The 56587-nt window shown below is 66.7% G+C and carries 48 protein-coding genes, 1 tRNA gene and 1 pseudogene; 37 read left to right on the forward strand and 13 right to left on the reverse strand.

The window, feature by feature from the left end:
* Both Q0982_RS05900 and Q0982_RS05905 read left to right on the forward strand, forming a co-directional pair.
* Window positions 1–1471 (forward strand): annotated as a pseudogene (locus tag Q0982_RS05900) (transketolase); the annotation flags it as partial.
* 105 nt (window positions 1472–1576) lie between these two features.
* A complete protein-coding gene (locus tag Q0982_RS05905; RefSeq protein ID WP_299392863.1) occupies window positions 1577–2359 on the forward strand; it encodes a tellurite resistance TerB family protein in 783 nt (260 codons plus the stop codon).
* A 101-nt stretch (window positions 2360–2460) separates the two neighbouring features.
* Here the strand turns inward: Q0982_RS05905 and Q0982_RS05910 are convergent, their stop codons facing one another.
* Window positions 2461–3078: a TetR/AcrR family transcriptional regulator C-terminal domain-containing protein gene (locus Q0982_RS05910; RefSeq protein ID WP_322096962.1), complete on the reverse strand. Its 618-nt coding sequence runs from the start codon at window positions 3076–3078 to the stop codon at window positions 2461–2463.
* Between the two features lie 186 nt (window positions 3079–3264).
* Between Q0982_RS05910 and Q0982_RS05915 the strand changes: the two genes are divergently transcribed.
* From Q0982_RS05915 to Q0982_RS05955, 9 genes are all read left to right on the forward strand, one after another.
* Complete coding sequence (locus Q0982_RS05915) at window positions 3265–4536, forward strand: MFS transporter (RefSeq protein WP_299392867.1); 1272 nt, start codon at window positions 3265–3267, stop codon at window positions 4534–4536.
* Between the two features lie 47 nt (window positions 4537–4583).
* A complete protein-coding gene (locus Q0982_RS05920) occupies window positions 4584–5756 on the forward strand; it encodes an aromatic ring-hydroxylating dioxygenase subunit alpha (RefSeq protein ID WP_299392869.1) in 1173 nt (390 codons plus the stop codon).
* Between the two features lie 93 nt (window positions 5757–5849).
* Window positions 5850–6539 (forward strand): hypothetical protein, encoded by a 690-nt coding sequence (locus tag Q0982_RS05925; protein WP_299392870.1) that lies wholly within the window; start codon window positions 5850–5852, stop codon window positions 6537–6539.
* Window positions 6540–6708: 169 nt separating this feature from the next.
* Window positions 6709–7584: a phosphonate ABC transporter ATP-binding protein gene (gene phnC / locus Q0982_RS05930; RefSeq protein ID WP_299392872.1), complete on the forward strand. Its 876-nt coding sequence runs from the start codon at window positions 6709–6711 to the stop codon at window positions 7582–7584.
* Between the two features lie 47 nt (window positions 7585–7631).
* Entirely contained in the window at window positions 7632–8636 is a 1005-nt protein-coding gene (gene phnD / locus Q0982_RS05935; RefSeq protein WP_299392874.1) for a phosphonate ABC transporter substrate-binding protein, read from the forward strand.
* Window positions 8637–8742: 106 nt separating this feature from the next.
* On the forward strand, window positions 8743–9579 hold the full coding sequence (gene phnE / locus Q0982_RS05940; RefSeq protein WP_299392876.1) for a phosphonate ABC transporter, permease protein PhnE: 837 nt from the start codon (window positions 8743–8745) through the stop codon (window positions 9577–9579).
* A 113-nt stretch (window positions 9580–9692) separates the two neighbouring features.
* Window positions 9693–10580, forward strand: coding sequence for an NAD(P)-dependent oxidoreductase (locus Q0982_RS05945; protein WP_299392878.1), 888 nt, complete (start codon window positions 9693–9695; stop codon window positions 10578–10580).
* Window positions 10581–10784: 204 nt separating this feature from the next.
* The gene (locus tag Q0982_RS05950; RefSeq protein ID WP_299392880.1) at window positions 10785–11660 is read left to right on the forward strand and encodes a sugar phosphate isomerase/epimerase; all 876 of its coding nucleotides are present in this window, start codon (window positions 10785–10787) and stop codon (window positions 11658–11660) included.
* Between the two features lie 78 nt (window positions 11661–11738).
* Entirely contained in the window at window positions 11739–12311 is a 573-nt protein-coding gene (locus Q0982_RS05955) for a hypothetical protein (protein WP_299392882.1), read from the forward strand.
* 21 nt (window positions 12312–12332) lie between these two features.
* On the opposite strand, the gene Q0982_RS05960 is transcribed toward Q0982_RS05955, so the two are convergent.
* From Q0982_RS05960 to Q0982_RS05975, 4 genes are all read right to left on the reverse strand, one after another.
* Window positions 12333–12695 (reverse strand): DUF427 domain-containing protein, encoded by a 363-nt coding sequence (locus Q0982_RS05960; protein ID WP_299392884.1) that lies wholly within the window; start codon window positions 12693–12695, stop codon window positions 12333–12335.
* A gap of 32 nt (window positions 12696–12727) precedes the next feature.
* Window positions 12728–13258 carry a PAS domain-containing protein gene (locus tag Q0982_RS05965; protein ID WP_299392885.1) on the reverse strand — a complete coding sequence of 177 codons (531 nt, stop codon included), beginning with the start codon at window positions 13256–13258 and terminating at the stop codon, window positions 12728–12730.
* Window positions 13259–13365: 107 nt separating this feature from the next.
* On the reverse strand, window positions 13366–14799 hold the full coding sequence (locus Q0982_RS05970; protein WP_322096963.1) for an aldehyde dehydrogenase family protein: 1434 nt from the start codon (window positions 14797–14799) through the stop codon (window positions 13366–13368).
* Between the two features lie 74 nt (window positions 14800–14873).
* Window positions 14874–16061: a fumarylacetoacetate hydrolase family protein gene (locus Q0982_RS05975; protein ID WP_299392888.1), complete on the reverse strand. Its 1188-nt coding sequence runs from the start codon at window positions 16059–16061 to the stop codon at window positions 14874–14876.
* Window positions 16062–16316: 255 nt separating this feature from the next.
* Here Q0982_RS05975 and Q0982_RS05980 point away from each other — a divergent pair, with 255 nt between their 5' ends.
* Genes Q0982_RS05980 through Q0982_RS05990 form a run of 3 tightly spaced genes read left to right on the forward strand, consistent with a single transcriptional unit; the run spans window position 16317 to window position 21895 of the window.
* Window positions 16317–16934, forward strand: coding sequence for a helix-turn-helix domain-containing protein (locus Q0982_RS05980; protein WP_299392890.1), 618 nt, complete (start codon window positions 16317–16319; stop codon window positions 16932–16934).
* Between the two features lie 37 nt (window positions 16935–16971).
* Entirely contained in the window at window positions 16972–19401 is a 2430-nt protein-coding gene (locus Q0982_RS05985; protein WP_299392891.1) for an FAD-dependent oxidoreductase, read from the forward strand.
* Between the two features lie 22 nt (window positions 19402–19423).
* Window positions 19424–21895 (forward strand): FAD-dependent oxidoreductase, encoded by a 2472-nt coding sequence (locus tag Q0982_RS05990; protein WP_299392893.1) that lies wholly within the window; start codon window positions 19424–19426, stop codon window positions 21893–21895.
* A 63-nt stretch (window positions 21896–21958) separates the two neighbouring features.
* On the opposite strand, the gene Q0982_RS05995 is transcribed toward Q0982_RS05990, so the two are convergent.
* Together Q0982_RS05995 and Q0982_RS06000 are read right to left on the reverse strand one after the other, a co-directional pair.
* Window positions 21959–22621, reverse strand: a complete 663-nt coding sequence (locus Q0982_RS05995; RefSeq protein ID WP_299392896.1) for a hypothetical protein — start codon at window positions 22619–22621, stop codon at window positions 21959–21961.
* A gap of 138 nt (window positions 22622–22759) precedes the next feature.
* Window positions 22760–23560 (reverse strand): phosphatase PAP2 family protein, encoded by an 801-nt coding sequence (locus Q0982_RS06000; RefSeq protein WP_299392898.1) that lies wholly within the window; start codon window positions 23558–23560, stop codon window positions 22760–22762.
* A gap of 292 nt (window positions 23561–23852) precedes the next feature.
* Between Q0982_RS06000 and Q0982_RS06005 the strand changes: the two genes are divergently transcribed.
* Window positions 23853–24347, forward strand: a complete 495-nt coding sequence (locus tag Q0982_RS06005; RefSeq protein ID WP_299392900.1) for a GNAT family N-acetyltransferase — start codon at window positions 23853–23855, stop codon at window positions 24345–24347.
* A gap of 88 nt (window positions 24348–24435) precedes the next feature.
* On the opposite strand, the gene Q0982_RS06010 is transcribed toward Q0982_RS06005, so the two are convergent.
* On the reverse strand, window positions 24436–25386 hold the full coding sequence (locus Q0982_RS06010) for a LysR family transcriptional regulator (RefSeq protein ID WP_299392902.1): 951 nt from the start codon (window positions 25384–25386) through the stop codon (window positions 24436–24438).
* Window positions 25387–25508: 122 nt separating this feature from the next.
* Here Q0982_RS06010 and Q0982_RS06015 point away from each other — a divergent pair, with 122 nt between their 5' ends.
* Window positions 25509–26264, forward strand: a complete 756-nt coding sequence (locus Q0982_RS06015; protein ID WP_299392904.1) for a DUF1499 domain-containing protein — start codon at window positions 25509–25511, stop codon at window positions 26262–26264.
* A 53-nt stretch (window positions 26265–26317) separates the two neighbouring features.
* Here the strand turns inward: Q0982_RS06015 and Q0982_RS06020 are convergent, their stop codons facing one another.
* Together Q0982_RS06020 and Q0982_RS06025 are read right to left on the reverse strand one after the other, a co-directional pair.
* Window positions 26318–26719, reverse strand: coding sequence for a Rap1a/Tai family immunity protein (locus tag Q0982_RS06020; protein ID WP_299392906.1), 402 nt, complete (start codon window positions 26717–26719; stop codon window positions 26318–26320).
* A 142-nt stretch (window positions 26720–26861) separates the two neighbouring features.
* Window positions 26862–29219 carry a hypothetical protein gene (locus tag Q0982_RS06025; RefSeq protein ID WP_299392907.1) on the reverse strand — a complete coding sequence of 786 codons (2358 nt, stop codon included), beginning with the start codon at window positions 29217–29219 and terminating at the stop codon, window positions 26862–26864.
* A 299-nt stretch (window positions 29220–29518) separates the two neighbouring features.
* On the opposite strand from Q0982_RS06025, the gene Q0982_RS06030 reads away from it, so the two are divergent.
* From Q0982_RS06030 to Q0982_RS06070, 8 genes are all read left to right on the forward strand, one after another.
* A complete protein-coding gene (locus Q0982_RS06030) occupies window positions 29519–30361 on the forward strand; it encodes a Crp/Fnr family transcriptional regulator (RefSeq protein WP_299392909.1) in 843 nt (280 codons plus the stop codon).
* Window positions 30361–32778 (forward strand): heme lyase CcmF/NrfE family subunit, encoded by a 2418-nt coding sequence (locus tag Q0982_RS06035; RefSeq protein WP_322096964.1) that lies wholly within the window; start codon window positions 30361–30363, stop codon window positions 32776–32778. Before Q0982_RS06030 ends, Q0982_RS06035 begins: the two co-directional genes overlap by 1 nt.
* On the forward strand, window positions 32775–34214 hold the full coding sequence (gene ccmI / locus Q0982_RS06045; protein WP_299392911.1) for a c-type cytochrome biogenesis protein CcmI: 1440 nt from the start codon (window positions 32775–32777) through the stop codon (window positions 34212–34214). Before Q0982_RS06035 ends, ccmI begins: the two co-directional genes overlap by 4 nt.
* Before the next feature lie 162 nt (window positions 34215–34376).
* A complete protein-coding gene (locus tag Q0982_RS06050) occupies window positions 34377–35522 on the forward strand; it encodes an aminotransferase class V-fold PLP-dependent enzyme (RefSeq protein ID WP_299392913.1) in 1146 nt (381 codons plus the stop codon).
* 12 nt (window positions 35523–35534) lie between these two features.
* Entirely contained in the window at window positions 35535–36077 is a 543-nt protein-coding gene (locus Q0982_RS06055) for a hypothetical protein (RefSeq protein ID WP_299392915.1), read from the forward strand.
* 234 nt (window positions 36078–36311) lie between these two features.
* A complete protein-coding gene (locus tag Q0982_RS06060; protein WP_299392917.1) occupies window positions 36312–38873 on the forward strand; it encodes a YncE family protein in 2562 nt (853 codons plus the stop codon).
* Window positions 38870–40099, forward strand: coding sequence for a hypothetical protein (locus Q0982_RS06065; RefSeq protein WP_299392919.1), 1230 nt, complete (start codon window positions 38870–38872; stop codon window positions 40097–40099). The genes Q0982_RS06060 and Q0982_RS06065 overlap by 4 nt, the downstream gene beginning before the upstream one ends.
* A 35-nt stretch (window positions 40100–40134) precedes the next feature.
* A complete protein-coding gene (locus tag Q0982_RS06070) occupies window positions 40135–41178 on the forward strand; it encodes a dienelactone hydrolase family protein (RefSeq protein WP_299392921.1) in 1044 nt (347 codons plus the stop codon).
* 159 nt (window positions 41179–41337) lie between these two features.
* Here the strand turns inward: Q0982_RS06070 and Q0982_RS06075 are convergent, their stop codons facing one another.
* Entirely contained in the window at window positions 41338–42069 is a 732-nt protein-coding gene (locus Q0982_RS06075; RefSeq protein ID WP_299392926.1) for a GntR family transcriptional regulator, read from the reverse strand.
* A gap of 243 nt (window positions 42070–42312) precedes the next feature.
* On the opposite strand from Q0982_RS06075, the gene Q0982_RS06080 reads away from it, so the two are divergent.
* The 8 genes from Q0982_RS06080 to Q0982_RS06115 all read left to right on the forward strand — a co-directional run bounded on the left by Q0982_RS06080 (window position 42313) and on the right by Q0982_RS06115 (window position 49938).
* On the forward strand, window positions 42313–42600 hold the full coding sequence (locus tag Q0982_RS06080; RefSeq protein WP_299392928.1) for a UxaA family hydrolase: 288 nt from the start codon (window positions 42313–42315) through the stop codon (window positions 42598–42600).
* A 1-nt stretch (window position 42601) separates the two neighbouring features.
* Window positions 42602–43771, forward strand: coding sequence for a UxaA family hydrolase (locus Q0982_RS06085; protein WP_299392930.1), 1170 nt, complete (start codon window positions 42602–42604; stop codon window positions 43769–43771).
* Window positions 43764–44774 (forward strand): Ldh family oxidoreductase, encoded by a 1011-nt coding sequence (locus Q0982_RS06090; RefSeq protein WP_322096965.1) that lies wholly within the window; start codon window positions 43764–43766, stop codon window positions 44772–44774. The genes Q0982_RS06085 and Q0982_RS06090 overlap by 8 nt, the downstream gene beginning before the upstream one ends.
* 274 nt (window positions 44775–45048) lie before the next feature.
* Window positions 45049–47142, forward strand: a complete 2094-nt coding sequence (locus tag Q0982_RS06095) for a CHASE2 and HATPase_c domain-containing protein (protein ID WP_299392933.1) — start codon at window positions 45049–45051, stop codon at window positions 47140–47142.
* A gap of 34 nt (window positions 47143–47176) precedes the next feature.
* Entirely contained in the window at window positions 47177–47608 is a 432-nt protein-coding gene (locus tag Q0982_RS06100; RefSeq protein ID WP_299392937.1) for a FecR domain-containing protein, read from the forward strand.
* A 4-nt stretch (window positions 47609–47612) separates the two neighbouring features.
* Window positions 47613–48206 carry an OmpA family protein gene (locus Q0982_RS06105; RefSeq protein WP_299392940.1) on the forward strand — a complete coding sequence of 198 codons (594 nt, stop codon included), beginning with the start codon at window positions 47613–47615 and terminating at the stop codon, window positions 48204–48206.
* A 229-nt stretch (window positions 48207–48435) separates the two neighbouring features.
* On the forward strand, window positions 48436–48981 hold the full coding sequence (locus Q0982_RS06110; RefSeq protein WP_299392942.1) for a hypothetical protein: 546 nt from the start codon (window positions 48436–48438) through the stop codon (window positions 48979–48981).
* A 150-nt stretch (window positions 48982–49131) separates the two neighbouring features.
* Window positions 49132–49938, forward strand: a complete 807-nt coding sequence (locus Q0982_RS06115; RefSeq protein ID WP_299392945.1) for a hypothetical protein — start codon at window positions 49132–49134, stop codon at window positions 49936–49938.
* 75 nt (window positions 49939–50013) lie between these two features.
* Here Q0982_RS06115 and Q0982_RS06120 read toward each other — a convergent pair.
* Window positions 50014–50087, reverse strand: a tRNA-Gln gene (locus Q0982_RS06120).
* A gap of 358 nt (window positions 50088–50445) precedes the next feature.
* On the opposite strand from Q0982_RS06120, the gene Q0982_RS06125 reads away from it, so the two are divergent.
* Both Q0982_RS06125 and Q0982_RS06130 read left to right on the forward strand, forming a co-directional pair.
* Window positions 50446–51537, forward strand: coding sequence for a Ppx/GppA phosphatase family protein (locus Q0982_RS06125; RefSeq protein ID WP_322096969.1), 1092 nt, complete (start codon window positions 50446–50448; stop codon window positions 51535–51537).
* Between the two features lie 3 nt (window positions 51538–51540).
* Complete coding sequence (locus Q0982_RS06130; RefSeq protein ID WP_322096966.1) at window positions 51541–52311, forward strand: RlmE family RNA methyltransferase; 771 nt, start codon at window positions 51541–51543, stop codon at window positions 52309–52311.
* 131 nt (window positions 52312–52442) lie between these two features.
* Here the strand turns inward: Q0982_RS06130 and Q0982_RS06135 are convergent, their stop codons facing one another.
* Complete coding sequence (locus tag Q0982_RS06135) at window positions 52443–52892, reverse strand: host attachment protein (RefSeq protein ID WP_299392954.1); 450 nt, start codon at window positions 52890–52892, stop codon at window positions 52443–52445.
* A 224-nt stretch (window positions 52893–53116) separates the two neighbouring features.
* Here Q0982_RS06135 and guaB point away from each other — a divergent pair, with 224 nt between their 5' ends.
* The 3 genes from guaB (at window position 53117) to Q0982_RS06150 (ending at window position 56550) form a co-directional block, all read left to right on the forward strand.
* A complete protein-coding gene (gene guaB, locus Q0982_RS06140; RefSeq protein WP_299392958.1) occupies window positions 53117–54580 on the forward strand; it encodes an IMP dehydrogenase in 1464 nt (487 codons plus the stop codon).
* 106 nt (window positions 54581–54686) lie between these two features.
* The gene (locus tag Q0982_RS06145; protein ID WP_299392961.1) at window positions 54687–55994 is read left to right on the forward strand and encodes an RsmB/NOP family class I SAM-dependent RNA methyltransferase; all 1308 of its coding nucleotides are present in this window, start codon (window positions 54687–54689) and stop codon (window positions 55992–55994) included.
* A 13-nt stretch (window positions 55995–56007) separates the two neighbouring features.
* Window positions 56008–56550 carry a GNAT family N-acetyltransferase gene (locus Q0982_RS06150; RefSeq protein WP_299392963.1) on the forward strand — a complete coding sequence of 181 codons (543 nt, stop codon included), beginning with the start codon at window positions 56008–56010 and terminating at the stop codon, window positions 56548–56550.
* Window positions 56551–56587: the final 37 nt, after the last annotated feature.

Here is a 56587-nt window from a genome sequence, read left to right on the forward strand (position 1 = left end):
AGGCGAGCACGACCGGCCCACGCTCTTCCTCTGTTACACGGTGAAGGGCTACGGCCTGCCGCTGGCCGGCCACAAGGACAACCACGCCGGCCTGATGACCCCCGACCAGATGGCGGCCTACCGTAGCGGTTTCGGCGTTCGGGAGGGACAAGAATGGGAGCCCTTCGAAGCGCTGGCCGCCCCGCGCGCAGAGGCGGAGGCCTTTCTCAAGGCTGTGCCCTTCAATGCCAAGGGCCGGCGGCGCTACCAGGCCGCCGTGGTGCCGGTGGCGCCGCTGCCGGCACCGGCGGGGGAGGTGATGTCGACCCAGGAAGGCTTCGGCAAGATCCTCAACGAGCTGGCGCGGGAGGACTCGCCCTTGGCGCAGCGCATCGTCACCACCTCGCCCGATGTGACGGTGTCGACCAACCTCGGCGGCTGGGTGAACCGCCGCGGCCTCTTCAATCGCACGCCGCTCGGCGACACCTTCCGCGACGAGAAGGTGCCTTCGGCGCAGAAGTGGATCATGAGTCCGCAAGGCCAGCACATCGAACTCGGCATCGCCGAGATGAATCTCTTTCTGCTGCTGGGTGCGCTGGGGCTCTCGCACTCCCTCTTCGGCGAACGGCTGCTGCCCATCGGCACGCTCTACGATCCCTTCATCCAGCGGGGCCTCGATGCGCTGAACTATGCCTGCTACCAGGACGCCCGCTTCCTGCTGGTGGCCACGCCGTCGGGTGTCACCCTGGCGCCGGAGGGCGGCGCGCACCAGTCGGTCGGCACGCCGCTCATCGGTTTGGCGCAGGACGGCCTCGCGGCCTTCGAGCCGGCCTTCGTCGACGAGCTGGCGGCGATCATGACCTGGTCTTTCGACTATATGCAGCGCGACGGCAAAGGGGAGTCCTCGGGTCCCTGGCTGCGCGACGAGAACGGCGGTTCGGTCTACCTACGCCTCTCGACCCGGCCGCTGGAGCAGCCGAAACGCGCCCTCGACGAGGCTCTGGCCCAGGACATCATCAACGGCGCCTACTGGCTGCGCCGCCCCGGACCCAACTGCGAAGTGGTGATCGCCTATCAGGGTGCGGTGGCCGGGGAGGCTATTGCGGCAGCCGGACTGATCGGCGAGGACCGGCGCGATGTCGGCGTGCTGGCGGTGACATCGGCCGATCGCCTCAGCGCCGGCTGGCATGCGGCGGAGCGGGCGCGCCAGGAGGGGCGGCGGGACGCCCGCTGTCACATCGAGACCTTGCTGGCGCCGCTCGACCGGGACACCGGACTCGTGACCGTCCTGGACGGCCATCCGACGACCCTCTCCTGGCTGGGCGCCGTCCAGGGCCACCGGGTCCAGGCGCTGGGTGTCGAGCACTTCGGCCAGACCGGCACGGTCGACGACCTCTACGCCCATCATCGCATCGACACCGCTGCAATCGTCGCCGCCGCCAACGCCGCCTCGGCCGGCCGTCCGATCCGTTACCTCCGCGCCGTGCCTTAGGCTTTGGTTAACCAACGTCTTTAGAAAGCCGCCCAACAGACGGTTCTGTTTGCCTTTGGCGGGTGCCCTTCCTATCTAACGGACGGGTATAGCGAGAGGTAGAGCATGAATCCCCAAAGTCTTTTGGAGCAGTTTCTCGGGCCCAATGCGGCCGGTGCCGCGGGTGGGGCGGTCCAGAACGCCAAGGGCAAGCTGGCCAACAGCGGCCTCGGCGGCGTCGCCGGGGGCCTGGCAGCCGGGGGCCTGCTGGGCGTTCTGATCGGCAACAAGAAAGCACGCAAAAAGGTTGGGAAACTGGCCGGCGGCGTTGTGGGCTATGGCGGCGCGGCCGCGCTCGGTGCGCTGGCCTACCGCGCCTACCAGAATTGGCAGGACGGCAAGCAGGCGCCCCAGCAGGTGCCGCAACAGTCGCCCGGGGCCGGTCCCGCGGGACAGGTGACCTATCAGCCGGCGCCGGACGCAGCCGGCTTCCCCAGCGCGCCGCCGCCGGCGGGATCGAAGTTCCATCCCGAAGCCGCACCGGCCAGCGACGGAAAGCCTTTCGAACTGGCGCTGGTGATGGCGATGATCGCTGCCGCCAACGCCGACGGTCATATCGATCCGAACGAGCAGAAGTCGATCTTCGAGCGGGTGGGTGAACTGCCGCTGGATGCCGAGGAAAAGGCCTTCGTCTTCGATGCGCTGGCCGAGCCGCCGAGCCTGCAGGACATCGCCGGTCTGGCCCAGGGTCCGGAGCAGGCGACCGAGCTCTACCTCGCCTCGCGCCTCGCCATCGATCCAGACCATCCGATGGAGCAGGCCTATCTGGAAGCGCTGGCAAGCCGCCTTTCGCTGCCGGCGGACCTGGTTGCTCATCTGGAGGGGCAGGTGGCCGGCATCCCCGCCTGATTCTCCGGTCCAAACCTTAGTGGCCCCATAGGCGCAGTGCCGCCTATGGGGTCTTTCGTGTCTGGGGTGCAGGTTTGCCCCTTGGATCGCGGCTGTTGCTGCTACTCGCTCCGCCGCCGTTTCCGGCCGTGGCGTTTTGCTTTCGGCACCTGCTGTTCGATGCCGTCGAGCAAGGTCTGGAGCATGGTCTCGTAGATTCCGCCGGGCCGCTGCTTGTGATAGAGGGGGAGCAGGCGGCTGGTCACCGGAAAGTCCTCCGCCGGCAGGGCCTGGACCTCGGCCAGATTCTCAGCCGTCGCCGGCTGCAGCAATCCGCCCAACTCCGCAGCGGCGAGCCCCAGAAGGCTGGCATAGAGGCCGCAGCAGATCTGCGCCAGCTGCGCGTCCTCCAGTCCTGCGTCTTCAAGCGCCTGATAGATCGCCTCGGCATGGCGGTAGTCGGCCGGGCCGGTGACCCAGAAGCGGTTCAGCAGCGGAAAGGTCTCCGGATAGCGCAGCGCCAGGTCGCGGTACTGCCGGGCGAGATCGGCCAGGCGGTCGCGCCAGGGCAGCTCCGGGTCGACGGGCCGCAGCTCCGCGTTCAGCAGATCCGCCATCGCCCGTTCGAGCCCGGTCTTGGAGCCGAAGTGGTAGAGCACCGCCATCGGATCGCAGCCGAGCTTCGCCCCGAGCTTGCGCAGGCTGAAGCCGCGTTCCCCTTCCGCTTCCTGCAAGGCCACAGCGGCGCGGACAATCTCCTCCACGGACAGTCCGCGTGGACCGGGGCGCGGATTTTTCTTTGGCAAGGCAACTCCGTTCTTGAAATCTCTACACTGTAGAATATATCTCTACAGCGTAGAGATCAACGCACTTGCCAAGGGCTGGTCAGTGGCTGTCCCATGATGCTGAACCGGAGGAAGATCGAGATGCCGTCCGTTGCACCGGAGAACCTGTCGCCACGCCAGCGCGTGCTCAGCCTTGCGGCCGTCATTGCCTCGACCGTGGGCGTCGGCATCTCCTACGGCATCGGCTACCCGATCACGGCGCTGACCTTCGAAAGCTGGGGCACGCCGAGTTGGTACACCGGGCTGGTCGGCAGTGCGCCCGCCCTTGCCATCCTGCTCTGTCTGCCGTTCTTTCCGAAGTTGGTGGGCGCCCTTGGAACGATCCGGGCTATGGCGCTGGGTTGTGTGCTGGTCGGCGGCGGCTTCCTGCTGATGCCGGTCTTCCCTTCGCCGGAAGCCTGGCTTGTGCTCCGCGCCATCATGGGCGCCGGCATCGCGCTGCCCTGGCTGGTCGGGGAGACCTGGATCAACACGGTTGCCAGCGACAAGACGCGCGGGCGCATGATCGCGCTCTATGCCATCGTGCTCTTCGCCGGCTTTGCCGCCGGCCCCTTCATCCTGGAGACTATAGGGATCGACGGATGGCTTCCGTTTCTGATCGCGGCGGGTGGAATCCTCCTGGCCGTGGTGCCCATCATGGCCGCCGCACATCTGGCGCCGCAGATGCCGGAGCATCCGGAGACCGGCGTCTCGGGGGCTTTCCTGCTGGCGCCCATCGCCATGGTGGCGGGCGTCGTCGGCGGCCTGCTGGAGATGGGGCACTTCGCCTTGCTGCCGGTCTACGCACTGCAGTCCGGCATGTCCGAGACCGAGGCGCTGCACCTGCTGACGCTTTTTATGGTCGGCGGTATCGCCTTGCAGTTCGTCGTGGGCTGGTTGGCCGACCGCGTGTCGGCGCAACGGGTCCTGATCGGCGCGGCTCTGGCGTTTGCGGTGCTGGCTGCCAGTCTGCCTCTCATCACTGAGCCCTGGTTGCGCGCGGCGGCGGTGTTCACGCTCGGGGGCCTTGGCATCGGTTTCTATACCTTGGGGCTGGCCTTCATTGGACAGCGGGTCCGGGTTCACGACTTGGCCGTTGCCAATGCGGCCTTCCTCATCACCTATCAGGTGGGGGCGATGGTAGGCCCTTCCGTTGGCGGGATCGCCCTGGACCTCTGGCAACCGCATGGCTTCGTGGCGGCCATGGCCATTGCGGCTCTGCTGGGCGCCGGAGCGATGGCCTTGGCGGGGCGCCGTCGCGACAGCGACAGGGCCGGGCGCCGTCGCGGCAGCGACAGGGCCGGGCGTCGTCGCGACAGCGACAGGAATGTCGCTCCTAAGGACGCCGGCTGCGGCCTTCCCGCGCGAGACTGATCCCCTTAAACAGAGCCCCCAGTAGGGTTCTCGGAAGGGAGGTCACCATGAGCAGCTGGCTGCCGCGGGAGATCGAGGCGCAGCGCGAAGCGCTGCAGCAGGTGCTGTTGCCGATCGCTGAGGCGCGGGGCCTGCCCAATGCGGCTTACACCTCCGAGAGCTTCGCCGCGGTCGAGTGCGACCAGGTGCTGGCGCGGGGCTGGACCTGCATCGGCGTTGGCCGCTGGGTCCCGCAGCCCGGCGATCTGCGGCCGGTCCGGCTTCTCGGCCTGCCGCTGCTGATGCTGCGCGATGCGGCGGGCGGTCTGAAGGTCTTCCACAACGTCTGCAGCCACCGCGGGCTGGAGCTGGTCGCGGCGCCGGGGCGTTCCAAGGGGCTGATCCGCTGCCCCTATCATTCCTGGAGCTACGACCTGGACGGCAACCTCAAGGCCACGCCGTTCGTCGGCGGTCCCGGGACCCGGGACTGCCCGGGTTTCGACAGGACGCGCCATGGCCTGAAGCCCGTGCGCAGCGCCGTCTGGTGCGATGCGGTCTTCGTCGATCTCTCCGGCGAGGCGGAGGATTTCGAGACCTTCATCGCGCCCCTGGCTGAGCGCTGGGGGGCTTTCGACGGGAGCCGCCTGCGCCACGGCGGCGCGGACTCAGCCTTCACCATCGAGGTTGCCTGCAACTGGAAGCTCGCAGTGGAGAATTACTGCGAGGCCTATCACCTGCCTTGGATTCACCCCAGCCTGAACCAGTACTCGCGCCTGGAAGACCACTACAACATCGCGGTTGAAGGCCACATGGCGGGGCAGGGCAGCACCGCCTACCGCCCCACCTTGAGCGACGACGGCCGGGCCTTTCCCGAGCATCCCGACCTGCCGGAGACCTGGCGCGGTGCGGCGGAGTATCTGGCGCTCTTTCCCAACGTGCTCTTCGGCATTCACGCCGACCATTTCTATACCGTGGTGCTGGAACCCCTGGGGCCCGACCGCACCCGCGAGCACTTCGAAATCTATTACTTCGGCGAGGCGGCGCTGGGTGACGACCTTGCCGACCTGCGCGCCGCCAACACCCACCAGTGGCGCGGCATCTTTGAGGAGGACCGCGGCGTCGTGGAGGGGATGCAGGCCGGGCGCGCCTCGCCGGCCTTCCGCGGCGGGGTCTTCTCGCCGGCGATGGACGGCCCGACCCACTGCTTCCACCAGTGGATGGCTGGCCGCTTGCTGACCTGAGCGCAGATCGGGGACCGCCGGAACCTGTGGACAGCTTCCGATGCGCGGTCGTAAGCTCTCTGTGAGGTTGCAACGACCACAGGAGCTTAACCCATGGCCGCTGCGAAACCGGGCCCTGGAAAGAAACGCGCAGCCGCGGCGAAGCGGCCGCCGAAGGCTGACGCGACGGATGGAAACCCATCCGAGGAGCAACGCGACGTCCTGCGGGCGCTCATTATCGAAACCGCGCTCGACATTGCCGAGGACTGGGGCTGGTATGACATCCGCCTGCATCACGTGGCCGAGCGGCTGAACCTTCCGCTTGCCGCCATCCGCGCCGAGTTTCGCGACGGCGATGCGATCGCCGACGCCTGGATCGCGCGGGCGGACACGGCGATGCTGGCCGGGCAGGAGGCGGGCTTTGCCGCCTTGCCGGCGGAAGAGCGCCTGCAGATCACGCTGGAAGCCTGGCTCGATGCTCTTGCCCCGCGCCGCAAGGTGACGGCGGAGATGTTTCTGGGCAAGCTTTGGCCGGTGCATGTGCACCATAACCTGAAGCTCATCACCTGGACCTCGCGCACGGTGCAGTGGTGGCGCGAGGCGGCGCTGCTGGACGGCAAGGGCCAGCGCCGCTCGGTCGAGGAAATGGGCATGACCCTGATCTTCCTCTCAACTCTGGCCTGTTGGTGCCGTGACCGTTCGGAGGGACAGGAGCGCAGCAAATCCTACCTGCGGCGCAGCCTCAAGCGCGCCGACGGGCTGATGGCCCGGGCGTTCCGGGCCCGGCAGCGGTTTGCGACCTAAGGTGCGCTAGCTCTCGCTGCATCCCGGCGCGCCGCGCGCTGCCTACGCAATCTGCAAAGAAATCGAAGTAATACCGTCATCATATCGTCATGGGCTGGCTGTAGAGCTTGAGGCGTTCCGTGCGGCGCCGCAGGGCTCAGGGGGGCCTGCCCATGTCTGTGATTACCCGATGTCTGTGATTACGCTGTCGCGCGTCCGCAAATCCTTCGGCGCAAAGACGGTTCTTCAGGGTGTCGATCTCGATATCGGCGAAGGCGAGATGGTTGGTCTCATCGGGGCCTCTGGCTCCGGCAAGTCGACTCTGATCCGCCTGATCTGTGGCCTGGAGCGCATGGACCGCGATACCGACGGCCGCATCGCTCTGTTCGGCAAGGACACGCAGATCAACGGCCGCTTCAGCGAACACAGTGAAGCCCTGCGCTGCGATGTCGGCGTGATCTTTCAGCAGTTCAATCTGATCAGCCGCCTGGCGCTGATCACCAACGTGCTGGCCGGGCGGCTGGGCCGGATTCCGCGCTGGCGCGGTTCGCTCGGTCTGTTTCCGCGCCAGGACAAGGTCAAGGCACTGCAGGCGCTCGAGCGGGTGGGGATGATCGAGCAGGCGCACCAACGTGCCTCCACGCTTTCCGGCGGTCAGCAGCAGCGCGGCGCCATCGCCCGGGTGCTGACCCAGGAAGCGCGGCTGATCCTCGCGGACGAGCCCATCGCCTCGCTGGATCCCGCCTCTGCAAAGCTGGTGATGTCGACCCTCAGGGAGATCAACCGGCAGGACAAGACGACCGTGATCGTCTCCCTGCATCAGATCGACCACGCTTTCGAGCACTGCGACCGCATCATCGCGCTGAAAGGCGGCGAGGTTATCCACAACGGCCCGACCGACGACATCACGCCGGCCGATATTGCCGATCTCTACGGTGTTGAGACCGGCAGCCTGGACCTCATCAAGGCGCGGCCGGCCAAGCCGGCGGCGCCCGCGCCGGGCCGCCCCGGCAATGGACTGGATCATCAGGACGACCTCGCCGCGCGCTCTGCCGCGAGCCTCTGAGATTCGCCTACCAAGCCTTCTTTGCATCTGACTGACAGGAGTAAATGATGCTCAAGACCCTTACCGCATCCGCCGCCGGCATCGCGACGGCGTTTGCTCTCGGCGCCACCGCCGCCAAGGCCGAAATGCCGGAGCAGCTCAACTTCGGTATCATCTCCACGGAGTCTGCCACGGTCCTGGAGGCATCCTTCACGCCCTTCCTGGAGGACATGGAGGAGTCGCTGGGCGTGACGGTGAAGCCCTTCTTCGCCTCTGACTACGCCGGCGTCATCGAAGGCATGCGCTTCGGCAAGGTGGACGTTGCCTGGTTCGGCAACAAGTCGGCCATCGAAGCCGTCGACCGTGCCGGTGGCGAGGTCTTCGCCCAGACCATCAAGGACGACGGTTCGCGCGGCTATCACTCGCTGCTGATCACCCACAAGGATTCCAAGCTGAATTCGCTGGAAGACGTGCTGGCCTGCGACCAGACCCTCAGCTTCGGCAACGGCGATCCGAACTCCACCTCCGGCTTCGCGATCCCCGGCTACTACGTCTGGGCGCTGAACAACAAGGAGCCGGAAGACTGCTTCGCGCGGGTGACCAACTCCAACCACGAAGGCAACGCCATGGCGGTGGCCAGCGGCAAGGTCGACGTGGCGACCAACAATACCGAATCCATCTACGCCCGCCTTGCCAAGACCAACCCGGAGGCTGCTTCCAACATCAAGGAGATCTGGCGTTCGCCGATCATCCCCTCCGACCCCATGGTCTGGCGCAAGGAGCTGTCCGCCGAAGTGAAGCAGAAGATGTACTTCTTCTTCATGCAGTACGGCCGCTTCGGCGACCTCGACAAGGTCAAGCGTGAGCGCGAAGTGCTGGCCAATCTCTCCGACGGCTGGGGCCCCTTCCTGGCGTCCTCCAACGCCCAGCTTCTGGACGTGCGCCAGATCGAGGCCTTCAAGGACAAGATCAAGGCCCAGAACGCCGGTGACGAAGAGGGCGTGAAGGCCGCCGAGGCCAAGCTTGCCGAGTTGCAGGCTTATTCCGGGATCGTCGGCCAGGCCGGCTACTGATCCTCTCGTCCCGGGCGGCGGGGGCGGAAACCTTCCTCAGCCCCCGCCGCCTGTGGGCGCCATCGACTTCTTTTCAAGCAGAACCAGCCGTTAGGGGCGCCCGCCCATGTCACTCGCCAGCGCCAGTCCCGCCGCCAAGTCCCTTGAGATCTCTCCCGAAGTGCGCGAAGCCCTGCGGCCGCGCTGGAGCGGCTTTCTCAACAAGGGCGTGATTGCGCTGGTCATCGCCGTGTTGCTGGGGGTCTCCTATTATCCGGCGGAGGTTGACCGCTGGACCTACCTGATCACCGACGCAGACAACATGGCGGTCTTCATCGGCGACTTTCTCAGGCCCGATTTCACGGACCTCGAACTCTTCGTGCTGAAGATGGTTGAGACCGTGCAGATCGCCATCTGGGGCACGTTCCTCTCCATCGTCGTCGGCGTGCCCTGCGGCCTCTTGTCGTCCAACAACATCGCGCCGGTGTGGATCGTTCAGCCGATGCGCCGGCTGATGGATGCTGCCCGCGCCATCAACGAGCTGGTCTTCGCAATCCTCTTCGTCGCCGCCGTCGGCCTCGGCCCCTTTGCCGGGGTGATGGCGCTGTTCGTCCATAACCTGGGCGTGATCTCAAAGCTCTTCTCCGAGGCGGTGGAGGCGATCGATCCGCGCCCGGTGGAGGGCATCCGCGCCACCGGTGCCAGCCGCCTGCAGCAGGTGATCTACGGCGTCATCCCCCAGGTGCTGCCGCTGTGGAGCAGTTTCTCCCTCTACCGCTTCGAGACCCTGGTGCGCTCCGCCACGGTGCTCGGCATCGTCGGCGCCGGCGGCATCGGCTTCACGTTCTATGAGTCCTTCCGCGCCTTCCAGTACGACCGCGCCGCCGCCGTCATCATCGTGGTCGTCGTGGTGGTCTCGATCATCGACATCCTCTCCTCACAACTCCGCAAGCGCCTGATCTGACGCCATCGTTACAGCTTGCGCCTTGCCAAGGCGCGGGGATCGGCTGAGACTTGCACCCAAGAACACCGCGCCGGGTCGCTTCCCGGTGCGAACAACCGGGGCGAGGAAACGCGATGATCAAATGCGGCGTGGTCGGGCTGGGCGACATGGGCAGCGGCTTGGCGAAGAACCTCATTGCCAAGGGGCTTCAAACGGCGGGCTTCGATCTCTCGGAGCAGCGCATGAACGCCTTTACCGAGATGGGCGGGCAGGCGGCGCAGGGTCCCGCCGATGTCGGCCGCCAGGTCGATGTGGTCTTCGTCATGGTGATGACCGGCGATCAGGCCAAGGCCGTGATCCTGGGGGATGGGCTTGCATCCACCTTGCAGCCCGGTTCCGTGGTGATCCTCAGCGCCACGATCCGCGCAGCCGAGGCGCGGGAGATCGCCGACGGCTTGGCGGGCAGCGGGATCGACCTGATCGATTCCCCGGTCAGCGGCGGCTTTCCCGGTGCCCAGGGCGGCACGCTGACCATGATGGCCGCCGGCTCCGACGCGGCGATGGAGAAGGCCCGCCCGGCCATGGAGGCGGTGAGCAAGACCATCCATAAGGTGGGTACGGAGCCCGGCATGGGCCAGACCGTCAAGGCCTGCCTGCAGTCGCTCATCGGCGGGGTGTTCTCGGCCACCTTCGAGGCGGCGGTCCTGGCGGCGAAGGCTGGCGTCCCCGGCCAGGTGCTCTATGACGTGGTCTCCACCTCCAGCGGCGGCAGCATCGCCGCCAACACGGCGCTGGAGAAAATCATCGACCGGCAGTTCGTCGGCACCGGCAGCCAGATCAGCACCATGCACAAGGACCTGACCATCAGCCTTGATCTGGCGCGGGAACTGGGCGTGCCGCTGTTCACCGCCACCGCGGCCATGCAGCTCTTCCAGGCCGGCAAGACCAAGTACCCGGAAGGCGACAACTGGATCGTCACCCGCGTGCTGGAGGAGATCGTCGGCGCCGAACTGAAGCGCTAGGGCCTGTAGCACAAACGATAAGGTCGAAGCAGAAGCCCTTCGAGACGGCCCCCGGATGCGATTGAAAGGGGGCCTCCTCAGGGTGAGGCAAGGTAGTGCGGGGATTGACCTCATGCTGAGGAGCGAAGCGTCTCGAAGCACGAGGTCAATCATCGATCCGGCAGCTTACGCGGCCTACCTGAAGAAATGGGAGGGCGAGACTTCATGAAACTGGGCGTCATCACCGACGGGATCAGCCGCGACTTCGAACACGCGCTCACCGTCATGGACGAATTCGGCCTGGACTACGCCGAACTGCAGTTCGTCTGGGACAAGGAGGTGGGGGATCTCGACACGGCGGAACGGACACGCGTCTGCGACCTCTTGGAACGCCACGACAAGAAGGTCTCCAACATCTGCCATCACGTCTTTGCCGGGATGCCGATGACGACCAGGCCCGGCGAGCCGCTGCACGTGAAGCACATGGACAGGCTGAAGCGCTGCATCGAGATCGCGCGGCAGGTGGGCTCGCCCAGGGTGCGCATCCTCTCCGGCAAGAAGGAGATGATCCTCTGGGGCCTGCACGGCGCCGAGCAGTGGAACGTCGCCAAGGGCGCCTGGGACGCGCTGTTGCCGCTGATCGCCCCGGCAATTGAGCTTGCCCGGGCGGAGGACGCGCAGTTGGTCGTCGAGACCGGCAACGGCACCATGGTGAACTCCTGCTGGACCGGCAGGCGTCTGATCGACGATCTGGGGGCCCAGGACGTGCTGACCGTGCTCTGGGACCCGGCGAACAACTGCTGGGCCCACGAGGATGCCTGGCCGGAGGGCTACGAGACCCTGGGCAGCGCCGCGCCGGGCGGCTATCTCGGCCACATGCACGTGAAGGACGTCCACGCAGACACGCCCAAGGCAACGCTGGAAGTGCGCCCGTTCGGCGAAGGCCAGCTCGCCGCTCAGTGGGAGCCCCTGGCCGGTGCCCTGAAACGCGACGGTTACGACGGCGTGATTTCCTACGAAAGTGTCTATCATCCCGGCGACGGCGACTTCGAGGCGGGGTTTCGCGGCTCCGTCGCGCGTTTCAAAGAGATCTTTCAATAGAGGACAAGCGCGCAGTGAACCGCCGGCGCATCGCGCCCGACTTCCTTTCAGGTGCAACACGGGAGTCCTGCGCAGTCGATGATCGCGCTATTGAAACGGCAGCTTGAAGTCTGGCGCTGGGTGGGGGAGATGGAGTTGGATCTTTCCCGCCTGCCGATAACCCTGCGCCAGGCGCCGGCACCGTTGAACGCGATGCTCTTGGCCGTGCTGGGGCTTGCCGGCATCGTGACCGCTGTCGTTGCCGGCGCAGTGCTGGGCACCTCCGGCCAGCTTCATTCGACGGCGGTTCAGCTTCTGACATTGCCACCGCTCGGCGGCGGCATCGGCCTGCTGTACGTCGCCGTGTTATCCCATAGATCAAGGCGTGACCTCGCCTTTGCATCAGACGGCGTGACGGTCCGGGGCCGATGGCTTCGCCGGACGGAGAACTGGTATGCGCCCTACAGCGCCTTCGACGGCGTGGAAGCCAGGGCGGAGCGGGTGCTGCGCGGGCACTTCTACCGCATCTTCCAAGTCATCGAACTGCGCCACCCGGAACCAGAGAAATCGATCCCGCTGTTCGTCTGTGCCGCCGATAGCGGCCCCGGCGAAACGGTTCTCCGGCAGAAGGCGAGAGATTACGCGCAAGCTATTGGTATTTCTGTGCTTTAGGGTCGTGTTTCAGACAGAGCTTTAGGCCCCTTCGACCGCCACCTTATCCCTGTAGAAGGCGAGGTGGTTCTTCACCCCGGCCACCATGAGCAGGGGATCGGGGTAGAACCAGGCCGCCCGTTCAAGCAGCTGGCCGTCCACCGCGATGTCGTGGTAGGCGGCCTCGCCCTTGATCGGGCAGAAGCTGTGATGGTCGCAGGGGCGCAGCACGGTTTGGTCCACGTCCTCCAGCGGAAAGTAGATCACCGGCGCGTAGGTCTTGCGCGGTGACACCTCTTCCAGGATGAGCGCACGGCTGCTCCGCGCGACAACCGTATCGCCGACCCTGGCGACGTAGTGCTCCTGTGCCGCAGTGACGGTGGCGCGGTGGGCTGGCTCGGACATAAGGGATCTCCTGATTTGGGCCGGAGCACGCTCTAGCTGCGTGGGCTCTCCGGGAGATGTTCGCGCTTCAGCTCGATGATCTCGAAGGTCTTGCCGGCCTGCACGATGGGCTGAGGCGGACCCTGCTTTCCATGGTCGAAAACCTGGCTGACCAGGATAAAGGCGATGTCCTCAGACTCCGCGTCGCGGCGAAACGGCAGCATCAGGCGGCGGGTGTCGAGGGCGCGCCCTTTGTCCCACTGAAAGCGGCTCTGGGAAAAAATCGGGCCGCGGCGGGCAATGCACTCGTCGAAGAGCCCGCGGATAAAGCCGTGGTACTCGCCCTCCATGATCTCGTCCAGGCGCTGACCGGTGAAGTCGCCGCCCCAGGCCTCCACCATGTCGGTGCCCACCAGGCGGAAACAGAGCGCGTCGTCTTCGATCCGCTCCACCAGCACCAGCGTGGAGAGCGCGCGTGGAAAGGCAACGGGGTCGAAGGCCGCGCGCGGCGGCACGGCGCCGAGGGCCGCCTGTTCGCGGCACCAGGCGTCGTAGATCTCTTGCTGCCGTGGGTCCAGGGTCACGGGCTTAGGGTCTCAAGCGCGGCTGCCAGCCAGCATAAGGCCGATTCACCGGCTGCGCCAAGCCGCGCGCCGGGCGGGGCGTCCGCCAGGTTGTTTTCATTCTCTCTTTAGAGGGGCAGCGTGTAGCCGGTCTTCACCGTCGTGTAGAACTCGGCGGCGTAGCGGCCTTGCTCGCGCGAGCCGTAGCTCGATCCTTTTCGCCCGCCGAAGGGGACGTGGTAGTCAACGCCCGCCGTCGGCAGGTTCACCATTACCATGCCGGCCTGGGCGTGCCGCTTGAAGTGGCTGGCGTGCTTCAGGCTGGCGGTGCAGATCCCCGATGACAGGCCGAAGGCCGTGTCGTTGGCCACATGGAGGGCCTGGTCGTAGTCGTCGACGGCGATGACCGAGGCGATGGGGCCAAAGATTTCCTCCTGGTTGATGCGCATGGCGTTGTCGGTCTCGGTGAAGAGGGCAGGCTGCAGATAGAAGCCCTGGGTCGCGCGGTTCAGGCGCTCGCCGCCCCAGGCGAGCTTGGCGCCCTCATCGCGGCCGATGTCGAGATACTTGAGATCCTGGTCGAGCTGGGACTGGTCGACCACCGGGCCCATCTGGGTTCCTTCCAGCAGGGCGTTGTCCACCTTCAGCGCCTGCATCTTCTCCACCAGGGCATCGACGAAGGCATTGTGGATGCCCTTCTGCACCACCAGGCGCGAGGAGGCCGTGCAGCGCTGGCCGGTCGAGAAGAAGGCACCGTTGAGGGCGCAGTCCACCGCCGTGCCGAGGTCGGCATCGTCCAGCACCACCAGGGGGTTCTTGCCGCCCATTTCCAACTGCACCTTGGCGAGGCGGGCGGCGCAGTTCGCGGCGATGCGCTTTCCGGTCTCCACCGAGCCGGTGAAGGAGATGGCGGCGACGTCCGGATGGTTCACCAGGGCCTCGCCGACCACCGAGCCCTTGCCCATGACGAGGTTGAAGACGCCTTCCGGCACGCCGGCGCGCTGGATGATCTCGGCCAGCGCATGGGCGGAGCCGGGGGCGATCTCCGCCGGCTTGATGACCACACAATTGCCGTAGGCCAGCGCCGGGGCGATCTTCCAGGCCGGGATGGCGATGGGGAAGTTCCAGGGCGTGATGAGGCCGACGACACCCAGTGGCTCGCGGGTGATCTCCACGTCGATGCCCGGGCGCACCGAGGCGATCTTCTCGCCGCTCTGGCGCACCACCTCGCCGGCGAAGAAGTCGAAAATCTGGCCCGCGCGCATCACCTCGCCGATGCCCTCGGGCTTGGTCTTGCCCTCCTCGCGGGCCAGCAGTTCGCCCAGCTCTTCCTTGCGGGCCATGATCTCGGCGGCCACCGCGGCCAGCATGCCGGCGCGGGCCTGAATGGAGCCGGTCGACCAGGCCGGGAAGGCGGCCTTGGCGGCGGCGACGGCGTCGTTCACCTGGCCGGCATCGGCGCGGGCATAGCTGTCGATCACGTCGTCCAGGTCGGAGGGGTTGATGTTGTCGACAGCGTCCGGGCCTTGGACCCAGGACCCGGCGATCAGGTTGTTCTGCACGATGCGATCTCCTGAAAGGAAAGAGTTGCCAGAAAATGATGGTTTTCAGAGCCGTATGGGCAATGACTCTGACGTCAGGTTAACAGTCCGCGCTGGGCCAGGTTGCACATCAGCGCCAGGCTGCCGAAGGTCCAGGGGGCGATCTTGTCGCAGTGGTTCACCCGGTTCACCAGCGCTCCCAGTTCCTTGGAGCGGATGGTGACGATGTCGCCCGGCTTGTGGGTGAAGCCCTCGCCGGGCACCTCCCGGTCCTGAACCGGCGCGAACATGGTGCCGAGAAAGAGCACAAGCCCGTCAGGGTATTGGTGGTCGGCGTTGAAAGCCTGTCGCACCAGCTCCTCGGGGCTGCGGCTGATGGCGGAGAGCGGATAGGTGTCGGCGATGGTGAAGCCGTCCTCGCCGGTCACCTCCACCTCGATGGCGGTCCGGGCGAGGGCGGCCATATCGAAGCTCTCGTCCAGCAGACGGATGAAAGGCCCCAGCGCGCAGGAGGCGTTGTTGTCCTTGGCGCGGCCCAGCAGCAGGGCGGAACGTCCCTCTACGTCGCGCAGGTTTACGTCGTTGCCGAGCGTCGCACCGACGATCTCTCCCCGCCCGTTCACCACCACGGCCGCCTCGGGCTCCGGATTGTTCCAGACGGAGGTGGCGAGGATGCCGATCTCGGCGCCGGCCCCGACGGCGGACATGGGTTGCGACTTGGTGAAGATCTCCGCGTCCGGGCCGATGCCGACCTCCAGATACTGGGACCATTGGCCGCGTTCGATGAGGCTCTCCTTCAGCCTCGCGGCCTCAGGCGAACCCGGCTTCAGGCTGGCGAGCTGGGTGCCGATCTCCGCAGCCAGGCTCTCGCGGATAGCCTCGGCCTGGGCGGGGTCGCCCTTGGCCTGCTCCTCGATCACCCGCTCCAGCATCGAGTCGACGAAGGTCACGCCGCTGGCGCGCAGGGCCTGCAGGTCGCAGGGGGCGAGGAAATAGGCGACCCCCTCCCGCCGCGCATCCCAGGCGGAGTTCGACAGGATGGCTTCAAGCTCGCCGATGGCCGTCAGCTTGCCGCCGTGAAGCGCCGCGCGGATGCGTTCGGTCAACTCCTCCAGGTCGAGCAGCGCCGAGACGGTGGGCGCGAGCGCAGAGAGGTCGTGCACCACGTCATCCGCCAGCACCACCGGGCTCGGTCCGGCGGGCGTACCGGGCAGCCAGGCCCGCCCGATCAGCAGGCCTGAAGTCTTGTCGTCGGGCAGGATGAAGTCGGCGGAAAGGTCCATCGGGCAGGTCTCGCTGAAGGCATCTTTGGAACCGGCGCTCTTGAAGCGGGGCGCCGTGAGGAGACCGGCACTTTAGAGCCTTCGCCGGGCAGTTTGAACCTTTGTCCTGCGGCGGCGATATCACGGCGTCGGCTCGGCGCAGTTCGATGAAAAAATCTCTGGAATTTTCATGACGGGAAAGGCAGGCTCAAGTTCCAGGGTCTCAATGGGGCCAGGATCTCAATCGGGCCCGCGTTTCAATCCGGAGTAGGCAGGATGAGCCAAGGCAACGGCCAGCAGAACGTCATGGAGGCGCAGGACGCAGAAAGTCTGACCGGTGCGCTTGCCTCCGGCGTCGGTCGGGATCTGCGGGCCTTGCGCAAGTCCCGCGGGTTGACGCTGTCCGATCTTGCAGCCGAGGTCGGCCGTTCGGTCGGCTACCTCAGCCAGGTGGAGCGGGGACTCTCGGAGCTTTCCATCAGCGACCTGCGGCGGCTTGCCGGCGCGCTGGGCGCGCCGCTGTCGTGGTTTTTCGTGCACGAGGGCGTGCCGCCGGAGGAGCGCGGTATCGTCGTGCGGTCCAGTGCCCGGCGTCCGCTGGGACTGGCAGCCGACGGCCTGACGGAAGAGCTGCTGTCGCCGGACCTGGGCGGCGCCTTCGAAGTGATCCGCAGTCTTTTCGAGCCCGGCGCCGAGCTGAAAGAGCCGGCTCTGCGCGATACGGAGGAGACGGGCTACGTCGTCTCCGGCGCGCTGGACCTCTGGATCGGTGGGCGGCAGTTCCGCCTGAAGGCCGGAGACAGCTTTCGCATCGAACGCGAAGCCTTTCGCTGGCGCAACCCCGGGCGGGTGCGCGCCGAGGTGATCTGGGTGATCGCGCCGCCAATCTATTGAGCCGCCTCAGAAACGGCCGTCCGAAGGGGAGAAAGTCATGTCAGATCTGCCCAGCCATGCCAGGGTCGTCATCATCGGCGGCGGCGCCGTCGGCGCCTCGACGCTCTATCACCTGGCCAAGATGGGCTGCAGCGATGCGGTGCTGCTGGAAAAGAACGAGCTGACCTCCGGCTCCACCTGGCATGCGGCCGGCAACTGCCCGACTTTCTCGGGCAGCTGGAACATGATGAAGCTGCAACGATACTCGGCGGAGCTCTTCGGGCGTCTGGCCGACGACGTCGATTACCCCATGAACTACCACCGCACCGGCTCCATCCGCATCGCCCAGTCCGATGCCCGCATGGCGGAGTTCCGCCACGTCGCTTCCATGGCCGGCTACCAGGGCATGGAATACGAGGTGCTGGGCGTGAACGAGGTGAAGGACCGCTACCCCTTCCTGGAACTGCACGACCTGAAGGGCGGGCTCTGGGACCCCATGGACGGCGACATCGACCCGGCGCAGTTGACCCAGGCCTATGCCAAGGGCGCCCGCGACCTGGGCGCAAAGGTGGTCCGCTTCTGCGCCGTGACCGGGCTGTCGCAGCTGCCGTCGGGCGAGTGGAAGGTGGAGAGCGATAAGGGCACCATCATCGCCGAAAAGGTGGTGAACGCCGCCGGCTACCGCGCCGCGGAGATCGGCCGCATGGTGGGCCGCGACGTGCCCACGGTGGCGATGTCGCACCAGTATCTGGTGACCGAGGAGATTCCGGAGCTGGCGGCCCTCGACCACAAGGTCCCGCTGCTGCGCGACCCGGACGACAGCTACTACCTGCGCCAGGAAGGCAAGGGTCTGATCTTGGGTCCCTACGAGTGGCAGGCGACGCCCCACTGGCTGGACGGCATGCCCGACGACTTTTCCTTCCAGCTCTACCCGGACGACCTCGACCGGCTGGAGTGGTACATCGAGCAGGCCTGCGCGCGCGTGCCGATGCTCGCCAGCGGCGGCGTGCAGCGGGTGATCAACGGGCCGATCCCCTACACGCCGGACGGCAACCCGCTGGTCGGCCCGGCGCCGGGCCTCACCAACTTCTACGAGGCCTGCGTCTTCTCCTTCGGGATCGCCCAGTCCGGCGGCGCCGGCAAGACCATGGCGGAGTGGATCGTCGAGGGCGAGCCGGAGTGGGACCTCTGGGTCATCGATCCGCGCCGCTACACCGACTTCGCCACCAAGCGTTACGTGGTCGACAAGGCGGTCGAGTTCTACCAGCACGAATACGCCATGCACTTCCCGCACGAGGAACGCCCCGCCGGCCGTCCGGCCAAGGTCTCGCCGCTGTATGAGCGGCTCAAAGCAAAGGGCGCGGTCTTCGGCGCCCGCGGCGGCTGGGAGCGGGCGGTCTGGTTCGCGGAAGCCGGCGCGCAGCCCGAAGCCGATCTGACGCTGGTGCGGGAGGGCAACTGGTATCCCGCCGTTGCCGCCGAGAGCAGGGCGGTGGCCGAGGCCGTCGGCATTCTCGACCTGCCGGGCTTCGCGCGCTTCGAAGTGAAGGGGCCGGGCACGGCGGACTGGCTCGACAGCCTCGTGGCCGGGGCCCTGCCCAAAGTCGGGCGCATCTCCCTCGGCTACTTCTGCTCACCGCGGGGCGGGGTGGTCACCGAGATGACCCTGACCCGCCTGGGCGAGGATCACTTCTGGCTGATCTCCGCGGCGGCGGGGGAGTGGCACGACGAGGATTGGCTGAGGAGCCACCGCCCGGCCGATGCCGCCTTTACCCTGGAGAACATCACCAACCGCTGGAGCACCCTGGTGCTGGCGGGCCCGAAGGCGCGGGAGGTGCTGGGGCCGGTGACGGAGAGCGATCTTTCCAACGGGGCCTTTCCCTGGCTCTCCGTGCAGCCCATCGAGGTTGCCCAAGCACGGGGCTTTGCCATCCGCGTGAACTACGTCGGCGAACTGGGCTGGGAACTGCACCTGCCCATCGAGACCGTGGCGCCGGTCTACGACCTGCTGTGGCAGGCGGGCGAAGCCCACGGCATTCGCGACTTCGGCATGTATGCCATGGACTCCCTGCGCCTGGAAAAGGGCTACATGGCCTGGAAGCAGGACCTCGCCAGCGAGTACTCGCCGCTGATGGGCGCCCTCGACCGCTTCGTGAAGCTGGACAAGGCGCAGTTCGTCGGCCGCGAAGCGCTGCTGAAGGAAAAGCAGGCCGGCCCCCGCGAGCGCTTTGTGCCGCTGCTCGTCGAGGCAAAGGACGCCGACGCGCCGTTCTGCGCCACGGTCTGGAAGGGCGAGCGCCGGGTCGGCCTCGTCACCTCGGGCGGCTACGGCCACCGCATCGAGAAATCCATCGCCCTGGCCTATGTGCAGACGGACCTCGCCAAGGAGGGTGAGGCCCTGGAGGTGGAGATCTACGGCGAGCGCTGCCCGGCGCGGGTCGGGGTGTCGCCGCTCTTCGATCCCAAGAACGAACGCCTGCGGGCCTGACCAAGAAAACGGGAGAGGGACCATGAGCGAGCTTCCAACGAAGGCCCGCGCGGTCATCATCGGCGGCGGCGTCATCGGCTGTTCCGTCGCCTATCACCTGGCCAAGCTCGGCTGGCAGGACGTGGTGCTGCTGGAGCGCAAGCAGCTCACCTGCGGCACCACCTGGCATGCCGCCGGGCTGATCGGCCAGCTCCGCGCCACCCTCAACATGACCCAGCTCGCCAAGTATTCGGCCGAGCTCTACGGCACCCTGGAGGCGGAGACCGGGGTCGCCACCGGCTTCAAGCAGAACGGCTCCCTTTCCGTCGCCCTCACCGGGGAGCGCCTGGAGGAGCTGAAACGCGGCGCCTCCATGGCCAAGACCTTCGGGCTGGAGGTCGAGGTCCTGACGCCGGAGGAGGTGAATGCGGCCTATCCGCTGCTGTCGCTGGAGGGGGTCACCGGCGGCGTCTTTCTGCCCAAGGACGGCCAGGCGGACCCGGCCAACATCGCCCTCGCGCTGGCCAAGGGCGCGCGGCAGAAGGGCGTGAAGGTCTTCGAGCAGACCAAGGTGACCGCCATCGAACAGGCGGGCGGGCGCGTCACCGGCGTGGTCACCGACAAGGGCCGCATCGAGGCGGAGGTGGTGGTGAACTGCGCCGGCATGTGGGGGCGCGAGGTTGGCCGGCTGGCCGGCGTCGACGTACCGCTGCAGGCCTGCGAGCACTTCTACATCGTCACGGAAAACATCCCCGACCTGCCGCGCGACCTGCCGGTGCTGCGCATTCCCGACGAGTGCGCCTATTACAAGGAGGATGCCGGCAAGATCCTGCTCGGCGCCTTCGAGCCGTTGGCCAAGCCCTGGGGCATGGAGGGCATCGCCGAGGACTTCTGCTTCGACCAACTGCCGGAGGACTTCGACCACTTCGCGCCGATCCTGGAAGACGCCGTCGCGCGCATGCCGATCCTGGAGACCGCGGGCATCCACACCTTCTTCAACGGGCCGGAGAGCTTCACCCCGGACGACCGCTATCTGCTGGGCGAGGCGCCGGAACTGCAGGGTTTCTTCGTCGCCGCCGGCTTCAACTCCATCGGCATCCAGTCCGCCGGCGGGGCGGGCAAGGCGCTGGCGGAGTGGATGGACGCAGGCGAGCCGCCCTTCGACCTCTGGGACGTCGACATCCGCCGCATGCAGCCCTTCCAGAACAACCGCACCTACCTCTACGAGCGCGCGAAGGAGAGCCTTGGCCTGCTTTATGCCGACCACTTTCCCTACCGCCAGTTCGCCACCGCGCGGGGTCTGCGCCACAGCCCGCTGCACGAGCGCCTGGCCGAGCGCGGCGCCTGCTTCGGCGAGGTGGCGGGCTGGGAGCGGGCCAACTGGTTCCTGCCGCCGGACGCCAGAGCCGCCGGCGAGACGGCGGACTACCGCTACTCCTGGAAGCGGCAGAACTGGTTCGACTACGCCGCGCAGGAGCACCGCGCGGTGCGGGAGGGCGTGGGCCTCTTCGACATGTCCTCCTTCGCGAAGATCCGGGTCGAGGGCCGCGATGCCGAGGCGGTGCTGCAGCGGGTCTGCGCCAACGATGTGGCGGTGCCGGTCGGCAAGATCGTCTACACCCAGTGGCTGAACGGGCGCGGCGGCATCGAAGCGGACCTAACCGTTACCCGCCTGTCGGAGACCGCTTTCCTGGTCATCACCGGTGCCGCCGTCGGGCGCCGTGACCTCACCTGGCTGAAGCGCCACATCCCCGAGGACGCCCACTGCATCGCCACCGAGGTGACGGCAGCCGAAGCCGTGCTCTGCGTCATGGGGCCGAAGGCACGCGACCTGCTGCAACCGCTTACCGCCACCGACCTTTCCAACGCGGCCTTTCCCTTCGCGACGATGCAGGAGATCGAGATCGGTGCCGCCCTGGCCCGCGCCCACCGCATCACCTACGTCGGCGAGCTGGGCTGGGAGCTCTATGTCTCCGTCGACATGGCGCGCCATGTCTTCGATACCATCATGGCGGCGGGGGACCCTCAGGGGCTGCGGCTCTGCGGCATGCACGTGCTGGACTCCTGCCGCATGGAAAAGGCCTTCCGCCACTTCGGCCACGACATCTCCGACGAGGACCACGTGCTGGAGGCGGGCCTCGGCTTCGCCGTGAAGCCGGACAAGCCGGCCTCGCGCTTCGGCGACTTCCTGGGCCGCGAGGCGGTGCTGCGCAAGAAGCAGCTCGGCCTCTCCAAGCGCCTGCTGCAGTTCAAGCTGGAGGACCCGGAACCGCTGCTCTATCACAACGAGCCGATCTGGCGCGACGGCCGCATCGCCGGCTACCTGACCTCAGGCAACTACGGCCACCACCTGGGGGCCGCCATCGGCCTCGGCTACGTCGCCTGCGAGACGACCGAAAAGCCGGACGACGTGCTGGGCTCGCGCTACGAGATCGAGGTCGCCGGCGAACGCGTCCCGGCCCTCGCCAGCCTCAAGCCGCTCTACGACCCCAAGAGCGAGCGGGTGAGAGGGTAATGGCGACGCTCGGAGAGCTGTCCGCCTCTCCCGCACCCATTTGGGTTCGAGCGCTATGGATGTCTAGCTGCTGGGCAGAGTAGGCGGATCAAGCGGCGGCAGGCGGCGCAGGCTGCGGCATTCCGCGATGTTGCCCTCGACCCAGGTTCGCAGACTCTCCGGGTTCCCCAAGTGCGCAATCGCCTGGTTGCAGAACCTTTTCAGGCTCATGTACGCCTTGGTTTCGCCTTCCTCATTGGCGACGTAGCTCAAGAGTTTTTCGGCTTGATCGCATTGCCCATTCAAAGCCGCCAGCATGCCGAGGTGCACGTCCGGCCATCCACCCGGCCGCGTGAACTGCTTGTGGTTCTCGAGAAGGCCTTCGTAGGCTTCTCTCAGCGTTCCGGTTCGGGCGCGGTAATAGTTTACGGCTTCGGTGGCTGCATCCGCCAGGACCTCGAAATCCCTTTGGAACTGTGCTTCGTCGCCATCGAACTCGGCCCAGCCAGGTTCGCGTTTACCCCAATCGAAGGACCAATGTTCTTTTGGGTACCAGAACCACGCAACTGCGACGTTCAAGCTGGACATCTTTGAGAAGCCCGACGGCTGAAACTCGATAAGGATGCCGTGCCAGCGGCGGTCGTCGTACCAGACGCGGGACCGGCCCTTCTGCTGGATTCCGAGGGGCCGCAGCTTCGCCCGGGCGACGGCATTGATGATCTTGCTGTGGGGCGACGCCGCGCTCATGCGGATCCTCTGACTCCGGTCGGCCTCAAGAAGGGCACAATAAGGATCACGGGCTGCGGCGCGCCACCGTGCCTCTCTGCTGTGCAAGGCTCTGGCGTCACGGCACAGACTCCGGAGTGTGCTTGCTTCGGGTTATGGCTAAAACCTCCACCCGAGCTGCACCACCATGCCGTCGTCCTCGGGCCTGACGCCCAGGGCCAGGCGATCTTCTGTGGCGGGGGCGAGGAAAGCCTCGGTGGCGAAGACGGCGAGGAAGTTGCCGAGTGCCATGCCGGCCAGGACGTCGGCCGGGTGGTGCTCGCCGGCCTCCAGCCGCGCCCAGGAGGTGGTGAGGACCAGCCCGGCCAGCGCCACGTCGCTGCCGATCTCTGCGGTGCGGGAGAGGTCGTAGTACGTCAGCGTATCGCTGGTGAGCCGCGCGGCGGCGGCGGTCATGCTGACATGGCCGGAGGGGAATGACTCGTCGTCCTGGTCCAGCGGGCGTTCGCGGTCGGTCACGGCCTTCAGGCCGTCGGTCGCGCCGCGGGTGGCGAGCAGTGTTCCGGCGCCGACGGCAAAGCCCTTGGCCTTGCTTTCCAGCCAGGCGCCCTCGGGCGCGGGGGCGGCCAGGCCGGCGGCACCGTAGAGCACGTAGCTGCCGATGCGCAGCCCGTCGCTCACGTCGTCGGCGGTGTCGCGGGAGCCGAACAGCGGCCGCTCCTCGTTGGCCCAGTCGGCGACGTCCTCGTCGGCGCCGCCGATCTGCAGCGCCGCGGCACCGGCGGCGGGCAGCCAGGTGAAGGGATCGGTCGCCGCCGTGAGGGCGGCCTCGCCGAGCCGCTCCCAGCCCGGCAGCGCCCGCGCGTCCGCGCCCCAGAGGCCGCGCTCCGGTGAACCCGCGCAGGCCGGCAGCCAGAGCAGCGCCAGCCCCAGAGCTAAAGATCGCCAAGCCGCCGTCATAGTCCGCCGCCCCATTGTGGAACCCGTCCGTTGACATCTCTCCATCCGGGACCTCAAAGCGCTCCGCACCCCACCCGCGGATCGCCGGTCGCTCCCGACAGCCCAGCACTTCTCAGTCTAGGGCCTTTGGCGGCCCGGCGACAGGTTTTCCGGCGCGCGCCTGGATCTTCACCTTCAGGCCCCGTGCAAGGCCACTCCGCGCTGTGCTAGGCTTTGCGGCAAAGCGGCGCCAAGGCGAGGGCCGGGCGGCCGGCTTCGCGCCGAGGCCGAGGCGACGATCGGGAGGTAAGTCATGGGGATGGAGGTGCGGCGTCTGACGGAGGACGACGCCGAGAGCTATCGGGAGATCCGGCTGGAGGCGCTGGAGCATCATCCGGAGGCCTTTCAGGCGACCTACGAGAGCGTGGCGGACCTGCCGCTGGATGCCTACCGCCAGCGCCTGCGCCGCTATGCGCTGTTCGGCGGTTTTCTCGACGGCACGCTCTGCGGCTTCGTCGGCTTCTTTGCGCTGAAGAACACGAAGATCAAGCACAAGGGCCTGATGTGGGGCATGTACGTGAAGGAAAGCGCGCGCGGCAGCGGGCTGGCCGGGAAGATGGTGGAGGCGGTGGTCGACCACGCCCGCGACGAGGTGGAGCAACTGCTCTGCTCCGTCATCGCCGACAACGAACGCGCCAGCCGCTTCTACGAGAAGATGGGCTTCGAACTCTACGGCACCGAACGTCGCGCTCTCAAGATCGGTGAGCGCTACTACGACGAAGAATTCCGGGTGAAGTTTCTGGGGTAGATGTGAGGCAAGCGCGTCGATCCGTGGACTCTACTGTCTGACTGAGCCGGGCGGGGCGAGTTCGGCGACGCGGTCTGTACCCGCCGATTCAACGATTCCCTGAACGACCTGCCGAGGTCGCTTGGCCGCCGCGAGCAGCACAGGTCTTGATGTGGTCGATCAGGGCTCTGGTCTTGGCCGGGACGTAGGAGCGCGAGGGATAGAGGATCCAGGCCGCGGTGTCGAACGACTTCGCGGCGGCCTGCCAGTCAGGCAGAAGGTCGATGAGGCTGCCGTCGGCAAGATCCTGCGCGATCGTCCAGTCAGCGAGGAGCGCGGGACCCAGCCCGTCGAGCGCTGCGCGGCGGACCGCAAGCGCGTTTGAGATCATCAATGAAGCCCGGACGGGAACCTCGACGGTGTCACGGCTGCCTCTGCGGAACCTCCAGTACGACCGGAAGCCCGGCAGCGTGAAACAGACGCACCGCCTTTCCGAGAGGTCCTTTGGGTCCGACAGTGGGCCGGAGGCGTCGAGGTAGTCGGGGCTTGCCACGACACGGTATCGCGTCGCCATCAGCTTGGTCACGACGGCGGCTTCGTCCACGCTCGGACTCAGGCGAATCCCAAGGTCGATGCTCTCCCGCACCAGATCAACCACCGCATCGTCGAGCATCAGTTCCAGGGTGAGATCCGGGTAGCGCTGTTGGAACGCCGGAAGGCGCGGCAGCAGCCAGCGCTCGCCGAAGGCCACCGACGTGGAAACGCGGAGTATGCCCGCCGGAGCACCGACCACATCGGCGGCCGCGAGGCGAGCTTCCTCCAGTTGCGCCAGAAGACCGGCGGCGCGATCGAAGAAGACCTGTCCCGCTTCGGTCGGCGAGAGCCGGCGCGTCGTGCGCTCGAAGAGGCGAAACCCCAGGGTCCGCTCCAACGCCGAGATCTGGCGGGAGACCGACGAGCGGTCCAGACCATGTTCGCGAGCTGCCGCCGAGAGCGAGCCGCGCCGCACGGCGGAGAGGAAGAGGTGAAGCGACAGCAGAGGGACATTGCGCAGATTCATTGTTGCACAAATTGCACCGCAGTGGGGCACATGTCGACCTTCCGACACACGGAGGCGACCCTATATCTCGAGCAATTGCCTCCGATTGATTCTGCAACGACCGATGCCTTCGAGGTTATCTCATGAGCCGTTTCCCCTTAATCCTCGCTGTCTTTGCTTCCGTTTCGGGAGCCGCGGCCGTTTTCCTCACCCTCTCGCCGGGGCCGCTCTACGCGTCCGGCACTCTGGACCTGATGCCGGCCTTCTCGCTGCTGCTGGACGCCGCACCGGTAGCGGCAGTCGCAGCATTTGCGTTAGGCTTCGCCGGCATCATCTCCGGGGTTCTTCTGAAAGCGTGGCGGAGCGCCGCTCTTGCCGTCGTGGCGGCCGTGGTCGGAGGTGCGGTCTGGCTCGCCGTGGACGATTTCAAGAGCCGCGCCGCGGCAAATCCGCTGCACGACGTCACCACGAATGTCGACACGCCTCCGGCCTTCCTGGCCATCGCGCCACGCCGCTACGAGGAGGGGAGCGCGGCGGCCCGTGCTGCCTATCCGCACCCTGCCTGGCGGGAAACCCACGAGGCGATCTACCAGGACCTTGAGACGCTGGTGCTGCCGCTTGCCGTGGGCGAGGCGGCAAGCCGCGCCGGAGAGATTGCCGAAGATCTCGGTTGGTCGATTGAGGCAAGCAGTGTGGCGGAGGACTTTGGGCGCTTCGAGGCGGTCGACAGGACCGGCTGGTTCGGCTTTGCGGACGACATCGTCGTCACGATAGCAGCGCAGGAAGAGGCCTCTTCAGCGATCGACGTGAGATCCGTCAGCCGGATCGGCATCGGCGACGTCGGCAAGAACGCCGAGCGGATACGCACGTTCCTGCGCCGCCTTCGGGAGACGCCTTAGTTGCGAAGCGGTTACGCGGCAGGTTCCAGCCGGCTGCGGGCAGCTGCCATGCCTCACGGGCAGCCGAAGTTATCGCTGAGCGTGCCCATCACGGCCTTGCCGGCGCTGAGGTCCTTGCGGGCGCTGTAGTCCTGGTGGATCCAGCGCATGTAGGCCCAGCGGATTTCGTCGGCGGTGTTGCGGGGCGGCGGGCAGATGGTGGTGTCGCCGGTCTCGGCGAGGGCGTGGACGAAGCCCATCATGTACTGCTCGCATTCCAGCTCGGCGACGAAGCCATCGCGGGAATCGTTGTCGGCGACGGTGCAGGCGCTCAGGAGGTCGTGGGCGCTGTAGGCCTGCGCGGCGGCCGGGCCGGCCGGAATGCCGACCGTCGCTGCGACCGCGGCAAGGCCGATGATCGCGGTGGCGAGGATGACTGGCCGGAGGGTGACTGGCCGGAGAGTGACTGGGCGCATGAAAACCTCCCGAAAACTCTGATCTGACTCGGTGACCCCGCTAGGGGGTCCGGGGATGAGGCGCCGCGGGCGGCCGGGGCCGCCCGCTTTGCCCGCCTGGTATCTGTGTCCGTCCGGTCGTGTGACGCGGCCGGTCTGGTCGTCAGTTGCCGTCGCTCTTTTCCTTGGCGAGGGCGTGGATGGCCTGGTTCATCACCGCCTGGTGCTCGGCGTTGTTGACGAACTTCGGCGAGTTCACCTGCGACCAGAGATCCTCGTTCACCATGTTCTGGTGGCAGCCCATGCAGAGGCCGGTGCGCTCCATCTTCTCGCGCATGGCCTGGGGCAGGGGCCCGGTCAGCGGCCAGTGGGAGCCGACGGTGACCAACTGCTCGCCCTCGCGCGTCACGATCTGGCTGAGGTCGTGGTCGAGGCTGGGGATCGGCTGCGACTGGAGCTGGGTCTGGCGCGGGATGATCTGGCCCTGCGCGGTCTCCAGGTCCACGGTGAAGCCGTCCTCGTAGCCCTTCATGAAGCGCCCGCCGGAGATGCCGTAACCCAGCGCCTTGGGGTTGTCGTGGCAGCTCTCGCAGGTGCGCGCCTGGCGCCCGGCGGTGTGCGGCTGCACGGCGGCATGGTCCAGGCCCTTGGTGCCGCCGGCATCCGGCGTCATCCAGGTCTCGTTCTGGACGATGGTGTTGCCGTCCTTGTCGATGACCGTGGTGATCACCTGGCAGCCGGGCATGAGAGGCGAGACGCGGCCTTCGCCGTTGATGCCCAGGGTCGGCTCTTCCCAGCGCAGGTAGGAGCGGGTCTCCGAAACCTTGCCGGCGGAGGTCAGGCCGTTGGTGCCGAGCGGTGCGTCGGCGGTGAGGCCATCCTCGCCCCGCGCGTTGGCGTTGTTGATCCAGTCGATGTCGGTCTTGCCTTCCGAGTAGTCGACGGTGACGTGGCAGCCGTAGCACTGCGGCGCCCAGTCGGCGTGGCAGGCGTAGCACTCCATCGATTCCATGTGCTGGCCGACGGCGCCCATGGCGACCTCGGCGCTCTGGCTCTTCCAGGTTCCGTCCAGGGCGATCTGCTTCAGCACCGGCACCTCGAAGTCGAGGCCGGAGGCGGAGTGCATGATCACCTTGTCGCCGCGCTTCACCACGTTGCCGTAGGGATTGCCGCGGGCGGTCAGCAGGTAGCCGTCCTCGGCGTCATAGACCTCGGCGAAGTACTGCTCCGGCGTGATGTCGTCGGCCAGGCCGCGCGGCGTGTCGCCGATGTCCTGGGCGTGCTCCTCGCCGTGACCCAGCGGCAGCTCCCAGGGGAACTTGGAGACCGTGCCGTGGCAGTCCTCGCACTCGATCTCGACCTGGGCCAGGGTGGTGCCCGGCAGGTTGCCGTCGCCGTGCATGTCGATGGTGGTGTGGCAGTCCTGGCAGAGCATGCCGCCTTCCGGATTGCCCGGGCGCGACTGCACCTGGTGGTGCAGGTCGTCCTTGATGAAGAGGTAGTTCTTGGTGTGCAGCTTGGGCTGCTTGCCGCCGGTGGCGGTGTAGGGCGAGCCGTAGGGGAACTCCATGATGCCCTGGTAGCTCACGCCGATGCGCTTGCCGCGGTTGTGGCAGGAGTTGCAGGTCTCCGTTGGGATGCCGGAGTAGGTGAGGTCGCCGATCTGCACCTTGGACTTGCGCGAGCCCTGCATGCGGTGCAGCAGCAGCTTGCCCGGCTGGTCCTTGGCGATGGTCGGGTCGCCGCCCTCGTAGAAGCCATCGTTGGAATAGGGCACGTGGCAGGACGAACAGCCGGCGCCGCGGAAGTCGCCGCGCTTCTCGCGCCCGTTCACGCCGACGTGGCAGCGCTGGCACTGCTGACGCGAGTACGTGATGCCGGCCATGTTGGGGTTCTCGGCGATGAGGTTCACGTCAACCGCCGGGACCTGCTTCATCTCAGACGGCATCTGATCGGGATGGGCCGCGACATAGGCGGTCATGTATTCGATGTAGGCCTCGGTGCCGACGGCGGGCTCCGGCCCGTCCTCGTCGACAAGGTCGTAGTTGCCCCAGACCACCTTGTGGTCGCTCTGCAGGCCCCAGGACCAGAGATTGCCCTGCAGCTTGCCCGCTTCGGTATTCATGAGGGACTTGGACAGCCGGCTGGCGTAGCCGTCGTGGCACTGGCCGCAGGCCTTGTCGGCGACGGTGATGGCGCCGGGGTCGGGATAGAAGACGTGCGGGCCGCCGGCCTCGACGAGGTCGCTGGGGCTGCCCTGGTGTGCCGCTTCCGCCGTGGTGGCGCCCGGCGTGCCGCCGTGGCAGATCACGCAGCCGGCGGGGTCGTTGAAATCGGCGCCCATGGCCTCGATCTGCTCGATCATCGGACCGTCGGTGAACTTCTCGATGCCGTCGTGGCAGGCGAGGCAGCCCTTCTCGGCGGCAAGCTGCGCATCCACGGATGTCTGGGCGGCAGCGCCGGTCGCGAAGGCCGCGGTTCCGAAGCAGAGCGTCACAAAGGCGAAAAGGGCCGATCTCATCGTCGTCTCCCGTAAGAGGGCTGCCCGCCCGATCAAGCGGGCAAACGAGCGCCGCGGAGTCCTTCCGGCAGCGTCGTGACCGAAGGCTAGGAGGATTCGGAAACCGTCGCCCTGACCTTTGTCAGAAATCCCTAATGCCTATGCGGTTTTTTTGCCGGCCGCGGATTTGCCCCGAACAACCGTGGTTCGGGACAACGGCTGGTTGTTGATCCACCTCAATGCTTGTGTGAAATCGAGTCCTAGACTTCCGCCTAAGAGCCGAGGGGCCGGCTCGACGTCTGCAGGAGCGGGGGAACGCGATGGATTGCTGTCTCTGGGGTGACAGTTATCAGGAGACCGATCCGGGGGCAGGGGGGCCGGGACCGGGCGTCCCTGACGGGCCCGGCGAGAGGAACGGCTGCAAGGTTGCCGAACCCTTTCGCGGCTGCATCAACGGGGTCTGCGCCCAGTTGGGCGCGGGACCGCCGGTGCCGCGGCTGCGCAGTATGGCGCGCGGCGAGCGCCTGGAGACCGGCAGCGGCGTGAAGCTCTGGACGGTGCTGGGCGGCACGGTCGCGCTCTGCACGGCCCTTGCCGACGGGCGCCGCCAGATCGTTTGCCTCGCCACCCAGGGCGACCGCTTCTGCCCGCCCGATGAAGACGAGAGCCTGGATTTCTGGATAGAGGCGCTGGCGCCCAGCCATCTCTGCGAGCTCGATCTCTCCGGTCACGCCGGCACCATCGCCGGCAATGCCAGCCTGAGCGCGGCGCTGTTCCGCGCGGCGCGCGACCAGGCGCGCTGCATCTATGCCCATCTCGTGACCCTCGGTCGGCTCGATGGCATGGAGCGGGTCTGCCTCTTTCTCGCCGACATGGCCTGGCGCGTTGGTGAGCACACGGCCCAGGGCTGGCGCGTCCGCCTGCCTTTGGCCCGCGAAGACATCGCGGACTACCTGGGCCTCAATGCCGAGACCGTCAGCCGCATCTTCAGCCGCGTGAAAAAGGCCCGCCTGGCCGATTTCCACTCGCCCACGGAATACGTCGTCCGCGATCTCGCCGGGCTGCAGAACCGCGCGCCGATCCTGGCACCCCACAGCGCCGAAAAGAGCGCCGCACAAAATGCGTCCGAGGCGGCGCTTCAGCCGATGGAGGTTCACCGCTAATGCCCGACATCGTCGTCGAGTTCGGCCACTTTGCCCTCTGTCTCGCCCTCGCTGTCGCGGTGCTTCAGTGCGTTGTGCCCTTGGCGGGCCTGCGCAACGACTCGCTGAGCGCTCTGCGCTTTGCCGATGCCGGTGCCCTGGTCCAGTTTCTCGCGACCGCCGTGGCCATGGCGGCCCTCACCTATGCCTACGTGGTCTCGGACTTTTCCGTCGCCACGGTGGCGATGAACTCTCACTCCGCCAAGCCGATGCTCTATAAGGTGACCGGCGTCTGGGCCAACCACGAAGGCTCTATGCTGCTCTGGGTGCTGATGCTGGCGCTGTTCGGTGCGCTGATCTCGGTCTTCGGGCGTTCGGTGCCGACGCCCATGCGGGCCACCGTGCTGGCGGTGCAGGCGGCCGTCGGCGTGGGCTTCCTCGCCTACATCCTCTTCACCTCCAATCCCTTCGAGCGCCTGGCGCTGCCGCCGCTGGACGGGCAGGGCATGAACCCGCTGCTGCAGGATCCGGGCGTCGCCTTTCACCCGCCGATGCTCTACCTCGGCTACGTCGGCTTCTCGACCGCCTTTTCCTTCGCCGTCGCCGCGCTGATCCGCGGGCGTGTCGATCCGGCCTGGGCACGCTGGATGCGGCCCTGGGTGCTGATCGCCTGGGCGGGGCTCACCCTCGGCATCGCCCTGGGAAGCTGGTGGGCCTACTACGAGCTCGGCTGGGGCGGCTTCTGGTTCTGGGACCCGGTGGAGAATGCCAGCTTCATGCCCTGGCTGCTGGCCACTGCGCTGCTGCACTCGGCCATCGTCGTCGAGAAGCGCGAAGCGCTGCAGAAGTGGACCATTCTGCTGGCCATCCTCACCTTCGCCCTCAGCCTGATCGGGACCTTCCTGGTCCGTTCCGGCATTCTCTCGTCCGTCCACTCCTTCGCCACCGATCCGGAGCGCGGCGTCTTCATCCTGGGGCTGCTGGCCCTCTTCATCGGCGGCGCCTTGGCGCTCTTCGCCTGGCGGGCACCGATGCTGAAAGACGGCGGCTACTTCGCGCCGGTGTCCCGCGAAGGCGCGCTGCTGCTGAACAACGTGCTGCTGGCCGCCGCGACGGGCGTGGTCTTCATCGGCACCCTCTATCCGCTGTTCCTGGAGCTGATGACCGGCGAAAAGATCACCGTCGGCGCGCCTTACTTCAACCAGACCTTCCTGCCGATCTTCGGGGTCACCGCGGCGGTTGCGGCTGTGGGGCCGTTCCTGAGCTGGAAGCGCGCCGACCTGAAGGGAGTGCTGCAGCGTCTTCGTTTTGCTCTTGTGGCGGCGCTTGTCATGGCCGTGGCGCTGGCGATGGCCGGCTGGCGCGAACCGTTGGGCCTGCTGGGCCTCGCGCTGGCGGCGTGGCTGGCCAGCGCCACCGTGGCTGACCTCCTGGTCCGCATCGGCCTGCCCAAGGTGAGCCCCGGCGTCGCGCTGCGGCGTCTGGTCGGTCTTCCCACCTCGGCCTGGGGTCTGGTACTGGGGCACCTGGGCGTCGCTGTCGCCGTTGCCGGGGTTGCCGCCATCTCCGTCTGGCAGAGCGAGTCGATCCAAGTGCAGCAGCCCGGCGACCTGCAGCAGGTCGCCGGCTACGAGTTCAGCCTGCTGGATGTCGGTGCCGGGCGTGGGCCCAACTATCAAACGTCCATCGCGACGGTGAAGGTGACCCGCGACGGGGAGACCGTGGCGCTGCTGTTTCCGGAGCGGCGCTGGTATCCGGTCGAGCGGCAGCCGACCACCGAGGCCGGCATCGTGACCCTTTGGCACGGCGATCTCTACGCCGTGCTGGGCGATCCGGACGGCGCCGGGGGCTGGGTGACGCGCTACTACTACAACCCCGGTGTCGCCTGGATGTGGGCGGGCGCCCTGCTGATGGCTCTGGGGGCGCTGGTCTCGGTCAGCGACCGCCGCCTGCGGGTCGGCGTGCCGCGCCGTGCCCTGCGCCCGGCCGTGACCGCGGTTCTCGCGCTTATGCTGGTGGCGAGTGCCGCGCCTGCGGTGGCCATCGAGCCCGGCGAAATGTTCGACGATCCCGCCAAGGAGGCGCGCGCCCAGAGCATCGGCAAGCAACTGCGCTGTCTGGTTTGCCAGAACCAGTCGATCTTCGACTCCAACGCCGGGCTTGCCGGCGACCTGCGCGCCGTGGTGCGCGAGCGCATCCGGGCCGGCGACGACGATCAGGCCGTGTTGGATTACGTCGTGGCACGTTATGGCGACTACGTCCTGCTGCGCCCGCCATTCAAGACCCATACGCTGGTGCTCTGGGGCGCGCCCTTGGTGCTGCTCCTGCTGGCGGTCTTGGCGGCGCGGTCCTACACCCGGCGGCGCCGGCGGCCCGACGGCCTCACAGCGGAGGAACGGACTGCAGCCCGCAAGCTGTTGCAGGGAGATGCGTCATGACGCTCTGGATTGCCATTGCCATCGCCGTTGCTTTGACGGCTCTCTGGTTGACGCGGCCCTTCCTCCATCGCGCCCAGTCGGAGTCCAACGAGGCGGAGCACGCCATTTCGATCTATCGCGATCAGCGCGAGGAGGTGCAGCGCGACGCCGAGAGCGGCCTGATCACGGCGGCGGAGCGCGATGCCGCCGAACAGGAGATCGAGAGTCGTGCGCTTCGCGCCGCGCGTCTCTTGGACACCGGAATTTCCGTCACCCGGCGCGCGCCGCTCACGGCAGCCGGGCTGGGCCTGCTGGCCTGCGCCGGCGCTGTCGGTCTCTATGCCTCTATGGGCGCACCGGATGCCGTCGACCAGCCCTTGGCGGAGCGCCGGACGGCAATCCTGGAACGGCAGGCAGCCTCGGGCGACCTGGAAAGCCAGGCCATGCTGATGATCGAGCGCGGCGAAACCGAGCCCGAGAGCTTTGAGAAGTGGTGGACCCTGGCGCGCTCCCACGCGGCGGTCGGCGACTATGCCTCCGCCGCCGATGCTTATCGCCGCGCAGCGGAGCTGTCGGACGACGATCCCGCCGTGCTCTCCGCCTATGCCGAGGCGCTGACGCTGGCCAACGGCAACAAGGTCCCGCTGGCGGCCAAGCTGATCTTCTCCCAGGCGGTGCAGAGCGGTAACGATCCGCGTGCCCGCTATTACCTGGCCTTGGCCAAGGCTCAATCCCAGGATTTCGAAGGGGCGCTCGCCGACTGGGTGCAGCTGCTCGGCGAGTCTCAGGCCGGAGCACCCTGGGTGCCGCTGGTGCGCCGCGACATCGTCAATATGACGCGCTTCCTCAAGCGCGACCTGGCAGCGGTGTTGCCGGACGCCACCGAGGCGGAGCTGGCCCGGGCTGCGCTACCGGTGCAGCAGCCGGTGCAGACGGCATCCGCAAGCGATCCGGCCCAGGAGAGCGCGCGGCTGGCGGCTGCCCTGGAGGCCGACCCGAAGGACTGGCAGGGCTGGATCCGTCTGGCCCGCCTGCGGGCCGGGGCCGGATCGGCTGAGGAGGCCGGGGCGGCATTGACGGCAGCCCGGGAGCACTTTGCCGGCGCGCCTTTCGTGCTGGGGAAAATCGACGAGGTCGCCGCAGAACTCGGCCTTGCCCAGCGGCAGGTCGCGCGCGGCCCCAGCGACGAGGACGTCGCCGCGGCGGCCAGCCTGAGCGAGGAAGAGCGTGATCAGATGGTGCGTGGCATGGTGGATGGCCTGGCGGCGCGGCTGGAAGGCCGGCCCGATGACCTGGAGGGCTGGCTGATGCTCATCCGCTCCTACGCTGTGCTGCAGGAGGCCGAGGCCGCCCAGCAGGCGGTACGCGATGCCAGCCGGGCGTTTGAAGCCGATGCCGCCAAGCGCCGGCAGATCGCCCAGACCGCCGACAGCCTGGGGATCCCGCCAGTCCAGTAAGCGGCCGTAGGCCAAGGCCGGAAGGCCGGACGGCAAGAGCTTTCCCACGGGTGAGGGTTCCGGAGGAAAAGCTGAGACTCTCAGGTAGGGTGGCGGCTAAGCTGGCGTCAGCCAGACCCCCCAAGGGTCCGTAACCCCAAAGTCTGCCGCCAGGAGAGAGCAATGTCCGGCCTGCTGAAGAACGTCGATCCCGACGGACTTCTCGAATACTCCGTGGTCTTCACCGACCGTGCCCTCAACCACATGTCCCAGTCCTTCCAGGGCGTGATGCGCGACATCTCCGACACCCTGAAGCGGGTCTACAAGGCCGAGGCGGTGGCGGTGGTGCCCGGCGGCGGCACCTATGCCATGGAGGCGGTGGCCCGCCAGTTCGCCGGCGGCAAGAAGTGCCTGGTCATTCGCAACGGCTGGTTTAGCTACCGTTGGACTCAGATTTTCGAAGCCGGTGACATCCCCGATGAGGCCATCGTGCTGAAGGCCCGCCAGACGGCACCCGGTCATCAGGCGCCCTTCGCCCCGGTGCCTATCGAGGAGGCGGTGGCGGTTATCGAGGCGGAAAGGCCCGATGTGGTCTTCGCACCGCATGTGGAGACCTCTGCCGGCATGATCCTGCCGGAGGGCTATATGAAGGCCCTGGCGGAGGCGGTGCACGGCGTTGGCGGGCTCTTCGTTCTGGACTGCATTGCTTCGGGCACGATCTGGGTCGACATGGCCGCGACCGGTGTCGATGTCCTGATCTCGGCGCCGCAGAAGGGCTGGAGCGCCTCGCCCTGCAGCGGCCTGGTCATGATGAGCAAGGCGGCGCGGGAGCGCATCGAGGGGACGACCAGCTCCAGCTTCGCCTGCGACCTGAAAAAGTGGCTGGAGATCATGGAAGCCTACGAGAAGGGCGGCCATGCCTACCACGCCACCATGCCCACTGATGCGCTTGCCGGTTTCCGCGACGCCATGCGGGAGACCGAACTGACCGGCTTCGACGCTGCATGTGAGGCCCAGCAGGAGCTGGGCACGCGCGTGCGCAAGCTGCTGGCCGACGCCGGCTTCAGGAGCGTGGCTGCGGAAGGCTTCGGCGCCCCCGGCGTCGTGGTCTGCTATACCGACGATGCGGACATCAAGAGCGGCAAGAAATTCGCGGCTCAGGGCCTGCAGATCGCCGCCGGCGTGCCCCTGATGTGCGACGAGCCGGCGGACTTCCAGACCTTCCGCATCGGCCTCTTCGGTCTCGACAAGCTGGCCGATGTCGGGCGCACGGTCGCCAACCTGAAAACGGCCCTCGACAAAGTGGTGGGGACCGCAAATCTGCGGTGATGGTCTGTGCCCGTGACCGCCATTGCCTGCTTGGCCTGGGGCTCGCTGTTCTGGTCGCCGCGCAGTCTGCCGATGCAATCGCCGTGGCATGAAGACGGCCCGCTGATCCCGGTTGAGTTCGCCCGCAAGTCCAAGCGCAACTACATCTCTCTGGTCATTGAGCCGGCCGCTCGGCCCGTGCCGACTCTTTGGTGCTTCATGGCGGTGCAGTCCATGGAGGCGGCGTGCGAAGCTCTTGGGGAGAGAGAGGGGACCAGCGACCCCGCACACGTCGGCCGTTGGGTCGCTGGCCAGGAGGAGCCGGACCTGATCGCCGGCCTCGCGGGCTGGGCAGACGCCCGGTCCCTGGACGGTGTCGTCTGGACGGCCCTGCCGCCGAAGTTCGACAGCGCCCGGACCCCCGCGGCAGATGAGGTCCTGGCCTTTCTCGCCGGCCTCGAGGGAGCCGAGCGGGCGTTCGCCGAGCGCTATGTGCGCAGGACGCATCCGCAAATCAGAACCCCTTACCGCGCGCGCATCGAAGACGCGCTCGGCTGGCATCCCGAGGACTCCTAGGCCGGCACACGGTCAAAGGCGGGTATAGTGCCGGGCAGTGCCGGGCAGTGACGGCGGACGGGGTCGAGCAATCCTGTTCCGGATCGCCTTTAGGTTCGTTGAGGCGGGTTTTCCCCTGTGACATTCTTGTGCTGTCGGGCCGTAGCCTTTGGGCAAGGTCCGGTAGGCAAGGAAATGAAGGGGGGCCGCATTTCATTGCTGAACCGGGGTCATTTTCGCGCGGGTCCGGGATCCGTGCTGCGGCGCTGTGCGCCTGGCTTTGCAGGGCTGCTTCTGCTGGCGGCCTGTGCCGCGCCGTACTTTCCGGCGCCCCAGCCCTCTGCGGGGTTCACCAACTTCGAAACCGAGCCGCTGCGGCCGATCGCTCTGTCCGGCGACGGTAGTCATCTCTATGCGCTCAACACCCCCGATGACCGGTTGGAGGTCTTCGCGGCCAGTCCCGGCGGCCTGAAGCCGGTGGGCGAGGCGCGCCTGGGTCTGCGCCCGATCGCACTGACGCTGCGCAACGCGCGCGAGCTCTGGGTGACGAATCATCTTTCCGACAGTGTCTCCGTCGTCGATGTCAGCGACCCGGCGGCGCCCCGGGTTATCCGCAGCCTGGATGTCGGCGACGAACCCCGCGGCATCGTGGCGGCGGGACCCGAGCGGCGCTGGGTGGTCGTCGCCGCGGCGAAGCGGGGCGACAGTCTGCGGCCGGGAACCGGCCGCGCCCATCTCTGGGTCTTTGACGCGGAAGCGCCCGAACGTGCGCCGCAGGTGCTGACCCTGTTCGGTGCGAAGCCCCGCGCCCTCGCGGTCTCGCCGGACGGCCTTTCGGTCTACGCTGGCATCTTCCATTCCGGCAACAGGACCGCCAGTGTCGGCGGCATCGAGGCTGCCTCCATCGGCCGGGCCCCCCTCTACAGCTTCGACAATCCGCCGCCGCCCGAGGGCCCGCCGAAGGCCGGCGCCATTGTGCGCCAGGTGAACGATACCTGGCTGGACGCAGAGGGGCGCGACTGGTCGCGTCTGGTGCCCTTTGATCTGCCCGATTACGACGTCTTCCGCATCGACCTCTCCGGCGACCGGCCGAGGGTTGCCGAGGCCATCAGCGGTGTCGGCACCGTGCTCTTCGACATCGCCGTGCGCCCGCGCGACGGCGAAGGGGGTGACGCAGCACGCCAGGAGGTCTGGGTCTCCAACAGCGAGGCGGCCAACCTGACGGTCCATGAGCCGCGTCTCCGGGGCCGCTTCGCCGAGAACCGCATCACCCGCCTGCGGCGCGGCGCCGAAGGCTGGGAGGTCCTGCCGCAGGATCTGAACCCCCGCGTCGACCCAGCGCACACGCCGGCGCCTTCCGCGCTGCGGGCCCGCAGCCTTGCCCAGCCGCTGCAGATCGTCTTCGAACCATCGGGGGAGAAGGCCTACGTGGCAGCCTTCGGGTCGCGCAAGGTCGCCGTGCTCTCGCCCGACGCCGAGGTGCTGGACCGCATCGACGTCGGCTTCGGTCCGGCCGGGCTGGCCTACGACGCAGCAAGGCAGAGGCTTTACGTCTTCAACCGACTGGATACCTCGATCTCCGTCGTCGACACGCAGGGCGGCAAGGTCGTCGCCACTGTTCCATTGAAGCACGACCCGACGCCTGCAGTGATCAAGGCCGGGCGCCCGCTGCTCTACGACGCTGCGGCGACCTCCGGCCAGGGCACTCTGTCCTGCGCCTCCTGCCATGTCTTCGCCGACTTCGACGGACTTGCCTGGGATCTCGGCAATCCCGAGGGCGAACTGGTGGCTATGCCGGAGGTGCTGGAGCACGGCCTCTTCGTTCCGCAGCAGGAGTTCCATCCCCTGAAAGGTCCCATGACGACCCAGAGCCTGCGCGGCATCGCCGACACCGGGCCGCTGCATTGGCGCGGCGACCGCTTCGGGCGCGACAGCGATCAGCCGGGCAGCAATTTGGCGAGCTTCATGGACTTCGATCGGGCCTTTGTCGACCTGATGGGGATGAAGCAGGCGCCCGGCAAGGCCGAGATGGAAGCCTTTGCCCGCTTCGTTCACACGATCCGCTATCCACCCAACCCAAATGAGGCGCCGGACCGCAGCTACAATTCGCGGCAGCAAGCGGGCTTTCGCATTTTCAATGACGGTATCGACATCGACCGCGGTCTCCTGAGTTGCCGCGACTGCCACGCGGCGCCGCTGGGCACCAACGGCCTGATCAACTTCGAAGGGATCGATGCCGGGATCGACATGAAGACGGCGCACCTGCGCAACGTCTATCAGAAGGTCGGGCGCTTCAACCGGCCCGGCCCCCAGGTCTCCGGCTTCGGCCTTGTGCACGATGGCAGCATCGACACCATCATCAACTTCCTGAAGCTGGACGTCTTTCACATTCCCGGCAAGACGGAGGAGGAGCGCGACAGTCTGCGCGCCGACTTGAACGCCTTCGTCATGGCCTTCAACACCGGCATAGCGCCGGCGGTCGGCCTGCAGACCACGGTCAGCGGGACGGCGGATGACGGGCAGAGGGCGCGGATCGACCTGATGGCCGAGCGGGCCGCCGCCGGAGACTGCGATCTGATCGCCTGGGCGCGCGCGGCGGGGCGCGAGAGGGGATGGCTCTGGGGTGCGGAGGGTTTTCTGCCGGACCGCGCGGGCGAGGCACCTTGGCGGCGGGACGACTTGCTGGCGCATGCGGCCGGAGCGCCGGTGACCTTCGCCTGCGTGCCCCCGGGCGACGGCTGGCGCAGCGCGTTGGACCGGGATCTCGACGGACGGCTTGATGGCGATGAGCCCGGCCTAAGGACCTCCCTGCAATGACACGCTCAAGGAGGAACCCCCCGCGTATTGCCCGGCCACGCTGCGCCCTTGCGCTTCTGCTGCCGCTCCTCGTTCTGCTCGGGGCCTGTGCCACGCTGCCGGATACCCTGCCCGCGAGCGGCGTTTTGGGAGGGCAGCAGTTCTCCGTCGGCGTCGACTCCGAGGAAGCGGCCTATCTGATGGAGCACTATCTGGCCGGTGCCCGCCTGCGCCCCGAGTTCGACCGGCGTATCGATGCTCTCTACGCCGGGCGCGGCGGGAAGGGGCTGCCGGACCGGGATGCCCTGAACCGCATCGCCGATGCCTTCTCCGTCGACTTCGCGGCCATTTATTTTGCGGACCTGATCAACCGGGTGCCGGCAAATCAACTGCTGCGCCGATCCTACGAGGTGCATCTGGCGCGGGCCCTGAAGGGCTATGCCGTTGAGGAGGGACGGACGCTGCTGCCCCAGGCCGCGGACTATCAACTCGTGTTCGTTCCGGCCTATCACTACGAGAGTCACAAGAACACCGGCGCGGATCTGTCTGACCCGCGTCTTGCGCTCAGCAGTGCCGGGCTGTCGCCGCAACTGGTCAGGACCGACGAGATCGGCTCCATCGACACCAACGCGCTGGTCGTTGCCGACTACCTGCGCCGCAACACCTCCCCCGACAGCAAGGTGATCGTGGTCAGCGCCAGCAAGTCGAGCCCGGAGGTGGCGCTGGCGCTCTCCGCGCTCGAACCGGAGTATGCCGGGCGCATCAAGGCCTGGATCAACATCGTCGGGACCCTGCAGGGATCGCCGCTGGCGGACGAGGTCCTGGGCGATGGCCCGCTCTCCAAGTATCGCGCCTTCGTTGACGATCCCGGCATGCATTCCATGCTGACGAAGCGGCGCCGTGCGGCATTCAAGCGGATCCGGACGGATGAGGATCTGCTGATCGTCAACTACATCGGTATCCCGGTGACCGGCACCATCTCCGACGCGGTGCGCGATACATACATCATCCTGAGGCCCTATGGGCCGAACGACGGCCTTAATCTGCTGGCCGATCTGATCGCGCCTGAAAGCGTGACGCTCGCCGACTTCGGACGCGACCACTACATGGTGGACGAGACCCTGCGTCAACGCACCATCGCTCTCGTCAACACCACGATCCAATGGCTGGAAAGCTGCAAGCATCGGCGTGGAGGCGGCTGGCCCACGCTGGCCAGTGTGACGGATTGCAGCCTGGCGGAGCGATAGACATGGACTAGCCGGACGCGTCGGGGGAGGGGCGCATGGGAGATGATCTTGAAAGGAAAGCGGTAAGGCAGACACGTGCAGGAGACCGGCAGCTGCGGCTGCTGGTGTCGCTGATCATGATGCTTGCGGCGGGCGCCTGTGTCGCCAGACCGGCGATGGTCGAGGTCGTCGCCTTCGAGAGTCGAAGCTACGGCTTCGTCGATCAACTGCTGGCAGGGAAGCCCGGTGAACCACAGCAGGCCGAGGCGGTACTGGTCCTGCCGGAGGACGGGAACTTCAAAGCGCCTTATCCGGCCTTGGTCCTGCTTCATACCTCCAACGGCCAGGGCTCGCAGGACTGGCTCTATGCGCAGCGCCTGCGGGAAGAAGGGGTGGCGGTTCTGGCCATCGACAGCTTCTCGCCGCGCGACGTCGATCACACGGTGCGTGACCAGACCCTGGTGAGCACCGCGTCGATGCTCGCCGACGCCTATGCCGGGCTTCGATTCCTGCTGCGCGATCCCCGTATCGACCCGCGGCTTGTCGGCGTTATAGGCTTCTCGAAAGGCGGTATCGCCGCGCTCTATGCGGGCTATGAGTCGATCCGAGAAAAACTGGCCATGGCGGAGGCGCGCTTCGCCTTGCACATCGCCTACTATCCCTGGTGCGGCCTGCGGCTGCGCCGGCCCGTCACGACCGGCGCGCCGATCCTCATTCAGTCCGGTGCGCTGGACGACCTGGTGCCGCCGGAGCGTTGCGCCGAGTTGGCGGCCGCGACACGCGGGCCGGAGGGACCGAGCAACATGACTCTCGTGGTCCACCCGGGGGCGCGGCACGCTTTCGATCATCCTCTTCTGGAGCTGTTCGGCAAGGTGGACATCACCGCGCCCTCGCCAGCCTTCTGCGAGTTGGAGCAACAGGAAGACGGGGGCTTTGTGGAAACCCGCAGCGGGCGGGAGATCGATGCGGTAAACCTTGCTGCTGTGCTGGCCGGTTGCAGCCGCAGCGGACACGCAGGCGGCAACGAGGCGGCGGCGGAGCAGGCCTACCGCAACACGCTTGCCTTTCTGGGAGCCGCTGGCTTCCTGAAGCGCCGCTGACGGCGCGCCGCAGTCCGCAGCATAGAGCGGATCATGTTTAGACGGAAACACCTTGGTGTTTGCGTATTAACATGTGAATTCGCTCTGCAGCTAAGAGTTAGAGCAGCTTCACCGGTTTGGATGGATCGCTTTTGCGAATCCATCCAAACCGGACCTGCTCTAGGCCAGGGAAATTCCGTAGGCGGTCTCTTCGGTGTGGCAGAGTGAGATCCGCCACTCCACCGGGTTGCCGTCCAGGGCGAGCGCCACGCGATCCACCTCCAGCAAGGGCGTGCCGGGCTCCAGACCCAGGTGTCGCTGGGCATCCGGCGTCGCCGTGACGGCGCGCAGGCGTTCAACGGCCTTGGTGACCGTCACGTTGTAGTGGTGCGCGAAGAGGGTATAGAGGGTGTTCGGCAGGTCCCGCCGCTCGGCAAGGTCAGGGAACAGCCGCCGGGGCAGGACAATCCGCTCCAGGATCGCGGCCTTCCCGTCGATTGTTCGGACGCGGGTGATGCGGAAGACGGCTTCCTCACCACGAAGCTGGAGCCGCTGAGCCTCGTCCTTGCGTGCAGCGCCCAGGCTGCGGCGCAGGACGCGGCTCTCCGGCACCACAGGTTCGCCGTCGCGCCCGATCATCTTGAAGAAATGAAAGAGCGCGTGCTCCTGGTCGTGTTCGGCGACGAAGGTGCCGCGCCCCTGGCGCCGCACCAAGAGGCTGCCGGCCGTCATCTCGTCCAGGGCCTTGCGGACCGTGCCCTGGCTGACGTTCAGCTCCGCCGCCAGCTGGAACTCGCTGGGCAGGAGGTCGCCCGGACGCCAGTAGCCACCGACGAGACGCTCCATGAGCAGGTCCTTGACCTGCTGATAGAGCGGACGGAGGCCGGGAAGTGGCTGTGATTGCTCGGCCAAATCGAAGTCCCTAATTCTGAAGGCCCAAATCTGAGGGGGCCGGGCGGGCGCGAAGCCTGCCTGCACTGCAGGCCGGCCTACACGCCGCTTTGATCTGCAAAAGAAATTCCTTGTCTTATATAAGACATAACATATAAATTTAAAACGCTGAACAAACAAGCGCCCGGGCCTTGCTTAAACGGCCCGCCGGACCGCTTCATTTGTCATGCTTCAAGACGAACAAGTAAGGGAGATCATCCGAAAATGTCGGCGCCAGACTTTATTGTGCACGATGCCGAGGACACGGTCGGAGTCATCGTGAAAGAGGGCATCGCCGCGAACACCACACTTTCCGGCTGGGTGATGGCCGACGACTCGCGCGTCGAGATCGCCTGCATTGATCCGATCCCGCTCGGCCACAAGATTGCGCTTGGGGACATTGCAGAGGGCGATACCATCCTGAAGTACGGCAACGATATCGGTAAGGCCGTCGCAGCCATCGCCAAGGGCGGGCACGTCCATACCCAGAACGTCAAGACGAAGAGGTGGTGAGATGACCGCACAGAAGATTCACGGCTATCGCCGGGAGAACGGCCGCGTTGGCGTTCGCAACCATGTTGTCATCCTGCCGCTCGACGACCTCTCCAATGCCGCCTGCGAGAAGGTGGCGAACAACATCGATGGCTGCTTGGCTTTGCCGCACCACTATGGCCGGCTGCAGTTCGGCGAGGATTTGGAGTTGCACTTCCGCACCCTGATCGGCACCGGGAGCAACCCCAACGTCGCCGCGGTGATTGTGATCGGGATCGAGCCGGGCTGGACCGGACGCGTGGTCGAGGGGATCGCCAAGACCGGCAAGCGGGTCGAGGGCTTTGCCATCGAAGGCCACGGCGAGATCAAGGTTGTGGCTGATGCTTCGCGCAAGGCCAAGGAGTTTTCCCAGTGGGCCAGCGAGTTGCAGCGCGAACCCTGCGATCTGAAAGAGCTCTGGGTCTCGACCAAGTGCGGCGAGTCAGACACCACTTCGGGCCTTGCCTCCAATCCGACCGTGGGGAATTTCATCGACAAGTTCGATGAGATCGGCGCCACCACCTGTTTCGGCGAGACTTCGGAACTGACGGGGGCCGAGCAGGTCTGTGCGACCCGCGCCGCGACGCCGGAGGTCGCACAGAAGTTCCTCGACACTTGGCAGGCCTACATGGACGAGGTCATCGAGCCGCATAAGACGAGCGACCTCTCCGACAGCCAGCCGACGAAGGGCAACATCGCCGGGGGCCTGACCACCATTGAAGAGAAGGCCTTCGGCAACCTGCAGAAGATCGGCAGGAAAACCAAGTTCGTCGACGTGCTGCAGCCCGCCGAGCAGCCTGCCAAGGGGCCGGGGCTCTACTTCATGGACACCAGCTCAGCGGCCGCGGAATGCGTGACCCTGCAGGCGGCAGCGGGCTTTGTCGTTCACCTCTTTCCGACCGGCCAGGGCAACATCATCGGCAACCCCATCGAGCCGGTGATCAAACTGACGGCGAACCCGAAGACCGCCCGCGAAATGGGCGAGCACGTCGATCTCGACGTCTCCGGCATTCTGCGCGGTGAGATGAACATGGACGAGGCCGGCGATGCACTGATCGACATCACGGTTCGGACCTGCAACGGGCGCCTGACGGCGGCGGAAGCGCTGAAGCACCGTGAGTTCGTCATGACCAAGCTCTACCGCAGTGCCTGACGGCGCGGCGGTGGAGCGGCTGACGCTGGCCGAGGCGCGCGACCTGGTGGTCGGCGCCTTGGTGGCGTCCGGCACGGCGGAGGACAATGCTGCTTCTGTCGCTGCCGCGCTGGTGGCTGCGGAGGCCGATGGACAGAAGGGACACGGTCTCTCACGTGTGGCTTCCTATGCGGCTCAGGCCCGCAGCGGCAAGGTTCGCGGCAAGGCATCGCCTCAGATGGAGCGGCTCTCTCCCTCTGCGGTCCGCATCGATGCCGGCGCCGGGTTTGCGTTCCCGGCCATGGACCTTGCCTGCAAGGCGTTGATTCCCATGGCGCGCGGTCAGGTGGTGGCCCTGGCGGCGATTCACAACTCCCACCATTTCGGGCAGGGCGGCTACCACGTCGAACGGTTGGCAGAGGAAGGGCTGGTCGGACTGCTGCTCGGCAACTCGCCGCAGGCCATCGCCCCCTGGGGCGGCAACCGGGGACTTTTTGGAACCAATCCCATCGCCATGGCCGCCCCGCGCCGCAGCGGCGCACCGCTGGTGATCGACCTGTCCCTCGCGAAGGTGGCCCGTGGCAAAGTCATGGCCGCTGCCAAAGCGGGTGAGGAGATCCCCGAGGGCTGGGCCTTGGATGGCGATGGCAATCCGACCCGCGATCCGCAGGCCGCCTTAAGCGGCACCATGGTGCCCATGGGCGAGGCGAAGGGTGCGGCGCTGGCGATGATGGTGGAGGTGCTTTCCGCCACACTGGTCGGTGCCAACCACGGCTTCGAAGCTTCCTCCTTCTTCACCGCAGACGGCCCGGCGCCGGCCGTCGGCCAGTTGCTGATCGCGATCGATCCCGTTCCGCTTTCCGGCGGTGGCTTCACGGATCGGCTGGAAGTCCTGATTGAAGCGCTGGAGGATCAGCCCGGTACGCGTCTGCCGGGAACGCGTCGCTTGGTCGCCCGTGCTGCCGCGGCCAGCGATGGCCTGTCCGTGTCTTCTTCAATACTGACGGAAATCAAGGCTCTATAGAGTTAACGAGAAAGCTGGCTCTTCGGATCACCGGCGACCCGGATGCGTCATCACCTGGTGTAATCGATTTGTTGATTGGTGCCCGGTGCGCCGTGCTATCCTATGAGTTGTTAGTTGGGTCAGCCGGGGGTGCGGGGCAGAGCATGGACCAAGTCGGACCGCAGAGGTGGCGGCGCGCCGATTTGCAGCCGTTAATGTCGTATGCGGGGAGCGATGCTCGGGCGTGGCCGCGTGCCGGTTTGGCTCCCTCTCGTCGAGACCGATGCCAGCGGCCGTGACGCTCCGCCGTTGGACCCTCCGCGCGGCCTTCTGGGTGGGGCTTGCGGCCGTGGTCCTCTTGCGGTTCGCCGACCCGAGTCCCTTTCCGACGCTCCGCTACGCGTTCTTCGATGTCGCCCAATCCGTCTTCGCCGGCGCTGCCGAACCGCAGCGCCTGCCGCTTGCGGTCGTGGACATCGATGAGCGCAGTCTGGCACAGCAAGGGCAGTGGCCCTGGCCGCGCGACATTGTGGCGGACCTGGTCGGCCGCATTGCCGCCAGCAAGCCTTTGGTCCTGGGGATCGATATCATCTTCGCCGAGCCTGACCGGCTTTCGCCGGAAAGCCTGCTGAAGCGCTTCCCCTTGGATGCGCCCTTGCGGGAGAGCCTTTCAGCTCTGCCGTCGAATGACGCCATTCTGGCCGCCAAGCTGAGCATGCTACCGACAGTGCTGGCGGTTGCGGCCATCGATGACGGCGAAGCGCCCGGTGGGCAGACCGTTATGCAGGCCCCGATCAAGTTGCGTCTCGGACAGCAGAGCGTTTCCGAGCTGCGGCGCTACCCCGGTCTGCTGCGCAATCTTCCGGTCCTGGAGGAAGCCAGCAGCGGTGTCGGGGTAGCCAGCCTTGAGCTTTCGGGCGACGGCGTGGTCCGAAAGATGCCGGCGGTCATGCTGGTCGGCGATGCCGTGCTGCCGAGCTTTGCCTTGGAGGTGTTGCGCATTGCCCGCGGTGGCGAGGCCGTCTCGGTGGAAATCAACGGACCGGGTGTTGCTGCGGTCTCATTAGCCGATACGGAGATCCCCACGACCTACTCGGGCCATGTCTGGCTTCGCGACAGACCGGCCGACAGCCTGCTGCGCGTGTCGGCGGCAGACCTTATGTCGGACGCCGTACCGTTGGCGAACCTTCAGGGCCATATTGTTCTGCTTGGCTCGACTGGCGTCGGACTTGGGCGAGAGTTCGTCACCCCCAGCGGGAGCCTGCGCTCCGACGTGGATGTGCAAGCTCTTTTCCTCGAGAACCTGTTGACGGAAAGCTTTCTCGTCAGACCTCAGGCGGCCGCCCTTTGGGAGGCATTGTTGGCTCTTGCCGTGTTGTCTCTGGTCGTTCTGGCTGTGCCGCGGCTGCCGGGCTACACCAGTCTGCCTGCCATGCTCGGGCTGTTGGGTCTGCTCTTCGCCGGCAGCCTGTTTGCGATGCAGAGCAACGGCCTGCTCTTCGATCCCACCTACACGGCGGTTGTCGGATCCATCGCCTATCTCGTCGTTCTCGGGCGCGGCCTTGCAGAGGCACAGCAGCAGCGCAGGCGCAGCGCAGAGGAGCGCGAGATGGCGCTTATCCTGGCCGAGGCCGGCAACCGGTCCAAGACCAGTTTTCTTGCCAACATGAGCCACGAGTTGCGGACGCCGCTCAACGCCATCCTGGGGTTCTCTGAGATGATGAAGCGCGAGATCCTCGGCCCGATCTCGCCGCCGAAGTACCGCGACTATGTTGAGGACATCCACCACATGGGCAGCCACCTGCTGTCGCTGGTCAATGACATCCTGGAGATGTCCAAGGTCGAGGCGGGTGAAAGCCATCTCTCGGAATCGGAGTTTCCCCTCCAGGACGTTCTGGCGGACTGCGTGCGGACCGTCCAGTCGGCCTATCGCGACAGCGGGATCGCCGTTTCCTTCGACAGGGAAACCGTCCCGCGCAGGCTTTGGGCGGACAAGCGGATGTTCACGCAGATGGTTCTCAATCTTGTCTCCAACGCGGTCAAGTACACGCCGAAAGGCGGTGAGGTCCGGCTCACCGGAAGCGTCGATGAGAGAGGGGACTTTCGCCTCTCGATCTCCGACACAGGGATCGGTATGTCGGACAAGGAGGTCTCCGAGGCCTTCGTTCCCTTTCGGCGTATCGACCACGCCCTCGCTTCGAATTTGGAGGGGATTGGCCTTGGCCTGCCCTTGACCAAGGCAATGATCGAAATGCACGGCGGCAGGCTGGAACTGACCAGCATTACCGACCGCGGAACAACGGCGATTCTGGTGTTCCCAGCATCGCGCCTGCGCAATCTAACGGATCGAAAGGGCGAGGAGGCCACACGCTTTGAAGAATCCGCATAGAGCCAAGTCTGCAATCGCGGGCCTGAGTCTGGGCTTGGGCCTAGCCGTCGCCGCTTTGACGGGCTGGGTTACGCCCGCCGCGGCACAGCAGCAGGAGGTCGCTTTGGTGAAGGTGGTGGACGGAGAAGCCTTTGCGCAGCGCGCCGAGCAGCGTGCTCAGCTCGGCGTCGGCGAGGCGATCTATGCCATGGATGTGATTGAGACCGCCCAGGGCTCCGTTGGCCTGACCTTCAAGGACGGCACGCGCATTTCCATCGGCCCGAACTCCCGGGTCCAGTTCACGGAGTTCGTCTTCGTCCCGGCCGAAGGACGGCTTTCCTTCATCGTCGAGCTTTTCCGCGGCACGATGCAGTACATATCCGGGGTGATCGCAAAGCTGTCGCCCGATGCCGTGAAAGTGAAGACACCGGTGGCTACGGTTGCCGTACGCGGCACCCGCTTTCTGGCCGAAGTGGCGGGAGACTGATCGGATGCTGCGCAAAATCTTGTCAGTGGTCTTGATGCTGGGTTTGACCGCCTGCGCCGGGGGCAACCGTTTCGTTTTGCTGGAAGACGAGGACGGCAGCGTCGGTGCGATCACAGTGGAGAACACAGCCGGCGCACAGACCCTCGAAAGCCCCGGGGTCGCGATCAAGGTCGCCGGTGCCGGAACCGCGCCCGGCCGACCTCAGGAGATCAGCCAGCAGGAAATCGACGAAACCTGGGGCACGACCATCGGTGCCAGCCCGCGTAAGCCGCGGACGTTCATTCTCTACTTCATCATCGGCTCCGACCGGCTGACGGAGGAGTCCCGGGCGCAGCTGCCGGAGATCCTCGACTCGATAAAGGAATTTCCCGCCGCCGAAGTCTCGGTCGTCGGGCATACCGACCGCATCGGCGGAGAGCGGCGCAATGCTCAGCTTGCCTTGCAGCGCGCCGAGGCAATCCGGCGGTTGCTCATCGCCGAGGGCCTGGAGCCGGAGTTGATCGAGGTCGACTCCCACGGTGAGAGCAATCCGCTGATCGAAACCGCAGATGAGGTCGCAGAGCCCCGCAACCGGCGTGTCGAGGTCACCGTGCAATAGGCTTGCGGTGGCTCGCCGCCGCCGGAGCGGGGCGGAAGCTGCCAGTTCAGCGCGCACTCCCCGTCTTCGTCTTTGCCAGGATGAACCTGTCCCGCCTGCGCGCCGACGGACCTCTTGATGGCGTGCGGCGCAGCCATGCCCGGAAGCCCCCAGAAGACCCAGAAGACCCAGAAGACCCAGAAGACCCAGAAGACAGCGCCGTTTCGACGTGTAGGAGAGTGTCTTTAGTATGCAACGGCTCGTCGGCCTTTCCTACCTTGCCTATGCCGTCGGGTTTTTCGGTCTCCTGGCTGCCTGGACTCTGTTTCTAAGTCACTGGCTGATACACCTATCTGTGCAGGCGGGCCGGCTGTCGGTGCCCTGGCAGGGTGTCGCTGACGCGATCGCGCGCAATGCGGAGGTCGCCGTCGCCCTCCCGGCCGCCGGGGCGCTCCTGGGCCTGATCCTCGCTGTGCTGCCGCAGTCCAACCCGACGCCGCTGGCGCAGAGCCATCGCGGCTATCAACGACGTCTCGCGCCCTTTGCCGGGCTCAGCGCGCTACTGGTCTTGCTGGCGGACGGTCGGATGGGCAGCCACGACGTGGATCTCGGCAGCCTCGCGTCGCTGGGAGTCTCCATTGGGCTTTTGGTTTTCGCCTGGCGGCGCTACCACCGCGGCGTTCCGGTTTCCGCTCCTCCCGGTTGGCGATTGGCACTCGCCGCGGTCCTGCTTATCGCTGTTGCCGGCGCCGTGGTGCTGTGGCTGCTGCGCGATGGGATGACCCGGCTGTTCTGATGCACTCCAGCGATGCCTCCCCTCGAGGGTGGCACTTCCTTTGCGCCCTGGGCACCTCCGCTGCGCCCTTACATCGTTCCAATGGTTGATTGACGCGGCTTGTCCGTGGGCCGAGGTTCTTTGCGGCAGGTCGTGGAAGGGAGATGATGTATGGCAATCGTTCCGCGCCCGGTGCCGGGCTCCTATGATGAAGCCCTGTTCGACTTCATCGCCGAGAGTGAGGGTTTCGTCCCGCGGGTCTACAGCGATCATCGTGGTATCCCGACACTCGGCCTCGGCTACGCGCTCTTCGTCGACGCACCCGGCTGGCCCGACCGCGACGGTCTGGACGCCGACCTTGGCGCCATCGGCGTGAGCTTGACGGACCCGGACCGAAGGATGCTGGACAGGCTGCGCCGGGCGCTGGCCGGCGGTGCGCCGGCGGAAGCAAAGACGCTGATTCCGCCGTTTTCCTTTGGCGAGGATCCCGGGCAGCGCAACGCGCTGAGCTTCCTGATTTCACGGGAGCAGGGCCGCCGCCTCTTCGAGCGTATCCGCCCGACATATGAGCAGGTACTGCAGCGGCGTCTTGGCGACGCCCTTATGCAGACGCTCACGGGCTCGCGGGAACTGATGGTGCTGTTCTCGCTCTGCTACAACAGCCCGGCTCTTATTGGCCCCGGACTGAGCGCAGCCTTGCGCGAGGGCAGGCGGGAGGAGGCCTGGTATGAAATCCGCTTCGGGTCGAACCGCGAGCGGCACAAAGGCCTTCAGAACCGGCGTGACAAGGAAGCCGAGGTCTTCGGCGTTTTGAACGCGCAGCCCTCGACCGAGGAACGGCAGGCGTTGAGCGCATTGATCAACGAGCGCCGGGACCGCATGACCCGCTATCTGGCAGACGTCGGCCTGGGGAGCGTCGAGATCGAGTCGGTGCTTGCCGGCCTTGAGGCGGAGGGCGGTGACATCCGTCTGGCGTGAGCCCGGTTATGGGAGGCCTGCCATTTAGGGCCCGTCGTTTGGGCCGGATACTTCGCCTGAGAGGCATGGGCGCTTTGGCTGGGGGACCTGGATTCGAACCAGGGCTGCTCGGGTCAGAGCCGAGAGTTCTACCGCTAAACTATCCCCCAACAGAGGTGGTTTGCCTTGGCTCTAACCAAGAGGCCCGGACAAGCGTCAGGGCCGCAAACCCTCGTTTGCGCGCGAAGGCACTACATAGTCCCATCAAGGGGGGCTTTTCAACTGATTTCCGTAGCTTTTTTGCGGTCTGGTCGACCCAACCCGAGGGTCGGGACTGGTGCAAACCCTCGGCTTCACGCTATGATCAGAAGTTAACGGCTGACGGCAAAAGTTCGGCCGGAAAGAACAGGAGCAGTGTTTTAGGTGGCAGCCTTCGGAAACGGGCAGCGCCGGCCGGGTCGGGCCAAGCGCAAAGGGGCTTCCGCGCGCCGTAACGGGTCGGCGCGGCCCAACGGCGTCTATGCGGCCCTGGATCTGGGCACCAACAATTGCCGCCTGCTGGTCGCCCGCCCGCAGCAGGATGGCTTTCGGGTGGTCGACGCATTTTCGCGGATCGTGCGTTTGGGCGAGGGGCTCTCGGCTTCCGGAAGGCTCTCGGACGAGGCGATGGCGCGCACCCTCGATGCGCTGAAGGTCTGCGCTTCCAAGATCCGCCGCCGCGGCGCCACCCAGGTCCGTGCCGTTGCCACCGAGGCCTGCCGTCGGGCCCGCAACTGCGAGGCCTTCCTCGCCAGGGTCAGAAGCGAGACCGGGATCGAGCTTGAAATCATCTCTCAGGACGAAGAGGCGAAGCTGGCGATCTACGGCTGTGCCCCGCTGATCGATCCCCAGGTGCCCGACATTCTTCTCTTCGACATTGGTGGCGGCAGTACCGAGGTGTGCTGGCTGAAGGCGGCCCAGCCAATTGGAAGAGGGTCAAGTCGAAGAGGATCAGATGGAGCAGGGCCGAACGGCGCAGGGCCGAACGGGTCGGGGCCAAACGGGTCGGGGCCAAACGAGCTGGAGCCGCACCGGCTGACCGGCGAAGACCTCTCACTCTATGCCTGGTCGTCGATTCCGATCGGTGTGATCTCCATGGCCGAACGGTTCGGCGGTGGCGACCTTACCCCCTCCGACTACGATGCCATGGTAGGGGTCATGCGGGAGGCCATGTCCGGCTTTACCGAACTTCACGACCTCGGCGCGAGTATCGCCGGCGGCGAGGTACAGATGCTGGGAACCTCCGGCACCGTGACCACGCTGGTCGGTGTGCATTTTGATCTGCCGCGCTACGACCGCTCCTTTGTCGACGGCAGCTACCTGGACATGGAGACGGTGCACCGGATCTGCCGGCGCATTGCGGCGATGAGCTATGGCGAGCGCGCCGGTCACGCCTGCATCGGCGCCGAACGTGCGGACCTTGTGGTGGCCGGCTGCGCCATCCTGACTGCACTCTGCAGCTTCTGGCCGGCTGAGCGGCTGCGGGTGGCCGACCGCGGATTGAGGGAAGGGATGCTCTACACCATGATGCATGGCCGCGATCGCCGCTCTGGTCGGTCCTTTCCTCTGTCGCGGGCGTAGGGTATGGCGCGCCATTCTGGTGGGCGCTCTGGCGGACGTGGCCAGGGCGGGCGAGCGGGCGCCGGCAGGGGAGGCTCCGGCCCCAGGGACAGCGGGCGCGGTCTTTCCGGTCGCAACCTGAAGGTTCGCGTGAAGACGGCCAAGCGGCGCTCGGCCTCGTCCGCGCGCTGGCTCGAACGGCAGTTGAACGATCCCTACGTCGCCGAGGCCCGCAAGCGCGGCTACCGTTCCCGGGCCGCTTTCAAGCTGACCCAGTTGGATGACCGCTTTCGCTTTCTGAAGAGCGGGGCCAGGATTGTCGATCTTGGCTGCGCGCCGGGCGGCTGGCTACAGGTGGCGGCGGAGCGCTGCGGACCGTCCGCCCACATCGTCGGCATCGATCTGCTGGAGGTGGAGGCGGTCGCCGGCGCCGACTTGCTGCTGGGGGACTTTCTCGACGATGACGCGCCTGAGCGCCTGAAAGCCGCGCTCGGCGGGCCGGCCGATGTCGTCCTGTCCGACATGGCGGCCTCGTCCACGGGGCACGCCAAGACCGACCACTTGAAGGTCATGGCCTTGGTCGAGGCGGCCCATTTCTTTGCGCAGGAGGTTTTGGCCCCCGGCGGAACCTTTGTCGCCAAGGTTCTCCAGGGCGGCACCGAGCGGGACCTGCTGGCCCAATTGAAACGCGACTTCGAGAAGGTCCACCATGTGAAGCCGGCGGCCAGCCGTGCGGATTCCTCCGAGATGTATCTGGTGGCAACCGGCTTTCGCGCCGTCTCCGCAACCGACTAGAGCGTTTTTGACTTGCGTCGAGCCGGTTCCGGCCCTCTCCCCCTCCCGGCCACCCCCAGTACTCCAGGGGCCAGTATCCTATGGGTGGCCGGGAGGGGGAGCGGGCTGGTTCCGTCAACCCAGGACAGTATCTAGAGCGCGATCACCTTTTCCAGGTGCTCCGGAAGCTCGGCATCGGCCAGGGGCGTCAGATCCTTGGCCAGTTCGGCATGGACCTTCGCGGCGGTTTCCTTGCTGAGAGCGCGGCGCAAGTCCCCCAGGGTCTTGGCCGGGGCGACCAGGACCAGCCGGTCGTAGCTCCGCGCCGCGGCCGCCGCGTTCAGCCGTTCCGCCAGCTTGGCGGCAAAGCGCTGCTTTTCCTGGCGATGGGCGTCGCTCGGCGGCTCCATGGCGTGCCGGCCGGGGCCGAGACGGTCGTGGGTGCGGCCGGGCCGGTCCGCATTGATCTCCCGCGTCGGGCGATGGCTGTGGTGTCTTTCCTCCTCGGGAAGGGGGAAGAGGCCCTTCCCGGGGCCGTCGTTCTCCAGGATTCGGGCGCGCGCCCCGTCGGCGACGACAATCCAGCTGCGTACGGGCTTCATGATGGTTCTTCTCGCGGGACGGTCTTGGAACTGGTCAGAGTCTGCCGCTCCGCGCGTGGCGCCGCGATGATGCAGGTCAAGCCTGTGGCCTGGAGGTCCGATGGGCCGGCGGCCAGGCGGGACGAGCTATGCCAAGGATGCGGCCCAGGGCTGCACGGCAAAGCGCTTGGCATTGCCAAGCCCATGTGTATGATGCAGCGCCAATCACCGCCAAGGGGATCGGCATGGATATTCGTCAGGCTCTTACATTCGACGACGTTTTGCTCGAGCCGGCGGAATCCGCGATCCTTCCAAACCAGACAGATACCAGGACGCGCCTCACCCGCTCGATCGAGCTGGGGATCCCGCTGCTGTCCTCGGCCATGGACACGGTCACCGAGGGCCGCCTGGCCATCGCCCTGGCCCAGGCCGGCGGCCTGGGCGTCATCCACAAGAACCTGGACATCGCCCAGCAGGCCGACGAGGTGCGCCGGGTCAAGAAGTTCGAAAGCGGCATGGTGGTCAATCCGGTGACCATTCATCCGGACGAGCCGCTGGCCAACGCCCTGGCCCTGATGCAGAGCTACCGGATTTCCGGCATTCCGGTCGTTGAGCGCAAGACCAAGAAGCTGGTCGGCGTGCTGACCAACCGTGATGTGCGCTTCGCCGAGAACCCGCAGGAACCCGTCTCGGCGCTGATGACCAAGGACAACCTCATCACCGTCAAGGAGGGCGTCAGCAAGGAGGAAGCGCAGCGCCTGCTGCATCAGCACCGTATCGAGAAGCTGCTGGTGGTGGACGAGAGCTACCGCTGCATCGGCCTGATCACCGTAAAGGACATGGAAAAGGCCCAGGCCTTCCCGAACGCCTGCAAGGACGAGCAGGGCCGCCTGCGTGCGGCGGCGGCCACCGGCGTCGGGTCCGACGGCCTGGCCCGCGCCGAGGCACTGTTGGAGGCGGAGGTCGACGTCATCGTCGTGGATACCGCCCATGGCCATTCGCAGGGTGTGATGGGGGCGGTGGGGCAGATCAAGCGCCTGTCGAACTCGACCCAGGTGATCGCCGGCAACGTCGCCACCGCCGAGGGGGCGAAGGCGCTGGTGGATGCCGGTGCCGATGCCATCAAGGTGGGGATCGGTCCGGGGTCCATCTGCACCACCCGCATGGTGGCGGGAGTCGGCGTTCCGCAGCTCACGGCGCTGATCGATACGGTGGAGGCCTGCCGGGCCAAGGACATCCCGGTGATCGCCGACGGCGGTATCAAGTTTTCGGGAGATCTGGCCAAGGCCATGGCAGCCGGCGCCTCTGCGGCCATGATCGGCTCGCTCTTTGCAGGCACCGAGGAAAGTCCGGGTGAGGTGTTTCTCTATCAGGGACGGTCCTACAAGTCCTACCGCGGTATGGGCTCGGTGGGCGCCATGGCCCGGGGGTCGGCGGACCGCTACTTCCAGCAGGAGGTGGCCGACAACCTGAAGCTGGTGCCCGAGGGTGTGGAAGGCCGCGTGCCCTACAAAGGGCCGGTGGCCGCGGTTATTCATCAGCTCGTCGGCGGCCTGCGGGCGGCGATGGGCTATACCGGCAGCGCGACCGTCGTCGACCTGCAGCGCAAGGCGCGCTTTCTGCGCATCACCAATGCGGGCCTGCGGGAGAGCCACGTGCATGATGTCACCGTCACGCGCGAGGCCCCCAACTACCGCAACGAGATGTGACCGCGAGCGTTCTGCACCTCTGCCCAGCACGCGAAGCCGGATTGCGTCTTGAAGCCCCGAGGTGCCTTGAGACCCCGGAACGCCTTAAAGCCTTGGCGGGGGCGCGGTGAAGCCCGGCGCCCGCCTCCAGGCTGCAATCGAGGCCCTCGAGGCGATCGAGGCCGCGGGCCGGCCTGCCGACCAGGTGATCGCCGACTATCTTCGCAAGCGGCGCTACATCGGGTCGAAGGACCGCCGTGCCGTGTCTTCGCTGATCTACAGCGTTTTGCGTCACCGTGCCCGGCTCGGCTGGTGGTTGGGCCGTGTCGGCCAGACAGAGGCCGCGCCGCGCCTTCGGGTGCTGGCTGACGTCGTGCTGCGGGCAGCGGAGACAGTCGAGACCCTCGACCGACTCTGTGGGGCCGAGCCCTACGGTCCGGCAGCACTCGCTGATTGCGAGCGCGACTTGCTGCGGACCCTTGAAGGCAGGGATCTGGATTCGCCGGAGCAGCCGGCGGGGGTGCGTCTCGAGATCCCGGAGTGGCTGCTGCCGGCCTTGGAGCGGGCTTTCGGATCGGACCTGGAAGCCGAGCTGGCAGCCCTGGGCACCCAGGCATCGACGGACCTGCGGTGCAACAGCCTCAAGGCGGACCGGGCGGCGGCGCGGGCGGCCCTGGCTTCCGAGGGGATCGAGACGGAACCGACGCCGCTCTCGCCGCTCGGTCTGCGGCTGTTCGGGCGCCGTGCGGTGCAGGCTAGCCGGGCGTTTCGGGACGGCTTGATCGAAGTCCAGGACGAAGGTTCCCAGGTCGCAGCGCTGCTCTGCGATGTCGCCCCGGGCATGGCCGTCGCGGACCTTTGCGCCGGGGCCGGTGGCAAGACCCTGGCCCTGGCCGCCGCCATGGCGGGGCAGGGGCGGCTGCTGGCCAGCGACCCGGACCCGCGGCGCCTGGAGCGCGCGGGCGCACGGCTGCAGCGTGCGGGTGCCGACTTCGTGGAGTGCCGGGTCCTGGCCGGGGCAGAGGCGGGCAGCGATCTCCATCAGGCTTTCGACCGCGTTCTGGTCGATGCCCCCTGCTCGGGCAGCGGGGCCTGGCGGCGCCAGCCCGATGCCCGATGGCGCTTGACCGCAGCGGAGCTCTCAGGCTATCGCGCAAGCCAGCGCGACATCCTGTCGAAGGCTGCATCCCTGGTTCGCCCGGGCGGGCGCCTGATCTATGTGACCTGCTCCCTCTTGCGCGAGGAGAACGAAGACCAGACGGAGGCCTTTTTGGCGGCGCACGAGCGCTTTGCACCCCATCCGGTCGGTGAACTCTGGACGCATCACCTGAACGGTCTCTGCCCGGCGAAAGGGAACTGCCTGACACTCACGCCGGCCGTCAACGGCACCGACGGTTTCTTCGTTGCCGTCTTCGACAGGCGCGCAGAACCATGACCGAAGCAGAACCATGACCGATGACGTCGTTTTACGCCCAGCCCTGATCCGCGATGCCGATGGCATTGCCCGGGTCCACGTGGAGACCTGGCAGAGCACCTATGCGGGACTGGTTCCGGCCGACTATCTGGCGCGCATGACGGTGGCGCGGTCCTCGGCCCAGTGGCATCGCGCCGCCGCCAATGCCACCAAGGGCAACGATCTTGTCGTGGCCGAGATCGACGAGGAGATCGTCGGCTTCGTCACCTTCGGGCCGTCGCGCAGCAAGGGCCTGCCGTTCAGCGGCGAGGTCTTCGCACTCTACGTCACCGTCGACTGGCAGAGCCAGGGCCTGGGGCGGCGCCTTCTCGCGACCGCCTTTCACGGCCTCGAGGGGGAAGGCCATCGCGGCGCCCATGTCTGGGTGCTGGCCGAAAACCCCTCGCGCTTTTTCTACGAGGCCATGGGCGGGCAGCGCGCCGGCGAGCGCGTCGAGGAGTTCGCCGGCGTCGGCCTGCAGGAACTGGCCTACGGCTGGCCCGACCTGGAAACCTGGACGGCGCAGACTAAGGCATGAGCGGGCCAAAGCATGCTCGCCGTGATATGACAGACCC

It is taken from the genome of Pelagibius sp. (assembly GCF_028281305.1).
Lineage (GTDB): Bacteria > Pseudomonadota > Alphaproteobacteria > Kiloniellales > Kiloniellaceae > Pelagibius.

What these genes read in the sequence shown, in the direction of transcription:
- Q0982_RS05905 (WP_299392863.1), top strand. Translation starts at nt 1,577, where the DNA reads ATGAATCCCCAAAGTCTTTTGGAGCAGTTTCTCGGGCCCAATGCGGCC.
- Q0982_RS05915 (WP_299392867.1), top strand. Translation starts at nt 3,265, where the DNA reads ATGCCGTCCGTTGCACCGGAGAACCTGTCGCCACGCCAGCGCGTGCTC.
- Q0982_RS05920 (WP_299392869.1), top strand. Translation starts at nt 4,584, where the DNA reads ATGAGCAGCTGGCTGCCGCGGGAGATCGAGGCGCAGCGCGAAGCGCTG.
- Q0982_RS05925 (WP_299392870.1), top strand. Translation starts at nt 5,850, where the DNA reads ATGGCCGCTGCGAAACCGGGCCCTGGAAAGAAACGCGCAGCCGCGGCG.
- phnC (WP_299392872.1), top strand. Translation starts at nt 6,709, where the DNA reads ATGTCTGTGATTACGCTGTCGCGCGTCCGCAAATCCTTCGGCGCAAAG.
- phnD (WP_299392874.1), top strand. Translation starts at nt 7,632, where the DNA reads ATGCTCAAGACCCTTACCGCATCCGCCGCCGGCATCGCGACGGCGTTT.
- phnE (WP_299392876.1), top strand. Translation starts at nt 8,743, where the DNA reads ATGTCACTCGCCAGCGCCAGTCCCGCCGCCAAGTCCCTTGAGATCTCT.
- Q0982_RS05945 (WP_299392878.1), top strand. Translation starts at nt 9,693, where the DNA reads ATGATCAAATGCGGCGTGGTCGGGCTGGGCGACATGGGCAGCGGCTTG.
- Q0982_RS05950 (WP_299392880.1), top strand. Translation starts at nt 10,785, where the DNA reads ATGAAACTGGGCGTCATCACCGACGGGATCAGCCGCGACTTCGAACAC.
- Q0982_RS05955 (WP_299392882.1), top strand. Translation starts at nt 11,739, where the DNA reads ATGATCGCGCTATTGAAACGGCAGCTTGAAGTCTGGCGCTGGGTGGGG.
- Q0982_RS05960 (WP_299392884.1), bottom strand. Translation starts at nt 12,695, where the DNA reads ATGTCCGAGCCAGCCCACCGCGCCACCGTCACTGCGGCACAGGAGCAC.
- Q0982_RS05975 (WP_299392888.1), bottom strand. Translation starts at nt 16,061, where the DNA reads ATGGACCTTTCCGCCGACTTCATCCTGCCCGACGACAAGACTTCAGGC.
- Q0982_RS05980 (WP_299392890.1), top strand. Translation starts at nt 16,317, where the DNA reads ATGAGCCAAGGCAACGGCCAGCAGAACGTCATGGAGGCGCAGGACGCA.
- Q0982_RS05985 (WP_299392891.1), top strand. Translation starts at nt 16,972, where the DNA reads ATGTCAGATCTGCCCAGCCATGCCAGGGTCGTCATCATCGGCGGCGGC.
- Q0982_RS05990 (WP_299392893.1), top strand. Translation starts at nt 19,424, where the DNA reads ATGAGCGAGCTTCCAACGAAGGCCCGCGCGGTCATCATCGGCGGCGGC.
- Q0982_RS05995 (WP_299392896.1), bottom strand. Translation starts at nt 22,621, where the DNA reads ATGAGCGCGGCGTCGCCCCACAGCAAGATCATCAATGCCGTCGCCCGG.
- Q0982_RS06000 (WP_299392898.1), bottom strand. Translation starts at nt 23,560, where the DNA reads ATGACGGCGGCTTGGCGATCTTTAGCTCTGGGGCTGGCGCTGCTCTGG.
- Q0982_RS06005 (WP_299392900.1), top strand. Translation starts at nt 23,853, where the DNA reads ATGGGGATGGAGGTGCGGCGTCTGACGGAGGACGACGCCGAGAGCTAT.
- Q0982_RS06010 (WP_299392902.1), bottom strand. Translation starts at nt 25,386, where the DNA reads ATGAATCTGCGCAATGTCCCTCTGCTGTCGCTTCACCTCTTCCTCTCC.
- Q0982_RS06015 (WP_299392904.1), top strand. Translation starts at nt 25,509, where the DNA reads ATGAGCCGTTTCCCCTTAATCCTCGCTGTCTTTGCTTCCGTTTCGGGA.
- Q0982_RS06020 (WP_299392906.1), bottom strand. Translation starts at nt 26,719, where the DNA reads ATGCGCCCAGTCACTCTCCGGCCAGTCACCCTCCGGCCAGTCATCCTC.
- Q0982_RS06025 (WP_299392907.1), bottom strand. Translation starts at nt 29,219, where the DNA reads ATGAGATCGGCCCTTTTCGCCTTTGTGACGCTCTGCTTCGGAACCGCG.
- Q0982_RS06030 (WP_299392909.1), top strand. Translation starts at nt 29,519, where the DNA reads ATGGATTGCTGTCTCTGGGGTGACAGTTATCAGGAGACCGATCCGGGG.
- Q0982_RS06035 (WP_322096964.1), top strand. Translation starts at nt 30,361, where the DNA reads ATGCCCGACATCGTCGTCGAGTTCGGCCACTTTGCCCTCTGTCTCGCC.
- ccmI (WP_299392911.1), top strand. Translation starts at nt 32,775, where the DNA reads ATGACGCTCTGGATTGCCATTGCCATCGCCGTTGCTTTGACGGCTCTC.
- Q0982_RS06050 (WP_299392913.1), top strand. Translation starts at nt 34,377, where the DNA reads ATGTCCGGCCTGCTGAAGAACGTCGATCCCGACGGACTTCTCGAATAC.
- Q0982_RS06065 (WP_299392919.1), top strand. Translation starts at nt 38,870, where the DNA reads ATGACACGCTCAAGGAGGAACCCCCCGCGTATTGCCCGGCCACGCTGC.
- Q0982_RS06070 (WP_299392921.1), top strand. Translation starts at nt 40,135, where the DNA reads ATGGGAGATGATCTTGAAAGGAAAGCGGTAAGGCAGACACGTGCAGGA.
- Q0982_RS06080 (WP_299392928.1), top strand. Translation starts at nt 42,313, where the DNA reads ATGTCGGCGCCAGACTTTATTGTGCACGATGCCGAGGACACGGTCGGA.
- Q0982_RS06085 (WP_299392930.1), top strand. Translation starts at nt 42,602, where the DNA reads ATGACCGCACAGAAGATTCACGGCTATCGCCGGGAGAACGGCCGCGTT.
- Q0982_RS06105 (WP_299392940.1), top strand. Translation starts at nt 47,613, where the DNA reads ATGCTGCGCAAAATCTTGTCAGTGGTCTTGATGCTGGGTTTGACCGCC.
- Q0982_RS06110 (WP_299392942.1), top strand. Translation starts at nt 48,436, where the DNA reads ATGCAACGGCTCGTCGGCCTTTCCTACCTTGCCTATGCCGTCGGGTTT.
- Q0982_RS06115 (WP_299392945.1), top strand. Translation starts at nt 49,132, where the DNA reads ATGGCAATCGTTCCGCGCCCGGTGCCGGGCTCCTATGATGAAGCCCTG.
- Q0982_RS06130 (WP_322096966.1), top strand. Translation starts at nt 51,541, where the DNA reads ATGGCGCGCCATTCTGGTGGGCGCTCTGGCGGACGTGGCCAGGGCGGG.
- Q0982_RS06135 (WP_299392954.1), bottom strand. Translation starts at nt 52,892, where the DNA reads ATGAAGCCCGTACGCAGCTGGATTGTCGTCGCCGACGGGGCGCGCGCC.
- guaB (WP_299392958.1), top strand. Translation starts at nt 53,117, where the DNA reads ATGGATATTCGTCAGGCTCTTACATTCGACGACGTTTTGCTCGAGCCG.
- Q0982_RS06150 (WP_299392963.1), top strand. Translation starts at nt 56,008, where the DNA reads ATGACCGATGACGTCGTTTTACGCCCAGCCCTGATCCGCGATGCCGAT.